Annotated in this window: 44 protein-coding genes and 1 rRNA gene (1 of these 45 running past the window's edge); 35 read left to right on the top strand and 10 right to left on the bottom strand. The window is 73.3% G+C overall.

What is annotated here, in order from left to right; all coding sequences use genetic code 11:
* Positions 1–290: the final stretch of an EamA family transporter gene (locus tag AB0O09_RS31375; RefSeq protein ID WP_363547533.1), read on the top strand. 640 nt of this gene lie to the left of the window's left edge; the window shows 290 of its 930 coding nt (coding positions 641–930); its start codon lies off the left edge, out of view; the stop codon is at positions 288–290.
* On the opposite strand, the gene AB0O09_RS31370 is transcribed toward AB0O09_RS31375, so the two are convergent.
* Entirely contained in the window at positions 193–687 is a 495-nt protein-coding gene (locus AB0O09_RS31370; protein WP_363547527.1) for a MarR family transcriptional regulator, read from the bottom strand. The genes AB0O09_RS31375 and AB0O09_RS31370 overlap by 98 nt on opposite strands.
* A 212-nt stretch (positions 688–899) precedes the next feature.
* Here AB0O09_RS31370 and AB0O09_RS31365 point away from each other — a divergent pair, with 212 nt between their 5' ends.
* Positions 900–1,241, top strand: coding sequence for a DUF2218 domain-containing protein (locus AB0O09_RS31365; RefSeq protein WP_363547524.1), 342 nt, complete (start codon positions 900–902; stop codon positions 1,239–1,241).
* 64 nt (positions 1,242–1,305) lie between these two features.
* On the opposite strand, the gene AB0O09_RS31360 is transcribed toward AB0O09_RS31365, so the two are convergent.
* Both AB0O09_RS31360 and gabT read right to left on the bottom strand, forming a co-directional pair.
* Entirely contained in the window at positions 1,306–1,968 is a 663-nt protein-coding gene (locus AB0O09_RS31360; RefSeq protein WP_363547530.1) for a phosphatase PAP2 family protein, read from the bottom strand.
* 427 nt (positions 1,969–2,395) lie between these two features.
* The gene (gene gabT, locus AB0O09_RS31355; RefSeq protein WP_359979552.1) at positions 2,396–3,736 is read right to left on the bottom strand and encodes a 4-aminobutyrate--2-oxoglutarate transaminase; all 1,341 of its coding nucleotides are present in this window, start codon (positions 3,734–3,736) and stop codon (positions 2,396–2,398) included.
* A 228-nt stretch (positions 3,737–3,964) separates the two neighbouring features.
* On the opposite strand from gabT, the gene AB0O09_RS31350 reads away from it, so the two are divergent.
* The 9 genes from AB0O09_RS31350 to AB0O09_RS31310 all read left to right on the top strand — a co-directional run bounded on the left by AB0O09_RS31350 (position 3,965) and on the right by AB0O09_RS31310 (position 15,593).
* Positions 3,965–5,995, top strand: a complete 2,031-nt coding sequence (locus AB0O09_RS31350; protein WP_363547521.1) for an ATP-binding protein — start codon at positions 3,965–3,967, stop codon at positions 5,993–5,995.
* Between the two features lie 208 nt (positions 5,996–6,203).
* Complete coding sequence (locus AB0O09_RS31345; RefSeq protein ID WP_363547518.1) at positions 6,204–7,769, top strand: PucR family transcriptional regulator; 1,566 nt, start codon at positions 6,204–6,206, stop codon at positions 7,767–7,769.
* Between the two features lie 162 nt (positions 7,770–7,931).
* Positions 7,932–9,374, top strand: a complete 1,443-nt coding sequence (locus AB0O09_RS31340) for an aldehyde dehydrogenase family protein (RefSeq protein WP_363547515.1) — start codon at positions 7,932–7,934, stop codon at positions 9,372–9,374.
* A 157-nt stretch (positions 9,375–9,531) separates the two neighbouring features.
* The gene (locus AB0O09_RS31335; RefSeq protein ID WP_363547512.1) at positions 9,532–9,939 is read left to right on the top strand and encodes a hypothetical protein; all 408 of its coding nucleotides are present in this window, start codon (positions 9,532–9,534) and stop codon (positions 9,937–9,939) included.
* Positions 9,940–10,006: 67 nt separating this feature from the next.
* Positions 10,007–11,236: a 1-deoxy-D-xylulose-5-phosphate reductoisomerase gene (dxr, locus tag AB0O09_RS31330; RefSeq protein WP_344626969.1), complete on the top strand. Its 1,230-nt coding sequence runs from the start codon at positions 10,007–10,009 to the stop codon at positions 11,234–11,236.
* A 50-nt stretch (positions 11,237–11,286) separates the two neighbouring features.
* Positions 11,287–12,591, top strand: a complete 1,305-nt coding sequence (locus AB0O09_RS31325; protein ID WP_363547509.1) for a site-2 protease family protein — start codon at positions 11,287–11,289, stop codon at positions 12,589–12,591.
* 159 nt (positions 12,592–12,750) lie between these two features.
* Positions 12,751–13,911, top strand: coding sequence for a flavodoxin-dependent (E)-4-hydroxy-3-methylbut-2-enyl-diphosphate synthase (ispG, locus tag AB0O09_RS31320; protein ID WP_363547506.1), 1,161 nt, complete (start codon positions 12,751–12,753; stop codon positions 13,909–13,911).
* A 178-nt stretch (positions 13,912–14,089) separates the two neighbouring features.
* Positions 14,090–14,965: a GNAT family N-acetyltransferase gene (locus AB0O09_RS31315; protein WP_344626979.1), complete on the top strand. Its 876-nt coding sequence runs from the start codon at positions 14,090–14,092 to the stop codon at positions 14,963–14,965.
* Between the two features lie 61 nt (positions 14,966–15,026).
* Entirely contained in the window at positions 15,027–15,593 is a 567-nt protein-coding gene (locus tag AB0O09_RS31310) for a GNAT family N-acetyltransferase (RefSeq protein ID WP_363547504.1), read from the top strand.
* On the opposite strand, the gene AB0O09_RS31305 is transcribed toward AB0O09_RS31310, so the two are convergent.
* Positions 15,566–16,495, bottom strand: coding sequence for an aminoglycoside phosphotransferase family protein (locus AB0O09_RS31305; protein WP_363547501.1), 930 nt, complete (start codon positions 16,493–16,495; stop codon positions 15,566–15,568). The two genes, AB0O09_RS31310 and AB0O09_RS31305, sit on opposite strands and share 28 nt — an antisense overlap.
* A 73-nt stretch (positions 16,496–16,568) precedes the next feature.
* Complete coding sequence (locus AB0O09_RS31300) at positions 16,569–17,612, bottom strand: ferritin-like domain-containing protein (RefSeq protein ID WP_363547498.1); 1,044 nt, start codon at positions 17,610–17,612, stop codon at positions 16,569–16,571.
* Between the two features lie 250 nt (positions 17,613–17,862).
* Between AB0O09_RS31300 and rimP the strand changes: the two genes are divergently transcribed.
* From rimP to AB0O09_RS31250, 10 genes are all read left to right on the top strand, one after another.
* The gene (gene rimP, locus AB0O09_RS31295) at positions 17,863–18,453 is read left to right on the top strand and encodes a ribosome maturation factor RimP (RefSeq protein WP_363547495.1); all 591 of its coding nucleotides are present in this window, start codon (positions 17,863–17,865) and stop codon (positions 18,451–18,453) included.
* A gap of 51 nt (positions 18,454–18,504) precedes the next feature.
* On the top strand, positions 18,505–19,506 hold the full coding sequence (nusA, locus tag AB0O09_RS31290; RefSeq protein WP_030274800.1) for a transcription termination factor NusA: 1,002 nt from the start codon (positions 18,505–18,507) through the stop codon (positions 19,504–19,506).
* A gap of 70 nt (positions 19,507–19,576) precedes the next feature.
* Positions 19,577–19,870, top strand: coding sequence for a YlxR family protein (locus tag AB0O09_RS31285; RefSeq protein WP_344626980.1), 294 nt, complete (start codon positions 19,577–19,579; stop codon positions 19,868–19,870).
* A 194-nt stretch (positions 19,871–20,064) separates the two neighbouring features.
* On the top strand, positions 20,065–23,148 hold the full coding sequence (gene infB, locus AB0O09_RS31280) for a translation initiation factor IF-2 (RefSeq protein ID WP_363547491.1): 3,084 nt from the start codon (positions 20,065–20,067) through the stop codon (positions 23,146–23,148).
* Between the two features lie 132 nt (positions 23,149–23,280).
* Positions 23,281–23,577: a DUF503 domain-containing protein gene (locus AB0O09_RS31275; protein ID WP_030274794.1), complete on the top strand. Its 297-nt coding sequence runs from the start codon at positions 23,281–23,283 to the stop codon at positions 23,575–23,577.
* Positions 23,578–23,742: 165 nt separating this feature from the next.
* Positions 23,743–24,189 (top strand): 30S ribosome-binding factor RbfA, encoded by a 447-nt coding sequence (rbfA, locus tag AB0O09_RS31270; protein WP_363547488.1) that lies wholly within the window; start codon positions 23,743–23,745, stop codon positions 24,187–24,189.
* 2 nt (positions 24,190–24,191) lie between these two features.
* A complete protein-coding gene (locus AB0O09_RS31265) occupies positions 24,192–25,274 on the top strand; it encodes a bifunctional oligoribonuclease/PAP phosphatase NrnA (RefSeq protein ID WP_363547485.1) in 1,083 nt (360 codons plus the stop codon).
* Between the two features lie 32 nt (positions 25,275–25,306).
* Positions 25,307–26,212, top strand: coding sequence for a tRNA pseudouridine(55) synthase TruB (gene truB / locus AB0O09_RS31260; RefSeq protein ID WP_363547482.1), 906 nt, complete (start codon positions 25,307–25,309; stop codon positions 26,210–26,212).
* 191 nt (positions 26,213–26,403) lie between these two features.
* The gene (locus AB0O09_RS31255) at positions 26,404–29,847 is read left to right on the top strand and encodes a serine protease (RefSeq protein ID WP_363547479.1); all 3,444 of its coding nucleotides are present in this window, start codon (positions 26,404–26,406) and stop codon (positions 29,845–29,847) included.
* A 61-nt stretch (positions 29,848–29,908) separates the two neighbouring features.
* Positions 29,909–30,856 carry a bifunctional riboflavin kinase/FAD synthetase gene (locus AB0O09_RS31250; RefSeq protein ID WP_344627243.1) on the top strand — a complete coding sequence of 316 codons (948 nt, stop codon included), beginning with the start codon at positions 29,909–29,911 and terminating at the stop codon, positions 30,854–30,856.
* A gap of 72 nt (positions 30,857–30,928) precedes the next feature.
* Here the strand turns inward: AB0O09_RS31250 and AB0O09_RS31245 are convergent, their stop codons facing one another.
* The 3 genes from AB0O09_RS31245 to eccE form a co-directional block, all read right to left on the bottom strand.
* Positions 30,929–33,091 carry a MinD/ParA family protein gene (locus AB0O09_RS31245; RefSeq protein ID WP_363547476.1) on the bottom strand — a complete coding sequence of 721 codons (2,163 nt, stop codon included), beginning with the start codon at positions 33,089–33,091 and terminating at the stop codon, positions 30,929–30,931.
* Positions 33,092–33,362: 271 nt separating this feature from the next.
* Positions 33,363–34,127 carry a hypothetical protein gene (locus AB0O09_RS31240; protein WP_363547474.1) on the bottom strand — a complete coding sequence of 255 codons (765 nt, stop codon included), beginning with the start codon at positions 34,125–34,127 and terminating at the stop codon, positions 33,363–33,365.
* Positions 34,127–35,512 carry a type VII secretion protein EccE gene (gene eccE / locus AB0O09_RS31235; RefSeq protein ID WP_363547471.1) on the bottom strand — a complete coding sequence of 462 codons (1,386 nt, stop codon included), beginning with the start codon at positions 35,510–35,512 and terminating at the stop codon, positions 34,127–34,129. Before eccE ends, AB0O09_RS31240 begins: the two co-directional genes overlap by 1 nt.
* 197 nt (positions 35,513–35,709) lie before the next feature.
* On the opposite strand from eccE, the gene AB0O09_RS31230 reads away from it, so the two are divergent.
* The 4 genes from AB0O09_RS31230 to mycP all read left to right on the top strand — a co-directional run bounded on the left by AB0O09_RS31230 (position 35,710) and on the right by mycP (position 39,557).
* Positions 35,710–37,293: a type VII secretion protein EccB gene (locus AB0O09_RS31230; protein WP_363547469.1), complete on the top strand. Its 1,584-nt coding sequence runs from the start codon at positions 35,710–35,712 to the stop codon at positions 37,291–37,293.
* A 180-nt stretch (positions 37,294–37,473) separates the two neighbouring features.
* Positions 37,474–37,776 carry a WXG100 family type VII secretion target gene (locus AB0O09_RS31225; RefSeq protein WP_263105328.1) on the top strand — a complete coding sequence of 101 codons (303 nt, stop codon included), beginning with the start codon at positions 37,474–37,476 and terminating at the stop codon, positions 37,774–37,776.
* Positions 37,777–37,854: 78 nt separating this feature from the next.
* Positions 37,855–38,145, top strand: coding sequence for a WXG100 family type VII secretion target (locus tag AB0O09_RS31220; protein ID WP_363547465.1), 291 nt, complete (start codon positions 37,855–37,857; stop codon positions 38,143–38,145).
* Positions 38,146–38,252: 107 nt separating this feature from the next.
* Positions 38,253–39,557 (top strand): type VII secretion-associated serine protease mycosin, encoded by a 1,305-nt coding sequence (mycP, locus tag AB0O09_RS31215; RefSeq protein ID WP_363547463.1) that lies wholly within the window; start codon positions 38,253–38,255, stop codon positions 39,555–39,557.
* Positions 39,558–39,633: 76 nt separating this feature from the next.
* Here the strand turns inward: mycP and AB0O09_RS31210 are convergent, their stop codons facing one another.
* Together AB0O09_RS31210 and eccCa are read right to left on the bottom strand one after the other, a co-directional pair.
* A complete protein-coding gene (locus AB0O09_RS31210; protein ID WP_363547460.1) occupies positions 39,634–41,031 on the bottom strand; it encodes an APC family permease in 1,398 nt (465 codons plus the stop codon).
* 471 nt (positions 41,032–41,502) lie between these two features.
* Positions 41,503–45,456, bottom strand: coding sequence for a type VII secretion protein EccCa (gene eccCa, locus AB0O09_RS31205; protein WP_363547457.1), 3,954 nt, complete (start codon positions 45,454–45,456; stop codon positions 41,503–41,505).
* Positions 45,457–46,029: 573 nt separating this feature from the next.
* On the opposite strand from eccCa, the gene eccD reads away from it, so the two are divergent.
* The 10 genes from eccD to AB0O09_RS31155 form a co-directional block, all read left to right on the top strand.
* Positions 46,030–47,499: a type VII secretion integral membrane protein EccD gene (eccD, locus tag AB0O09_RS31200; protein WP_344627253.1), complete on the top strand. Its 1,470-nt coding sequence runs from the start codon at positions 46,030–46,032 to the stop codon at positions 47,497–47,499.
* A gap of 139 nt (positions 47,500–47,638) precedes the next feature.
* Positions 47,639–47,929, top strand: a complete 291-nt coding sequence (gene rpsO, locus AB0O09_RS31195) for a 30S ribosomal protein S15 (protein WP_030274764.1) — start codon at positions 47,639–47,641, stop codon at positions 47,927–47,929.
* Between the two features lie 433 nt (positions 47,930–48,362).
* Entirely contained in the window at positions 48,363–50,570 is a 2,208-nt protein-coding gene (locus AB0O09_RS31190; RefSeq protein WP_363547452.1) for a polyribonucleotide nucleotidyltransferase, read from the top strand.
* Between the two features lie 94 nt (positions 50,571–50,664).
* Complete coding sequence (locus AB0O09_RS31185; protein ID WP_363547450.1) at positions 50,665–52,032, top strand: pitrilysin family protein; 1,368 nt, start codon at positions 50,665–50,667, stop codon at positions 52,030–52,032.
* Entirely contained in the window at positions 52,029–52,775 is a 747-nt protein-coding gene (gene dapB / locus AB0O09_RS31180) for a 4-hydroxy-tetrahydrodipicolinate reductase (protein WP_363547447.1), read from the top strand. The genes AB0O09_RS31185 and dapB overlap by 4 nt, the downstream gene beginning before the upstream one ends.
* A 7-nt stretch (positions 52,776–52,782) precedes the next feature.
* Positions 52,783–53,244, top strand: coding sequence for a tetratricopeptide repeat protein (locus tag AB0O09_RS31175; protein ID WP_344627257.1), 462 nt, complete (start codon positions 52,783–52,785; stop codon positions 53,242–53,244).
* Positions 53,241–53,969, top strand: coding sequence for an FAD-dependent thymidylate synthase (gene thyX / locus AB0O09_RS31170; RefSeq protein ID WP_344627258.1), 729 nt, complete (start codon positions 53,241–53,243; stop codon positions 53,967–53,969). The genes AB0O09_RS31175 and thyX overlap by 4 nt, the downstream gene beginning before the upstream one ends.
* Positions 53,970–54,198: 229 nt before the next feature.
* Entirely contained in the window at positions 54,199–55,098 is a 900-nt protein-coding gene (dapA, locus tag AB0O09_RS31165; protein WP_344627259.1) for a 4-hydroxy-tetrahydrodipicolinate synthase, read from the top strand.
* 164 nt (positions 55,099–55,262) lie between these two features.
* The gene (locus AB0O09_RS31160; RefSeq protein WP_363547442.1) at positions 55,263–56,948 is read left to right on the top strand and encodes a ribonuclease J; all 1,686 of its coding nucleotides are present in this window, start codon (positions 55,263–55,265) and stop codon (positions 56,946–56,948) included.
* A 455-nt stretch (positions 56,949–57,403) separates the two neighbouring features.
* A 16S ribosomal RNA gene (locus AB0O09_RS31155) occupies positions 57,404–57,671 on the top strand; the annotation flags it as partial.

Here is a 57,671-nt window from a genome sequence, read left to right as displayed (position 1 = left end):
TCGGCCTGGTCTCCACCCTGTTCGGCTTCGTCGCCTGGAGCCACCTGCTGCGCCGGTACGACGCCTCCGCGGTGGCGCCCTACTCGCTGCTGGTGCCGGTGTTCGGGATGTCCTCGTCCTGGCTGCTGCTCGGCGAGCGGTTCAGCGCGCTCGCCGGGGCCGCGGCCGTCCTGGTGATCGCCGGGATCGGGCTCACCGCGGTGCCGGCCGACCGGGCGGCGTCGCTGATTCGTGTGCTGCTTCGGCGGCCCGCAGCGCCCGCAGCAGGACCTCCTGCTCCGCGCGGCTGACCGGCTCGAAGTAGTCCCGGGCGACCTCGTGGCGGACCTGTCCGATCCGCTCCAGCGCGGCCCGGCCGGCATCGGTCAGCACCACCCGGACGGCCCGGCGGTCGGCCGGGTCCGGGGTGCGGGCGACCAGGTCGGCCTCCTCCAGGGCGTCCACCACCGCGGTCGCGGAGCGGGGGGCGATCCGCAGCCGTTCGGCCAGGTCGCTGAGCCGCATCGGGGCGCCCGGCCCCTCGTCGCAGCCGGGGGCGTGGGCCAGCGTGCGCAGTGCGCGGGCCTGGGCGGGGGTGATGCCGTAGGGCTCCAGCCGGTGCATGGTCTGCCGCCGGATCCGCTTCATCGCCCGGGTCAGCGCGTCGGCGAGCTCCGCTGCGGTGTCGGCGGTCGGCGGCGTGGTCATGGGGGCTCCCGGCTCGGAGTGCCCCGGCCCGGCCCGGGGCGGGCGGGGCCAGGGTATCGGTGCGGCAGTCCCCAAAATTTGTTGAGTTAACCTCACTATTCGCCTTACCGTAGTTATGGACGGTCCGGAGCCTGCCCCGCGGGCCCCCGTCCGACGGGTGCCCGCGCGCGCGGAGCGCCCCCGATTCCCGTACCCGGCACTCTGGAGATCCCGTGTCCCGATCCGAAGCCCGCGTCGCCACCGACCGCCCCGGCCGTTACGGCAAGCAGCTCGCCGCCCACCTCGGGCGCCGGGTGACCGCCGACTGGTCCGAGGAGGCCGGCCGCGGCACCGTCACCTTCTCCTACGGCACCGCCGTCCTCACCGCGGAGCCGGACGGCCTGCTGCTGGTCGTCGACGGCGAGTCCGACCGCCTCGCCGACCTCGAGGACGTGGTGGGCCGCCACCTCGTCCGGTTCGGCGCCCGCGACGAACTGGTCGTCGAGTGGCACCGCGACAACGGCGAGCCCGGCCTCGTCCACCGCAACCGGGACGAACCCCCGGCCGACAGCTGAGCCGATGCGCCCCGGCCGCCCCGGCCGCCCCGGCCGCCCCGGCCGCACCGTCCGCGCGGCCCGGTCAGCCGGATCCCCAGCGCGGCGGGCCCCCGCCGTCGGCCGGTACGCGGGGCAGCGTGCGCCGCACCAGCAGCGCCGCCGCCCACAGCAGCAGACCGGCCAGGCACCAGCTGGCGACCACGTCCAGCAGCCAGTGGTAGTCGCTCCACACCAGGCCGGCCCCCACGCCGAGGCAGAGCATCGCGGTGCAGGTGTGCAGCACGAGCCGGGCGTCGGCCGCGAGCGTTCCGCCGAGCAGCAGCGCCGCCGTCCCGTAGGCGATCGCCGAGGTCGCGGTGTGCCCGGACGGGTACCAGCCCCACTGGTCGGGCGCGAGCGGCAGCCCGTACGGCCCCGGGCGGGCGAACCAGGCCTTGGCGGGCACCACCAGCAGCGGGATCAGGGCTGCGGCCGCCGCGGCCAGCGGCAGTGGCAGCCACCAGCGGGCCGGCGCGGCGCGGCGCCGGCGCACCGCCGCCAGGGCCCCCGCGGCCAGCAGCACCGGTACGGCCGGTACCGCGCCGCCCAGGTCGGACAGGCCGGCGCCGAGGTGGTTGACCAGCGTGCTGTGCAGCGCGTGGCGCAGCTCGTGGATGGTGTGCCGCGCCCCGGTGTCCAGTCCGAGCAGCGGTCCGTCGACCGCGACCTGCCAGGAGATCAGCACCAGCAGCACCGCGAGCATCATGGGCACGACAAGCAACGAAAGCCGCCCCGGAGCAGGGGGGAGAGCTCCGGGGCGGCCGAGGTGATCGCCGCTCCGCACAGCCCGGGGGGTGTGGGCCCGGCGGTCGGTCGATCGGTCTGGATGCTCTGCCGCCCGCGCCGGGGCGGCGGAGGATGTCGCTAAGGGTCGCGGCTCGCTGTCCATCTGTCATGACAGTACGTCAAAGGCAGTGCCGAGCAGAGATGCGCAAGTGGTTTCGCACAGCATCTTCACCAGTGGGAGTACAACCTCCACGCGGTGGTACCCGTCCCACCGCCGCTCGCGACGGCGCACGGCCCGCGGCCGGCCCGCAACAGGCCGGTGGACGCCGATGGAGGAAACGAGGAGCGGCCCGGTCCTGGTCGGACCGGGCCGCTCCTGCGGGGCGCTGTCCACCGCCCCGGGCTCGTCAGACGCCGGCGAAGGCGCCCTCGATGATGTCCAGGCCCTCGGTGAGCAGGTGCTCCGGCATCACCAGCGGCGGCAGGAAACGCAGCACGTTGCCGTAGGTGCCGGCGGTCAGCACCACCAGGCCCTCGGCGTGGCAGGCCTTCGCCACAGCGGCGGTGACCTCCGGGTTGGGCTCCTTGGTGCCCGGCTTCACCAGCTCGATCGCGATCATCGCGCCGCGGCCGCGGACCTCGCCGATCACGTCGAACTTCTCCTGCATGGTCCGCAGGCGGCCCAGCATGACCTCGCCGATGCGCTGCGCCTTGGCGTTGAGGTCCAGCTCCTTCATGGTCTCGATCGAGCCGAGCGCGGCGGCGCAGGCCACCGGGTTGCCGCCGTAGGTGCCGCCCAGGCCGCCCGCGTGCGCGGCGTCCATGATCTCGGCGCGGCCGGTGACGGCTGCCAGCGGCAGGCCGCCGGCGATGCCCTTGGCGGTGGTGATCAGGTCCGGGACGACGCCCTCGTCCTCGCACGCGAACCACTGGCCGGTGCGGCAGAAGCCGGTCTGGATCTCGTCCGCGACGAACACGATGCCGTTGGCCTTCGCGTACTCCACGATCGCCGGCAGGAAGCCCTTGGCCGGCTCGATGAAGCCGCCCTCGCCCTGGATCGGCTCGATGATGATCGCCGCGACGTTCTCGGCGCCGATCTGCTTGTTGATCATGTCGATCGCCTGCGCGGCGGCCTCGGCGGCGCAGTTCTCCGCACCGGTCAGCCAGCGGTACGGGTAGGCCACCGGCACCCGGTAGATCTCCGGCGCGAACGGACCGAAGCCCTGCTTGTACGGCATGTTCTTCGCCGTCAGGCCCATGGTCAGGTTCGTGCGGCCGTGGTAGCCGTGGTCGAACACCACGACGGCGGTGCGCTTGGTGTACGCGCGGGCGATCTTCACCGCATTCTCGACGGCCTCGGCGCCGGAGTTGAACAGCGCGGTGCGCTTCTCGTGGTCGCCCGGGGTCAGCTCGTTCAGCTGCTCGGCCACGGCCACGTAGCCCTCGTACGGGGTCACCATGAAACAGGTGTGCGTGAACGCCGCGAGCTGCTCGGACGCCTTGGCGACGACCGCCTCCGCGCTGTTGCCGACGTTGGTCACGGCGATGCCGGAACCGAAGTCGATCAGGCTGTTGCCGTCCACGTCCTCCAGCACGCCGCCGTTGGCACGGGCCACGTACACGGGCAGGGTGGTGCCGACACCCGCGGCCACCGCACCGAGCTTGCGGGCCTGCAGCTCCTGCGACTTCGGGCCGGGGATCGCGGTGACCAGGCGGCGCTCCTGCGGGAGCGGGGTTGCAGCGCTCATGGCGGGTTTCTCCATATCTCAGTGCTCGGTCCTCGAAGGCTACGACCGAGCCCACGACCCGAGCATGCGCCACTCGGTAGCAGTGCGCCGCCCGAATTGTCCGGCGCGGCCAGCGCGCCCGGTTCAGCGAACACGCGCCCCTGCTCCACTACATTGAGCGCGGGCGTGTCGCCGGACCGGCGGCATGGGTATGGCATTGCCGGCGGTGGGACAGGGAGTGGGGCCGGGATGGGACTGGACGGCACTCGGGGGCAGCAGGCGCAGCGGACATCGTCCGTCCCCCCGCAGCGGACCCTCCCCTTCGACCTCGCCGCCTGGGCGACCGAACCCCGCCCCGACACCCCGCCCGGTGTCTTCCGCCTCGGCCACCGCCCCCACGACGAGACCCGCGCCGAACAGGCCGCCGTCCCCGCCCGCCACCTCCTCCTGCGCGCCGCCCTCAACCTTGTGGTGGCGTGGTTCGCCTTCATCTACGGCGTCGGCCTCGTGCTCTCCGGGCTCCAGCTCGTCGGAGTGCAGTACACCGACAGTGACTCCGCCACGACGGAGGTGCTGGTGGTCAATGTCGTCGTGCTTGTCGTGGTGATCAGGGTGTTCGGCGGCATGGGGCGCTGGGCAGAGGTCTGGCGCCGCTACGTGACACCCCTCCTCTCCCGGACCGTGACCGTCGAGGAGTCCCAGGACGCTGCGGAGCGGACCCCCCTCACCACCGACCCCTGGGCCGGGATCCGGGGGGCTGCGCCGCAGGCGGCGCGGCGGTTGGACGGCGAGCCGGTCGGTGACGTCGACTACGCGCGGATCCGCCACGCCTGGGAGACCGTGCTGGCGGACCCGGAGCTGCTGCCGGCCTTCGCGGAGCAGGTCGAGGTCCGCGGTGCCGCCGCCTGCGCCCACCCCTCCGAGGCCCGGGACCTGCCGGGCCGCAGCGGCCGGCACGACCTGCTGACCCGTCAGGTCCGCCTCGGCACCGCGCAGAACGTGGTGAAGAACCCGCCCGCCCACCGCAGCGCCGGGTTCGCCCTGGACCCGCAGCTGATCGGCACCTCCCTGCTGGCGGTCGGCCCGGCCGGCACCGGGAAGACCGCCCGGCTGGCCCGGCCGGTCGCGGAGGCACTCTGCCTGCAGGCGCTCGCCGGCACGGCCTGCGCGGTGGTGATCGGCGCCGCCGAGTCGGACCTCGGCCCGGACGCCTGGTACGACGTGGTGATCGCGCCGGGCGACCCGGCGTCCCCGTACGGCCTCGACCTGTACGGCGCCGCCGCGGACCCGGACGAGGCCGCGGCCCGGCTGGCCGACGCGCTGCTGCCGGACGAGCTGGCGGCACGCGCCGAGACCGCGCGCACCGCGCTGCAGCAGGTGGTCGGCCCGTACCACGCGGCGTACGGCCGCTACCCGGGGGTGCGCGAGCTGCGGGCGCTGCTCGGCGGGGACCAGGACGCCTGGGCGGTGCTGCGCAAGGCGCTGCAGGCGGGCGGCCTGCTGGCGGTGCACGAGGCCGACCTGCTGCACCGCGAGAGTCGGCACGGCCGGGTCGACGACCCCGGCACGCTGCTGGCCGACCGGCTGGCGCTGCTGGACCGTCCCGTTTTCGCGCGCAGCTTCGCGGGCGGCCCGGACGCGCTGCCGCCGTTCGCGATGCGGGCGCTGGAGCACCCGCTGCGGGTCCGGGTGAAGCTGCCGGAGCGCAGCCACCCGGAGGTCGCCCGGATGCTGTCGCGGCTGGTGGTCGCCCAGTTCGTGCAGGCCGCGTCGGCGCGCACCGAGCGGTCGCTGTTCGCCGGCCTGGTGGTGGACGACGCCTCGGCGGCGGTGGACGCGCAGATCGTCCGCGGGCTGCAGCGGATGCGGGCGGCGAACGCGGGCGCGGTGCTGCTGCTGCGCACCCTGGTGGACCTGCCGGAGCCGCTGCGGGCGCCGCTGTTCGGCGCGGTCGGCTGCCGGATGGCCTTCCCGGGGATCGCCCCGTGGGACGGCCGGCTGTTCTCCGAGGCCTGGGGCACCCACCTGGTCACCGAGACCGCGGTGACGCACACGCCGGACACTTCCGGCGGGCTGGTCCGCAAGGCCGCCCGGGCGGGCCGCAAGGCGCTGTCCGGGACGACCGCGCAGACCGAGTCGGTGACCACCCGGGACGTCGAGCGGCACCGCTGGTCGCCGTCCGACCTGGCGCACGCGCTGCCGAGCGGGCACGCCGTGGTGTCGCTGACGACGGTGGACGGGGACCAGGTCCCGCCGCTGCTGGTGGACCTGCGCGACTGACGGCGGTCCGGACCGCACGGATCCGCAGGCGGTGCCGGTCGCGGCGCGGCTCCGCGGCGGGTCACCGTGGCGGGCCGCCGCGGCGCTGACTCCGCGGCGGAGGATTCCGTGCTGCCGCTTGTCCGGGGCGTACATAATGGAGTCAGCCCCCCAACCCCTCACCTGCGCGGTCGCAACGGCGCGACCGCGTCGTACCAGCGAAGGTGCCATGCCCCCCACACTCGCCTCCGTCGTCCGCAACACCGCGCTCCATCTGACCGTGCTGGCGGGGACGGACCACTTGGAGCGGCAGGTCCGCTGGGTGCACACCAGCGAGCTCGACGACCCGACGCCCTTCCTGGAGGGCGGCGAACTGCTGCTCACCACGGGCATCAAGCTGGGCAAGACCGCGTCGCGGCTGCAGGCGTACGTGCACCGGCTGGCCGACGCGGGGGTGGTCGGGCTGGGCCTGGGCGTCGGCCTGTCGCACACCGAGGTGCCCCAGGCCCTGGTGGAGGCGGCGGCGCAGCGCGGCCTGCCGCTGCTGCGGGTGCCGGAGGCGACGCCGTTCATCGCGATCAGCAAGGCCGTCTCGGCGGCGCTGGCGGCCGAGCAGTACGAGGCGGTGACCACCAGCTTCGAGGCGCAGGAGGAGCTGACCCGGGCCGCGCTCGGCAAGGACGGCACGACGGCGGTGGTCCGCCGGCTCGCGGCCCGGCTCGGCGGCTGGGCGGCGCTGTACGACGGGTCGGGCGCGCTGTCCGCGGTGGCGCCGGACTGGGCGGCCCGGCGGGCCGGCCGGCTGGCGGCGGAGGTGGACCGGCTGCGCCGCCGCCCGGCGCCGTCGAGTGCGGCGCTGCAGGGCCGCTCACCGGGGATCGACACCGCGGACGAGGACTTCGTGGTCGTCCAGTCGCTCGGTGCGGACCGCCGCCCGCGCGGCTTCCTGGCGGTGGGCACCGAGGACCGGATCACGCCGACCGAGCGGTACGTGCTGAACGCGGCGGTGGCGCTGCTGACGCTGACCCTGGAGCGGTCGCGGGAGCTGCGGCAGGCCGAGGAGCGGATGGGCGCCGCCCTGCTGCACATGGTGCTGGCGGGCGAGGTGGCGACCGCGCGGCAGGTGTCGGCGGGCGTGTTCGGCGGTCTGCCGGAGGGCGAGGCGCGGGTGATGGTGGCCGGTGCGGGCACCGGCCCGGAGGCCGCGGAGGCGCTGAGCGAGCTCGGCGACCGGGCGGAGCAGGCCGGCGGCCGGGTCGGCGAGCGGCTGCTCGTCTCCCGCGAGGACGGCCCGCACGGGCCGCGGCTGCTGGTGCTGGCGCAGGACAACGGCGCCGCCCACCGGGCCTGCCTGGGGGCGGTCGAGGAGCACGAGGGCCTGGCGCTGGGCGTTTCCGCGCCGACCTCGCTGGAGGACGCCGGCACGGCGTACGCGCAGGCCGAGCGGGCGCTGGCGGTGGCGCTGCGCGGCGGTCGCCGCTCGGTCGACCACGAGGAGGTCGGCGCCGGTTCGCTGCTGCCGCTGCTCGGTGAGGAGGCGGTGACGGCGTTCGCCGAGGGTCTGCTGCGGCCGCTGCGCGAGCACGACCGGACGGCCCGCGGCGACCTGGTGGCGAGCCTGCGCGCCTGGCTGTCCCGGCACGGGCAGTGGGACGCGGCCGCCGCCGACCTGGGCGTGCACCGGCACACCCTGCGCTACCGGATGCGCCGCGTCGAGGAGCTGCTGGGCCGGTCGCTGGACGACACCGACGTCCGGATGGAGCTGTGGCTCGCCCTGCGCGCCGGCGAGGAGTGATCGCCTCCGGGTGATGGGCGGGGCCGGGTCCCCGACGGTCCGCAACACGCCACTGTGTACTTCGGCCGGCGGGGTCCACTCCGCGGTGTCCAATCCGGTTGGCGTTCCGGCCGTCCTACCGTGGGCTGGTATCCACCAATCGAGGGAAGGGCCGGTACGACCGTGACCACCACCCATGAGTTCTGGCTGGCCGGCCGCCGGGCGAGCGGCGAGTCGGACTTCGAGGTCCGCCACTCGTTCGACGGCAGCCTGGTCGGCAAGGTCAGCGTTCCGACGGACGCCCAGGTCGAGGAGGCCGTCGCCGCCGCGGCCGCCGCCGTACCGGTCTTCGCCGCGACCCCCGCGCACGTCCGCGCGGCCGCCCTGGACCACGTGTCCAAGCGGCTGGCCGAGCGCACCGAGGAGATCGCCCGTCTGATCACCGCCGAGAACGGCAAGCCGATCAAGTGGGCGCGCGGCGAGGTCGGCCGTGCCGTCTCGGTGTTCCGCTGGGCCGCCGAGGAGGCCCGCCGCACCAACGGCGAGACCATGCGGCTGGACACCGACCCGGGCGGCGCGGGCCGCTTCGCGGTGGTGCGCCGTTTCCCCAAGGGCGTGGTGCTGGGCATCGCCCCGTTCAACTTCCCGCTGAACCTGGTGGCGCACAAGGTCGCCCCGGCGATCGCGGTCGGCGCCCCGATCATCCTCAAGCCCGCCCCGGCGACCCCGATCTCGGCGCTGGTGCTCGGCGAGATCCTCGCCGAGACCGACCTGCCGGCCGGCTCCTGGAGCGTCCTGCCGGTGCCGAACGAGAAGATGCCGGCCCTCGTGCAGGACGACCGGCTGCCGGTCATCTCCTTCACCGGCTCGGACCGGGTCGGCTACCAGATCATGGATTCGGTGCCGCGCAAGCACGTCACCCTGGAGCTCGGCGGCAACGCCGCCGCCGTGGTCCTCGCCGACTGGAACTCCGACGCCGACCTGGAGTGGGCGGCCACCCGGATCGCGATGTTCTCCAACTACCAGGGCGGCCAGTCCTGCATCTCGGTGCAGCGCGTGATCGCCGACGCCACCGTCTACGACGCGCTGGTGGAGAAGATCGTCGCCAAGGTGCAGGACCAGGTCACCGGCGACCCGACGGACGACGCCGTGGACGTCGGCCCGCTGGTCGACGAGAACGCCGCCAAGCGCGTCGAGTCCTGGGTGGACGACGCGGTCGCCAAGGGCGCCAAGGTGCTCACCGGCGGCGTCCGCGAGGGCGCCTCCTACGCCCCGACCGTGGTCGCGGACCTCTCCGGCGACGCGATCCTGGCCACCGCCGAGGTCTTCGGCCCGGTGCTGTCGCTGCACAAGGTGGACTCCACCGACGAGGCCTTCGCCGCCGTCAACGACTCCTCCTTCGGCCTGCAGGCCGGCGTCTTCACCCACGACGTGCAGGCCGCGTTCCGCGCCCACCGCGAGCTGCAGGTCGGCGGCGTGATCATCGGCGACGCGCCGTCCTACCGTGCCGACCAGATGCCCTACGGCGGCGTGAAGGACTCCGGCGTGGGCCGCGAGGGCGTCAAGTACGCGATGGAGGACTTCACCTACGAGCGCGTCCTGGTGCTCACCGGCCTGGACCTCTGACGGTCCGCACGGCTGCGGGCGGCTGACGCCCGAACGCCCCGACGCCCCGTCACCGGCTCCCGGTGGCGGGGCGTTTCCGCGTCCGCGCCCCTCCGGCCCTGCCTTGACAGCCCCCCGGAGGGGGCGTAGTCCGGAAGGGGAGGAAGGGAGGTCGACCATGCTCGGCGACCTCATCGGAGAGGAACAGGCACAGGTCACCGGCCAGCGGGTGGTCCGCAGCGACCACGGGCTGCCGCCCGTCGTGGAGACCTCGTTCACCGGCACCGGACACCTGCTCGGCGTCACCGTCAACGACACGGGCAGCTACACCGGACGGCTGCGCCCGGACGGCACCCTGTACGGCGAGGGGCAGGGCGTCATCATGAGCCCCAGCGGCGCGCACGCCTCCTGGCAGGGCGGCGGGGTCGGCCGCTTCACCGAGGGCGGCGGCACCAGCTGGCGCGGCACCATCGTCTACAGCAGCGACTCGCCCGAGTTCGCGGACCTGCGGGGCGTCGCGGGCGCCTTCGAGTGGGAGGTCGGCGCGGACGGCAAGGCGGTGGGGAAGATCTGGGCCTGGAAGTAGGCCCGGGAGTGGTCCGTACCGCACGACCCCGCGCCGGGCACCGCCCTCCGCACGACACAATGGGGGCATGAACTCGCTCGCCCACCCCCAGCTCCGTTACACCCCGGCGGTCAAGGACCCGGACGGTCCGCGGGAGCTCGTGATCCTCGGCTCCACCGGCTCGATCGGCACCCAGGCCATCGACGTGGTGCTGCGCAACCCCGACCGCTTCCGCGTGGTGGCGCTGTCCGCCAACGGCGGCCGGGTCGCGCTGCTCGCGGAGCAGGCGCTGCAGCTCGGCGTGCGGACGGTGGCGGTGGCCGACGAGAGCGCCGTCCCGGCACTGCGCGAGGCGCTCGCGGCCGGGGCCGCGGGCCGCCCGCTGCCGGAGATCCTCGCGGGCCCGGACGCCGCGACCGAGCTCGCGGCGACGGAGTGCCACTCGGTGCTCAACGGCATCACCGGCTCGATCGGCCTGCGGCCGACCCTGGCCGCGCTGGAGGCCGGCCGGGTGCTGGTGCTCGCCAACAAGGAGTCGCTGATCGTCGGCGGCCCGCTGGTGAAGGCCGTGGCCGCACCCGGCCAGATCGTGCCGGTCGACTCGGAGCACGCCGCGCTCTTCCAGGCGCTGGCGGCCGGCACCCGGGCCGAGGTCCGCAAGCTGGTGGTCACCGCGAGCGGCGGCCCGTTCCGCGGCCGCACCCGGGCCGAGCTGGCCGGGGTGACCCCGTCCGACGCGCTCGCCCACCCGACCTGGGCGATGGGCCCGGTGGTGACGATCAACTCGGCCACCCTGGTCAACAAGGGCCTGGAGGTCATCGAGGCGCACCTGCTCTACGACGTCCCGTTCGACCGGATCGAGGTCGTGGTGCACCCCCAGTCGGTCGTCCACTCGATGGTCGAATTCACCGACGGCTCCACCCTCGCCCAGGCGAGCCCGCCGGACATGCGGATGCCGATCGCGCTCGGCCTCGGCTGGCCCGAGCGCGTCCCGGACGCGGCCCCCGGCTGCGACTGGACGAAGGCCGCGACCTGGGAGTTCTTCCCGCTCGACGACGAGGCCTTCCCGGCCGTCTCGCTCGCCCGCGAGGTCGGTACGCTCGGCGGCACCGCCCCCGCGGTGTTCAACGCGGCGAACGAGGAGTGCGTGGACGCCTTCCTCGGCGGCCGGCTGCCCTTCACCGGAATCGTGGACACTGTGGCGAAGGTCGTCGCCGAGCACGGCACCCCCGCGCGGGGAACTTCGCTCACGGTCGCGGACGTCCTCCAGGCGGAGGACTGGGCCCGAGCCCGGGCCCGCGAGCTGGCGGCGGGCTGAGAGCACGACGGCGGCGAGCGGAGCGACGACGGCATGGCGGAGGGCGAGCGGTGAGCAATCTGATGTGGGTGCTCGGCATCCTGATCTTCCTGATCGGGCTGCTGTTCTCGATCGCGTGGCACGAGCTGGGGCACCTGTCCACCGCCAAGCTGTTCAAGATCCGCGTCCCGCAGTACATGGTCGGCTTCGGCCCGACCGTGTGGTCGCGCAAGAAGGGCGAGACCGAGTACGGCATCAAGGCGATCCCGCTCGGCGGCTACATCCGGATGATCGGGATGTTCCCGCCGGGCGCGGACGGCCGGATCACCAAGCGCAGCAGCTCGCCCTGGCGCTCCATGATCGAGGACGCCCGGGAGGCCTCCTACGAGGAGCTGCAGCCCGGTGACGAGCACCGGCTCTTCTACACCCGCAAGCCCTGGCAGCGGGTCATCGTGATGTTCGCCGGCCCGTTCATGAACCTGATCCTCTCGGTGGTGCTCTTCCTGCTGCTGTTCATGGGCATGGGCGTGCAGACGGCGGTGCCCACCGTCTCCACCGTCAGCCAGTGCGTCGTCAAGGCCGGCCAGCCGACCGACACCTGCCCCACCGACGCGCCGAAGTCCCCGGCCAACCTGGCCGGGCTGCGGGCCGGCGACCGCTTCGTCTCCTTCGACGGCGACGAGATCCACAGCTACAAGCAGCTCCAGGCGGACATCCGCAAGTCGCCCGGCAAGCAGGTCCCGATCGTCGTCGAGCGCGGCGGCCAGCGGCTGACGCTGACCGCCGACATCACCAGCAACACGGTGAACCCGGTCGACAAGGACGGCCGCACCGTCAAGGGCGACCCGGTCACCGCGGGCTTCCTCGGCTTCACCCCGACGACCGGCGTCGTCCGGATGAGCCTCGGCGAGTCCACCGACGAGATGTACTCGATGGCCGAGCACGGCGTCTCCTCGCTGGTCGCGCTGCCCGGCAAGATCCCCGGCCTGTGGCACGCCGTCGTCGACGGCACCCCCCGCTCCACCGACTCCCCGATCGGCATGGTCGGCGCCGCCCGCCTCGGCGGCGACGTCTTCGCGATGGACATCCCGGCCACCCAGCAGCTCGCCTTCTTCGTCCAGCTGCTGGCCGGCATCAACCTGTCGCTGTTCCTGTTCAACATGCTGCCGCTGCTGCCGCTGGACGGCGGCCACATCGCCGGTGCGATCTGGGAGTCGGTCCGCCGCCGCCTGGCCGGGCTGCTCAAGCGCCCCGACCCCGGCCCCTTCGACGTGGCCAAGCTGATGCCCTTCGCGTACGTCGTCGCCACCGTCTTCATCTGCTTCACCGTGCTCGTCATGGCCGCCGACGTGGTCAACCCGGTGAAGCTGAACTGACCGCCGACGGCCCGCCCGGGCCCGCGGCACCGCCGGATGTGCTGGGGCCCGCGGGCGTGCCGTACCGTTGTGTGCCGGGTGCGACCTCATCGACGCGCCCGGCCCGGCCCGAGCAAATACGGCCGGCTCACCGACCTCACCCAGGGGAACCCTGCGCACATGTCCGCGATCTCGCTCGGTATTCCGTCCCTGCCGCTCAAGCCGCTCGCCAAGCGCCGCTACTCGCGTCAGATCATGGTCGGCAACGTCCCGGTCGGCGGCGACGCCCCGATCTCGGTCCAGTCGATGACCACCACGTTGACCAGTGACGTCAACGCCACCCTCCAGCAGATCGCGCAGCTCACCGCCTCCGGTTGCCAGATCGTCCGGGTCGCCGTCCCCTCGCAGGACGACGCCGACGCGCTGCCGATCATCGCCAGGAAGTCGCAGATCCCGGTGATCGCCGACATCCACTTCCAGCCGAAGTACGTCTTCGCCGCGATCGACGCCGGCTGCGCCGCCGTCCGGGTGAACCCCGGCAACATCAAGGCCTTCGACGACAAGGTCGGCGAGATCGCCAAGGCCGCCAAGGACGCCGGCGTCCCGATCCGGATCGGCGTCAACGCCGGCTCGCTCGACAAGCGCCTGCTGGAGAAGTACGGCCGCGCGACCCCCGAGGCCCTGGTCGAGTCCGCCCTGTGGGAGTGCTCGCTCTTCGAGGAGCACGACTTCCGCGACATCAAGATCTCGGTCAAGCACAACGACCCGGTCGTGATGATCAACGCCTACCGCCAGCTCGCGGCCGCCTGCGACTACCCGCTGCACCTCGGCGTCACCGAGGCCGGCCCCGCCTTCCAGGGCACCATCAAGTCGGCCGTCGCCTTCGGCGCCCTGCTCGCCGAGGGCATCGGCGACACCATCCGGGTCTCCCTCTCCGCCCCGCCGGCCGAGGAGATCAAGGTCGGCAACCAGATCCTGGAGTCGCTCGGCCTGCGCCAGCGCGGCCTGGAGATCGTCTCCTGCCCGTCCTGCGGCCGCGCCCAGGTCGACGTCTACAAGCTCGCCGAGGAGGTCACCGCCGGCCTCGAAGGCATGGAGGTGCCGCTGCGCGTCGCCGTCATGGGCTGCGTCGTCAACGGTCCCGGCGAGGCCCGCGAGGCCGACCTCGGCGTCGCCTCCGGCAACGGCAAGGGCCAGATCTTCGTGAAGGGCGAAGTCATCAAGACCGTCCCCGAGTCGAAGATCGTCGAGACCCTCATCGAGGAGGCCCTCAAGCTGGCCGAGCAGATGCAGGAGCAGGGCGTCGAGTCCGGCGCGCCCGTCGTGGTCGCCGCCGAGTGACCCGGTAGCGACCGCTGACTCCTGGGCCGTCCGCACGACCCCCGCACCCCCGTCCCGGGGGGCCGCGGGGGTGTACGGACGGCCCTCGCGTTCCCTGCCGCGCCGCCCGGGGGAGTAGGGTGCGGCAGAAGTCCCGTGGGGCGTGTCTAGTGAGGTGCCTGTGCTCGATCGAGGTGTGATGCTCCCCGGACCCTTCCAGGTCGCACGGGCCCTGGCGGCCACCCGCGTGCTCGACGCCCCGGATCTCGACGACGCCCTGGAGGTCCTGCACCGGGACCCGGTCGCCAACGCCTTCGTCGCCACCCGCGTCGAGGCGGTCGGCCTGGACCCGTGGCGGCTCGGCGGCGAGATGTGGGGCTGGTACGGCGAGGACGGCCGGCTGGAGTCGCTCTGCTACGCCGGGGCCAACCTCGTCCTGGTCGACGCCGGGCCGGAGGCCGTCCGGGCCTTCGCCGAGCGCGCCCGGCGCCAGGGCCGCCGCTGCTCCTCCATCGTCGGCCCGGCCGGGCCCACGGCGGAGCTCTGGGCCCTGCTGGAGCGCAGCTGGGGCCCCGCCCGGGACGTCCGGGCCCACCAGCCGCTGATGGCCGCCACCGCCCCCTCCACGGAGGTCGAGGCCGACCCGCTGGTCCGCAGGGTGCGGCGCAACGAGATCGAGACGCTGATGCCGGCCTGCGTCGCGATGTTCACCGAGGAGGTCGGCATCTCGCCGCTGGCCGGCGACGGCGGCCTGCTCTACCAGGCCCGGGTGGCCGAACTGGTCTCGGCCGGCCGCTCCTTCGCCCGCTTCTCCGAGGACGGCGAGGTGCTCTTCAAGGCGGAGGTCGGCGCCGTCACCGAGGGCGCCTGCCAGATCCAGGGCGTCTGGGTCGCCCCCGAGCACCGCGGCCGGGGCCTGTCGAAGACCGGCATGGCCGCCGTCCTGGACATCGCGCTGCGCGAGGTCGCCCCCGTCGTCTCGCTCTACGTGAACGACTTCAACCTGCGCGCCAGGGCCGCCTACAAGCGGGTCGGCTTCACCGAGGTCGGCGCCTTCATGAGCGTCCTGTTCTGACCTCCGGCGGATCCCGGTCTTCGCAGGTCACGGCGGGCCCTCGAGGAGTAACGTCCCGGTCATGGAGCAGCTCACCGAGGTGACGATCGAGGCCATCGACCTGGCGGCCTGGGCGCCGTACGCGCTGGAGGTCCAGGCGCTCGCCTTCGGGCTGACCCCCGAGGAGGTCGCGGTGCGGCTGCACATCGTCGGACGGCACGCCCAGCAGCCCGGTGTGCTCGCCCTCGGCGCGATGAGCGGCGGCCGGCTGGTCGGCTTCGGCTACGGCATGCCGAACTCCCGCGAGCACTGGTGGTCCACCGTCATCCAGCCGTACCTGGAGGCCGGCGGGTACGGCGACTGGCTGGACGGCGTCTTCGCCGTCACCGAACTCCACGTGCTGCCCGGCTACCAGGGGCGCGGCCTCGGCAGCTCGCTGATCCGCGGCCTGTGCGAACGCTCCGGCAAGGACCGCAGCATCCTCTCCGCGATCGACGCCGAGACCCCGGCCCGCCGGCTCTACCGCTCGCTCGGCTACCGCGACCTCGCCCGGGCGGTGCGCTTCCCGAACACCGTCCGCCCGTACGCCGTGATGGGGGCCCGGCTGCCGCTCGCCGCGGTTCACAGCCAGGCCGCGAACTCCAGGTAGAGCTCCGCCGCCGCCCGGTCGCCCGTCGACAGGTGCCACAGGCCGGCCTCCACGGTGCGGAAGAGCGTCCAGCCGCGCAGCCGGTCCCGGTCGACCTCCAGCGCGCCGGAGAGCTGCTGCAGCCGGCGCCGGACGGCCGCGCGGGGGCCGGGGGAGCCGGCCAGGGTGTCCATCCGGTCCTGGGCCAGCCAGGCCAGGTCCCAGGCGCGCTCGCCGACCACCGGCTTCGGGTCGATCGCCAGCCACGGCGAGCGGTCCGCCGCGAGCACGTTGCCGTGGTGGAAGTCCCCGTGCAGCAGGAACCGCTCGGGCTCGGACCCGGCCAGCGCGGCGGCCGTCTCCAGCGCCTCGTCGACCAGCGGCCCGGCCGCCTCGGCGCCCGGCAGGGCACGGCGCTCGGCGATCCGCCCGGACAGCTCGGCGGCCACGTCCACCACCAGTCGGAAGGGATGCCCGTCCGCGGGCGGCACCCACAGCCGCTGCAGCAGCCCGGTCGCCTCCAGCATCGCCTTCGACTCGGCGAGCGAGCGCAACGGGATGTCGCCGTGCAGCCGCTCCAGCAGCAGCACCCCGGCCGCCGGGTCGGCGTCGACCAGCAGCACGGCGCCGCGGCCCGCCCAGTGCCGCAGCGCGGCGTGCTCCCGGTCCGTCTCCGGGGTCACCAGTCCGGCCTTGAGAACGGCCGGGGCGAGGTCGTCGTCCCGGTGCACGAAGCCGATCAGGCTGATCGGGCCGCCCGGGTCGGCGACCCGCTCCAGGGTCAGTCCCCAGCGGTCCAGGTACCCGGCGACCAGTTCGGGCAGGGCGGCCAGCCAGGCCAGCCCCTCCTCGCCCGCCCAGACCCGCACGGTGTCCGCGAGCCGCTCGGGGACGGTGATCTGCTGGCCTGGCAGTGCCGGCATGGTGGCCTCTCGCTCGGTGCGCCGCACAGGGGTGCGGCCCGTCCATTGTCGGCCATCGGCGGGAAGCCGCTGGTCAGCCGCTCGCCGACGCGCTCGTGCCGGGCGTCGTGCCCGCCCCGTCGGCCGCTTCCTGTGCCGGCAGGCCGGGCAGTGCCGACAGGTCGGCGCCCCACTGCGCGGCGCGCAGCGCGGTCTCCCGCAGGGCGGTGGCGGCGGTCTGCCGCAGCGCCCCGCCGGTGCCGGCGACGGCGTCCGCCCACACCGCGGTCAGCTGGGTCTCGATGTGCGCGGCGAGCCGTCCGGCACCGGCGGCGTCGGAGACCGCGAACGGCAGCCGGTAGCCGGCCGCGGCGGCTGCGGGGGTGGCGCCCGCACCGTCGAGTTCGCGCTGCAGCGCGTCCCGCCGGGCCTGGTGGGCGGCGTAACCGGCGCGGGCGGCGTCCCGCTGCGGGCCCGCCGGCGTTCGGGCGCCGACCACGCCGTAGCCGTAGACCGCGGCGTGCTCGGCCGACAGCGCGGCCTGCAGGGCGGCCACCGCGCCGGTCGGCAGCGGTGCGGGCCGGCCGCTCGCCGACCCGGACGGCGCGGCCCCGGTCGGGGCGGCCGGCGGGGCGATCGGGCCCGGGTCGCCGAGCGCCCCGGCGTGCAGGGCGCCGGAGGCGGCCACGGAGGCCAGCAGCCGGGCGAGCGCGGGGGAGGCGGCCTCCAGGTCGGCTAGCCGTTCCGCGGCGGTGCGGCGTTCGGCGGCGGCCAGGGCGGCGACACCGACTGCGGGCGCCGCCGTGGCGGCCGTGGCGGACGCGGTGGCCGAGGACGGTGCGGGGCCGGACGGCGACGGTGTCGGCAGTCCCGAGGCCAGCGCGGCCCGGTGCTCCTCGACGTCGGCCCGGAGCTCGCGCAGCGCCGCCGCCCGGTCGGCGCCGGGGCCGGCGATCACCGCGTCGTAGTCGGTGAGCAGGCGGTCGGTCGCGGCCACCGCGCGCAGCCGCAGCGGAAGGTCGGGGTCGGGCCGGTCCGTGCGGTCGGCGTCCCGGTGGTCCTCGGTGCAGCCGGCCGCCAGCAGCGCTCCGGCGAGCGCGCCGAGGGCCAGGACGGTCCGCCGGGTGGGGGACAGCATCGACACGCTCCCGCTCGTCTCGCGGGGCGGGGTGCCCCTGGGTCACCGTGAGGTCACCGTGCATCATCGCAGGGCCTCCCCGGCCCCGGACGGGCGGGCGGGTCCGACCGGGGGGTGTGAGCTTGCTCGCAGGCGCCGCCGTCACCCGGGCGGGCGGCACGGTCGGAATCGGCGGTTGCCCGGTGGACCGGATAGGCTGCGCCGTGAGTTAGCACCTGACAACAGCAGACGCGGCCGAGGAGTCACCCGGATGAGCACCCCCCAGACCGACCGGCTGCGTGCGCTGCTGGAACCCCTGGCCGCCGAGGCGGGCCTCGACCTGGAGGACGTCAGGATCACCCAGGCGGGCAGCCGCCGGCAGGTCCAGATCGACGTGGACGCCGACGGCGGTGTGGACCTCGACGCGATCGCGGACTTCAGCCGCGAGGTCGGCCGGGCGCTGGACGACTCCGACCTGATGGGCAGTGCCGCGTACCTGCTGGAGGTCGGCTCGCCGGGTGCTGAGCGCCCGCTCGTGCTGCCGCGCCACTGGGCCCGTGCCGAGGGCCGGCTGGCGAAGATCCAGCTGGTCGACGGCGGCGAGATCACCGCCCGGGTGCTGGAGAGCGACGAGGAGGGCGCGCTCGTCGAGGTGCAGCCGGTCAAGGGGCGCGGCCGTCCCAAGGAGCGCCGGCTGGCCTTCGCCGAGGTCGCCAAGGCCCGGGTCCAGGTGGAGTTCAACCGCAAGGACGACGCGCTGCTCGACGAGGCCGAGGACATCGTCGACGCGGACGACGTCGACGACACCGCCGACACCGCCGACACGGACGGCGCCGGCGACGACGGCTCGCACGACGCGTAGCCGGGGCGTTGCCCCGATCATGAACCTGAAGAGAGAAGAGGAGGCGTAGCCGTGGACATCGACATGAGCGCCCTGCGTGGGCTGGTTACCGAGAAGGGCGTTCCGTTCGACCTGCTGGTCGAGTCGATCGAGTCGGCGCTCCTCATCGCGTACCACCGCACCGAGGGCTCGCGCCGCCGCGCCCGGGTCGAGCTGAACCGCAAGACCGGCCACGTCACGGTCTGGGCGCTGGAGGACTCCGCCGAGCTGGAGGAGGGCGTCGAGCCGAAGGAGTTCGACGACACCCCGAGCGGCTTCGGCCGGATCGCCGCGTCGACCGCCAAGCAGGTCATCCTGCAGCGCCTGCGGGACGCCGCTGACGACCAGACCTTCGGCGAGTACGCGGGCAAGGAGGGCGACATCGTCACCGGTGTCGTCCAGCAGGGCAACGACCCCAAGAACATCCTGGTCGACATCGGCAAGCTGGAGGCGATCCTGCCCCCGCAGGAGCAGGTGCCCGGCGAGGAGTACAAGCACGGCACCCGGCTGCGCTGCTACGTGGTCGGCGTGCGCCGCGGCGTCCGCGGCCCGTCGGTGACGCTCTCGCGCACCCACCCGAACCTGGTCAAGCGCCTGTTCGCGCTGGAGGTGCCGGAGATCGCGGACGGCTCGGTGGAGATCGCCGCGATCGCCCGCGAGGCCGGCCACCGCACCAAGATCGCGGTGTGGTCGCGCAAGCAGGGCCTGAACGCCAAGGGCGCCTGCATCGGCCCGATGGGCGGCCGGGTGCGCAACGTGATGGCCGAGCTGCACGGCGAGAAGATCGACATCGTCGACTTCTCGGAGGACCCGGCCGAGATGGTCGCCGCCGCGCTGTCGCCCGCCCGGGTGACCAAGGTGGAGATCGTGGACTACGCGCAGCGGTCCGCGCGGGTGATCGTGCCGGACTACCAGCTGTCCCTGGCGATCGGCAAGGAGGGGCAGAACGCCCGCCTGGCCGCCCGCCTGACGGGCTGGCGGATCGACATCCGGCCGGACACCGAGGCCCCCGCCGGGGAATCCCCGGACCAGTAGTCGGTGTTGTAGGAGTCCCCCGGAGATCGGCGGGGCGGCGCCATGTCCCATCGGAGGGGTAGACTTGAAGTTGTCTGGCCGGACGCATGTCCGCGCATGCCCTGAACGCACCTGCGTGGGCTGCCGCAAGCGCGCGGCCAAGCACGAGCTGCTGCGTGTCGTGGCGGTCGAGGGCGAATGCGTCCCCGATCTCCGCGGCGCACTGCCGGGGCGGGGTGCACATCTGCATCCCGATCCCGCCTGCCTCGACCTCGCGGTCCGCCGTCGGGCGTTCCCCAGGGCCTTCCGGCTCCAGGGTCCGCTCGACACCGATGCACTGCGGTCACACGTCGAGCAGCGGGCGGGCGCGGCCCCGGCGTCCTGATGACTCAGGCGCGGCGGAGCACCGTAGGAACTGCACGGCACACGTTCGTCGTGTGCGGTGCGCAACGTCAGGTACCTCGCGAGATGGAAGTAGGTCGAGATTGCGATGAGCACTCGATGAGTACGCGATGAGTACGCCCATGAAGTAGCGACAGTCCGGCGGACGATGACCCCGGACGGATAGACAGGAGCGAAGTGGCTAAGGTCCGGGTATACGAGCTTGCCAAGGAACTTGGCTTGGAGAGCAAGGCCGTCATGGCCAAGCTCACCGAGCTCGGTGAGTTCGTGCGTTCGGCGTCCTCGACGATCGAGGCGCCGGTCGTTCGCAAGTTGACTGACGCTTTGGGAGCGACGCCGCCTGCCGGTGGTTCCTCCGCGAAGCCTGGCCCGCGGAAGCCCGCGGCGCCCCAGCCCGCCGGCGGTGCCGGCGCGGCTGCACCCAAGCCGGGTGCGCCCACCCCCGGCCCGCGTCCCACCGGGACGCCGGGCCCCCGTCCCACCCCCGCCGCCGCGGCCCCGTCCGCGCCGGCCGCCCCCGCGGCTTCCCGCCCGGGCGGCGCGCCGACGCCCGGTCCGCGCCCGGCCCGCCCGGCCGCGCCCGCCGCTCCTGCGGCGCCGGCGGCCGAGTTCTCCTCCCCAGCCCCGGCCGGCGAGGCCCGTGAGTCCCGTCCGGCCGCTGCGCGTCCGGCCAACCCCGCGGCCCGTCCGGGCCCGCGTCCGGCCGGCCCGCGTCCGGGCAACAACCCCTTCACGTCGAGCAACACCGGCATGGCCCGGCCCGGCGAGCGCCGTCAGGGCGGTCCCGGTGCCGGTGCCCCGCGTCCCGGTGGCGACCGTCCGCGTCCGGGTGCCGGTGCGCCCGGTGCCGGTGGTGCCCCGCGTCCGGGCGGCGACCGTCCGCGTCCGGGTGCCGGTGCGCCCGGTGCCGGTGGTGCCCCGCGTCCCGGTGGCGCACGTCCGGGTGCTCCCGGCGCCGGTGCTCCGCGTCCCGGTGGCGCTCCGCGTCCGGACGGGCTGCCCCGTCCCGCCGCGCCGCGTCCCGGTGGCCCGAGCCCCGCGGGCATGCCCCGTCCCAACCCCGGCATGATGCCGCAGCGTCCGGCCGGTCCGGGCCCGCGTCCGGGCCCGCGCCCGGGTGGCGGCCCCGGTGCCCGTCCGGGTGGCGGCGCCGGCGGCGGTCGTCCCGGCTTCGCCGGTCGTCCGGCCGGTCCGGGCTCGCGTCCGGCGGGCGGCGGCTTCGGCGGCCCGCGTCCGGGTGGCGGTGCCGGCGGCGGTGGCGGCTTCGGCGGCGGCGGTGCCCGTCCCGGTGGCTTCGGCGGCCGTCCCGGTGGTCCGGGTGGCCGTGGCGGCACGCAGGGTGCCTTCGGTCGCGGTCCCGGTGGCCGTCCGGCCCGCGGTCGCAAGTCGAAGCGGGCGAAGCGCCAGGAGTACGAGGCCATGCAGGCCCCGTCCGTCGGCGGTGTGATGCTTCCTCGCGGCAACGGACAGACCGTCCGCCTGTCGCGCGGTGCCTCCCTGACGGACTTCGCGGAGAAGATCAACGCCAACCCGGCGGCGCTCGTCTCGGTGATGTTCAACCTGGGCGAGATGGTCACCGCGACCCAGTCGGTCTCCGACGCCACCCTCGAGCTGCTGGCCGGCGAGATGGGCTTCGTGCTGGAGATCGTCAGCCGTGAGGACGAGGACCGCGAGCTGCTCGAGTCCTTCGACATCGACTTCGGTGCCGACGAGGGCGACGAGGAGATGCTGGCGCCGCGTCCGCCGGTCGTGACCGTCATGGGTCACGTCGACCACGGCAAGACCCGCCTGCTCGACGCCATCCGCAAGACCAACGTGGTGGCGGGCGAGGCCGGCGGCATCACCCAGCACATCGGTGCCTACCAGGTGCAGACCGAGGTGAACGGCGAGGAGCGCCGCATCACCTTCCTGGACACCCCGGGTCACGAGGCGTTCTCCGCCATGCGTGCCCGTGGTGCCAAGTCGACCGACATCGCGATCCTGGTGGTCGCGGCCAACGACGGCGTCATGCCGCAGACGATCGAGGCGCTGAACCACGCCAAGGCCGCCGGCGTGCCGATCGTGGTCGCGGTCAACAAGATCGACGTCGAGGGTGCCGACCCGACCAAGGTCCGCGGCCAGCTGACCGAGTTCGGCCTGGTGGCCGAGGAGTACGGCGGCGACACCATGTTCGTCGACATCTCCGCCCGCCAGGGCCTGCACATCGAGCAGCTGCTGGAGGCCGTGGTCCTCACCGCGGACGCCTCGCTCGACCTCCGGGCCAACCCGGAGCAGGACGCGCAGGGCATCGCGATCGAGGCCCACCTGGACAAGGGCCGCGGCGCCATGGCGACGCTGCTCGTCCAGCGCGGCACGCTCCGCGTCGGCGACTCGATCGTCGTGGGCGACGCCTACGGCCGCGTCCGCGCGATGCTGGACGAGAACGGCAACAGCCTCAATGAGGCCGGCCCGTCCCGTCCGGTCCTGCTCCTCGGTCTGACCTCGGTGCCCCGCGCCGGCGACAGCTTCATCGTCGTCGACGAGGACCGCACCGCCCGCCAGATCGCCGAGAAGCGCGCCGCCCGCGACCGCAACGCGTCCATGGCCCAGCGCCGTGTCCGCGTCTCGCTCGAGGGTCTGGAGGCCGCCCTGGCCGCCGGCTCCATCGAGAAGCTCAACCTCATCATCAAGGGTGACGTCTCCGGTTCCGTCGAAGCCCTCGAGGACGCCCTCGTCAAGCTGGACGTGGGCGAGGAGGTCGAGCTCCGGATCCTGCACCGCGGTGTGGGTGCCATCACCGAGTCCGACGTGGACCTGGCGATGGGCTCGGACGCCATCATCATCGGCTTCAACGTGCGCGCCGAGGGGCGTGCCCGTACCGCGGCCGATCGCGAGGGCGTCGACATCCGGTACTACTCGGTCATCTACCAGGCGATCGAGGAGATCGAGGCCGCGCTCAAGGGCCTGCTCAAGCCCGAGTACGAGGAGGTGCGCCTCGGCTCCGCGGAGATCCGCGAGGTGTTCCGCTCCTCCAAGTTCGGCAACATCGCCGGTGTCCTGGTGCGCGAGGGCGTCATCCGACGCAACACCAAGGCCCGCCTGCTGCGCGACGGCAAGGTCGTGGCGGAGAACCTCAACATCGAGGGCCTGCGCCGCTTCAAGGACGACGCGACCGAGGTCCGCGAGGGCTTCGAGGCCGGTGTGACCCTGGGCTCGTACAACGACATCAAGGTCGACGATGTCATCGAGACCTACGAGATGCGCGAGAAGCCGCGCTCGTAACGGCTCACTGTCCGGGGCCGGCCGACGGGTGCATAACCCGTCGACCGGCCCCGGTCTCGCTGTGTAGGGTCCTCGTACATCCCCGAGCAGGGATCTCTCCGAGGCCTCCAGGTCGGCTCTGACCTGCCACACATGTTCGTAGGAACACTCACGTTCGACCTCCTCCTGGGTGACGTCCACTCGTTGAAGGAGAAGCGCTCGATCGTGCGGCCCATCGTGGCCGAACTGCAGCGCAAGTACAGCGTGTGCGCTGCCGAAGTCGGGAACCAGGACCTGCACCGCCGGGCCGAGATCGGCCTCGCGGTGGTCTCCGGGGACGCCTCGTACGTCACCGAGGTCCTGGACAGCTGTGAGCGGCTCGTCGCCGGCCGCCCCGAGGTGATGCTGCTCTCCGCACGGAGGCGGTACCACCACGACGACGATGAGTGACCACCGGTCGGGCGGGACGCCCCCGCGGGAGCGGGAGTCGCCACCGTCACACCGATCAGGACCGAGAGCGCCCACAAGGCTGGGCGCGGGCAGGTACGTTGGGGCAGGGGCCCCACCGGGTGCGCGACCGACCCGGGTACCGGGCCCATCGCACGAGGAGGCAACGTGACCGACACCGCAAGGGCGCGCAAGCTCGCCGACCGCATCCAGGTGGTCGTCGCCGAGACCCTGCAGCGCCGGATCAAGGACCCGCGTCTGGGCTACGTGACCATCACCGACGCCCGGGTCACCGGGGACCTGCGCGAGGCCACCGTCTTCTACACCGTCTACGGTGACGAGACCGAGCGCCAGGCCAGCGCCGCCGCCCTGGAGAGCGCCAAGGGCGTCCTGCGCTCCGAGGTCGGCCGGCAGACCGGGGTGCGCTTCACGCCCACCCTGACCTTCGTCGCGGACGCGCTGCCGGACAACGCCAAGAACATCGACGACCTGCTCGACCGGGCCCGCCAGTCCGACGCGGCGGTGCGCACCGCCGCGGCCGGCGCCAGCTACGCCGGCGAGGCGGACCCGTACCGCAGCAGCACCCGCGACGACGACGCGGACGAGGACGAGTAGGCATGACCGGCGAGCCGACGGCGGCCGGTACCGCGGGGGCGGTCTCCACCAGCACGGTGGAGCCTGCCCTCGCGGTGCTTCCGGGGCCACGCACGGAGGCCTCCGGCCTCGACCACGAGTGGCAGCGCGTCGTGGCGGAGATCGGGCGGGCCACCGACATCGACCTGATCTGCCACATCAACCCGGACGGCGACGCCCTGGGCTCCGCGCTCGCCGCGGGCCTCGCGCTGCGCTCGCTCGGCCACCGCGTCCGGGTCTCCTTCGGCGACGACCCGCAGATCGTCCCCGAGTCGCTGTCCTTCCTGCCCGGCCAGGAGCTGATCGTGCCCGCCGCGGACGTCCCCGACGTGCCCGAGCTGGTGCTCTGCTTCGACGTCGCCTCCGAGGGCCGCCTCGGCCTGCTCCGCGACAAGGCCTTCGCCGCCCCGGTCATGGTCGTCCTCGACCACCACGCCTCCAACCCGGGCTTCGGCACCCACCGGCTGATCGACCCGGGCGCCCCGGCCACCGCCGTGCTCGTCGACGAGCTGCTGCGCCGCCTCGGCGTCCCGCTCGACCAGGCGCTCGCCACCTGCCTCTACACCGGCGTCGCCACCGACACCGGCTCCTTCAAGTACTCCGCCACCACGCCGGCCACCCACGAGCTCGCCGCCCGGCTGCTCGCCACCGGCATCCGGCACGACCTGATCTCCCGCCAGCTCTGGGACACCTCCTCGTTCGGCTACCTCAAGGTGCTCGCCGGCGCCCTCGGGCGCGCGGTCTTCGAGCCGGACGCGGTCGGCGGCCGCGGCCTGGTGTGGACCTGGGTGCCGTACCAGGAGCTCGCCCTGTTCGGCGTCACCGTCGAGGAGATCGAGGGCCTGATCGACGTGCTCCGGCGGCCCGCCGAGGCCGAGGTCGCGCTCGTGCTCAAGCAGGACCCGGACGGCACCCTGCGCGGCTCCTGCCGCTCCAAGGGCGCCGTGGACGTCGCCGCGGCCTGCACCGAACTCGGCGGCGGCGGGCACGTCTACGCCGCCGGCTTCGCCGCCCGCGAGGACGTCGAGACGGTGGTGGCCCGCTTCCGGGCCGCGCTGGCCGGCTGACCCCGCCCACCCATTCCGCGAAGAAAGAACCCATGAAGCGCAAGGGAACTGGTCCGGACGGCCTGGTCGTCGTCGACAAGCCGGAGGGCATCACCTCGCACGGCGTGGTCGCCAAGCTGCGATGGCTGGCCGGCACCCGCAAGGTCGGCCACGCCGGCACCCTCGACCCGATGGCCACCGGCGTGCTGGTGCTCGGCGTCGAGCGGGCCACCCGGCTGCTCGGCCACCTGATGCTCACCAGCAAGACCTACGAGGCGACGATCCGGCTCGGCCAGACCACGATCACCGACGACCGGGAGGGCGAGGTCACCGCCTCGACGCCGGCCGACGGCGTCGCCCGGGAGGCGATCGACACCGGGATCGCCGCGCTGACCGGCGAGATCATGCAGGTCCCGTCCAAGGTCTCCGCCATCAAGATCGACGGCAAGCGCTCCTACGCCCGGGTCCGCGAGGGCGAGGACTTCGAACTCGCCGCGCGGCCCACCAACGTGCACTCCTTCACCGTCCACGAGCAGCGGGCCGCGACCGCCGAGGACGGCACCCCGGTGATCGACCTCGACGTCACCGTCGAGTGCTCCTCCGGCACCTACATCCGCGCGCTCGCCCGCGACCTCGGCGAAGCCCTCGGCGTCGGCGGCCACCTCACCGCGCTGCGCCGCACCAAGGTCGGCCCGTACGGCCTGGAGCACGCCCGCACCCTGGAGCAGCTGGAGGAGAAGCTGGAGGTGCTGCCGATCGCCGACGCGGCGGCCGCCGCCTTCCCCCGCTGGGACATCGACGCCGAGCAGGCCGAGCTGCTCTCGCACGGCATGCGGCTCAAGGCCCCCGGCCTCGGCACGGACGGCCCGATCGCGGTCTTCGACCCGGAGGGCCGCTTCCTCGCCCTGGTCGAGGAGAAGGGCGGGCACGCCCGTCCGGTGGCCGTCTTCGTCGGCTGACCTGCGGCCTCTTCGTTCGCGCCGCTCCCGGTTCACTCCGCGTGCTCACCCTTTCGGGCGAGCGCGCGGAGTGAACCGGTGTCGTGAACGGCGCGCGCAGGGTGGTGCGCCGTCCGCCGGGGGCAGACTCCCCGCGGTGAGTACGGCGGCCGGGCCGGCCGCCGGCTGATCCGGCGGGAGGGGCGGCGCGGATGGCGGGCAGACACCAGCCGGGGGCGACGGCAGGGCCGCGCCCGCCCCGACCCGAGGACGCCCTGGTGGGCGTCCTCGACGGAACGGGCCGGCTCCGCGGCCTCGGCTTCACCGCCGACCCGCAGGGCACCGTGGTCACCGCCCACGAGGTCGCCGCGGGCCCCGGAGCCCTGGCCCTCCGACTGCCCGACGGCACCCTCCGGCCGCTCGGCCCGGACGCCGTCGAGCCGCTGCCCGAGCTCGGCCTCGCCCTGCTCCACCCCGCGGCCGACGGCCCGCCCGGGCCGGGCCCGGCCAACACGCCCGCCGTACCCGCCGGGGCCCTCCCGGCGGCCCTTCCGGCCGCCCTCCCGATCGCACAGGACGCCGACCGGGCCGACGGGCGGCCGCTGGCCCTGCTCCGCCCCACCGCGCCGGACGGGACGCCCGCAGCCCCGCACCCCGTCGGCCTGGCCGGCCGCTGCACCGCCGTGCTGGTGCTGCCGGAGGGCCTGCACGCCGTCCCCGGCACCCTCGTCCTCGCCGTACCGCCGCAGGCCGTGCTGCCCGGCACCCCCGTGCTGGACACCACCACCGGCGCCGTCCTCGCCGTCCTCGCCCCGGCCCTGCGCGGCGAGCGCCCCGACACCGTCGCGGCCGCCCCGCTCACCGGCACGGGCCTGCACCGGCTGCTGCGACGCAACGCCGAGAGCGTCCCCGCGCACGGCACCGCACTCAACCTCGGCGGAGTCCTCCAACTCGCCGCCGCCCAGCTGCACTCCGCCGGCCCCGGCCCGTCCCGGACGGCCGAGCTCGCCGCCGACCGCACCGACCGGGCCGACGGCCTCACCGGCGAGGAACCCGACGACCTGCTCACCGTGCTGGTCGGCGCCCCCGGCAGCGGACGCAGCACCGAGCTCGCCGCCCTGGCCGTACGGCGCGGCGCGGGCGCCCGCCCGCTGCCCACCCTGCGGCTGCGCGGCGCCGACCTCGCCCCCGGCGACACCTCGCTCGCCGACCCGGTCGCCCGCGCCCTCGCCGGCGCCGCGGACCGGCTCGCCGTCCCCACCCCCGCCGCCGACCGGGCCGCCCGCCTCTGCGCCGACGCCGCCCGCCCGCTGCTCGTCCTGCTGGACGCCCTCGAGGAGGCCCCCACCGTCCCCTCCCGCGCCTGGTGGGCCGCCACCGCGGCCTGGCTCGCCGAGCACCGCGTCCGGCTGCTCACCGCCTGCCGCCCCGAGACCTGGGACGGCCCCGACACCCCCGTCGGCCGCCCCGTGGGCCTCGGCCCGCTGCCCGCCGACGCCGCCGCCCGCGCCGCCCGCCGGCACGGCGCCGAGGCGGCCGCCCTCGCACCCGCCGACGCCCGCCACCCCGAGGCGCTGCGCACCGCCGGCGAACTGCGCGCCGCCGGCGTGCACGGCGCACCGGCCGGCCGCGGCGAGCTCTACGCCGCCCACCTCGACCTGGTCTGCCTGCGGGCCGCCCGCCGGATCCGCGCCGCCGAGGACCGCCGCCCCGGCGCCCACCGCCGCGGCACACCGCCGCTCGGCGGCGAGGACACCGGCCGGCTGCGCCGCACCGCCGCCGCCCTCGCCGGACGCGTCCACGAGGCCGCCAGGCTGCTGCTCGGCGCCGGCCACGCGGGGCTGACCGCCGCCGAGTTCGAGCGCCTCTTCCCGGCCGCCGGCGGCTGGGGCCCGGCCGTCCTCGCGGAGGGTCTGTTCGTCGCCGCCGGGGACGGCCACCGGTTGGCCCGCGAGGACCACGCCGACTGGCTGCAGGGCCGCCACCTGGACCTCGACCGTGCCCTCGGCCTGCTGCTCGACCCGGGCGCCGCCGCCCCGGCCGGCCACGGCGACGCGGACGGCCACGGCGACGCGGCGGGCCACGGGGTGCCGCGGCACCGGCTCGGCCCGGTCGCCGCCGCACTGCGCCGATGCGCCGAGAACGGCGAGGAGGCCGTCCTGGCCGGGCACCTGCAGCGGCTGCAGCACACCCTGGCCACCGCCGCGCCCGGCAGCGAGGCCGCCTGGTGGGCCGCCCGCCTGCTCGCCGCCGTACTGCCCGCGCTGCCCCGCCCCGGCGCCCACCGGACGCTGCTGGCCCGGCTCGCCGGCCACCCCGCCTTCACCCCCGCCTGGTGGGCCGCCCTGCCGCTCGACCCCGCCGAGCGGATCGACCTGCTGCGCGGCCTCGTCCGCACCGAACCGCCCGGCGGGCCGTACCGGGCCGCGGCCGCCGGGCTGCTCGCCGCCGACCCGGTCACCGTGCAACCGCTGCTGTGCGCCTGGTTCGCCGACACCGGCCCGCTCGCCGACGGCACCGGCGCCACCGTCGCCGACCTCGCCCACGACCTGCTGCACGCCCACCGCAGGCTGGCCGTCGACGAGTTGACGGACACCCTGGCCGGCGCCGCCCACCCGCGGGCCGACGCCCTGCTCGCCCGGCTCGCCGAGGACGAGCCCTCCGCGCTCTGCCGCGCCGTCGACCGGTGGAGCCACGACCCGCGCCCCGAACGGCACATCGCCGCCGCCGTGCACGCGCTGCGCACCGCCCCGCACGCCAACCCGGCCGGCCGGCGGCTGCTGCGGTTCACCGCGCTCACCCTGCTCGGCCGCGAGGACGAGCCCGCCCTGCACGGCGCCGCCCTCGCCCTGCTGCTGCACGACCCCGAGGACCGGGTCGCGCACCTGCCGCGCGCCCTCGACGCCTACGCCGCCGACGACCCCTTCCTCGGCGCCGCCGCACTCGCCCCCGCCCTGGACGACCACCCCGGGGCCGTGCTGGCCGCCGTCCGGCGCAGGCTCGCGGCCCCCGCCGCGCCGGTCGCCGACGGACTGCGCCTGCTCGCCGGTGCCACCGACCCCCGGACCGTCCGCGAGGGCGTCCTGCTCGCCGCCCGACAGCTGCGCGAACACCCCGAACGCGCCGGGCAGTTGGCCGCCCACCTGGAGGTCCTGCTGGCCGCCGGGCACGACGCCCGGCCGCTGGTCGCCGAGCTGGTCACCGCCCCCGCGACCGTCCGCAAGGTCTTCGCCCCGGTGCTCGCCGCGCAGGGCGGCCCCGACGCCGCCGCCCGGGCCGGCCTGCTGGACGCCCTGCTCGCCGCCGAACGCGACCCCGGGGTGCTCGGCGCCGTCCTCGACCGGTTCGCGGACGGCTGCGCCCGTACCGATCCGGAACGGGCCCGCGCCCTCGTCCGCCGGATCGCCGGACGGTGGCCCGCGGCCGACGCCGCCCTCGTCCGGGCCGCCGGCCGGACGGCCGCCTTCGCCCGGCTGCTCGCCGACTGGCCGGACACCGCACCGCCGCCCCCGGACGGCCCGCTGACCGCCCGGCTGCGCGAGCTCGCCGCCGCCGGCCGGGACCCGCAGTACGCCGCGGCCGAGGCCGAACGGGCCGCCGACCGCGCCGAGGCCATTCCGGTGCCGAAGCAGGGACGGGCTCATGGCACGCTATAGGGGTTCGGGTTGAGTGTTCGAGCGCCTCCCGAGGCGCGGCAGAGGAACAAGGAGCGGTCAGGTGCAGCGCTGGCGTGGCCTGGAGGAGATCCCCGGGGACTGGGGGCGCAGCGTCGTCACCATCGGATCGTTCGACGGTGTGCACCGCGGCCACCAGCTGATCATCGAGCGGGTGGTGGAGCGGGCCCGCGAGCTCGGCGCCAGGTCCGTCGTCGTCACCTTCGACCCGCACCCCAGCGAGGTCGTCCGGCCGGGCAGCCACCCGGCCCTGCTCGCCCCGCAGCCCCGCCGGGCCGAACTGATCGAGGGGCTCGGCGTCGACGCCGTGCTCGTCCTGCCGTTCACCCTCGAATTCTCCCAGGAGTCACCGGAGTTCTTCGTCCGGTCGGTGCTGGTGGACGCGCTGCGAGCGAAGGCCGTCGTCGAGGGACCGAACTTCCGCTTCGGCCACCGGGCCGCCGGCAACGTCGCGCTGCTCACCGAGCTCGGCCGCACCGACGACTTCGAGGTCGAGGTGCTCGACCTGCAGGTGAGCGGCAGCGCCGGCGACGGCGAGGCGTTCTCCTCCAGCCTGTGCCGGCGGCTGGTCGCCGCCGGGGACATGGCCGGCGTCGCCGAGGTGCTCGGCCGCCCGCACCGGGTCGAGGGCGTGGTCGTCCGCGGCGCCCAGCGCGGCCGCGAACTCGGCTACCCCACCGCCAACGTGGAGACCGTGCCGCACAGCGCCGTCCCCGCCGACGGCGTCTACGCGGGCTGGCTCACCGCCGACGGCGAGCGCATGCCGGCCGCCATCTCGGTGGGCACCAACCCCACCTTCGACGGCACCGCCCGCACCGTCGAGGCCTACGCCATCGACCGGGTCGGCCTCGACCTGTACGGCCTGCACGTGGCCGTCGACTTCCTCGCCTACCTGCGCGGCATGGAGAAGTTCGACTCGATCGAGGACCTGCTGGAGCGGATGGCCGACGACGTCAAGCAGGCCCGCGTGCTCACCGACACCGCCGGCTGACGCACCCGAGCGCGCCGCAGGCCCCCGACAGGTGCTGTCGGGGGCCGGCTTGCGTGCTGTACGCCGCCGGGCTCAGTGCTGCGGCGGCGGGTAGCCGTACCCGGGCGGCGGGGGCTGCTGGCCGTCCTGCTGCGGCGGGTAGCCGTACCCCGGCTGCTGCGGCTGCTGCGGCTGCTGCCACTCCTGCGGCAGCGGCTGCGCGCCGGGCTGGGCCTGCGGCGGCTGCTGGCCCCAGCCGGGCGGCGGGGCCTGGCCCGGCTGCGGGGTCCACGGCGCACCCGGCGCGGGCTGCCCCGGGTAGCCGTAGCCCGGCTGCTGCGGCTGCTGCTGCGGGTAGCCCTGCTGCTGGTACGGCTGCGCCGGCTGCTGCTGCCCGTAGCCCTGCTGCTGCGCCCAGGCGGCCTGCTGGGCCTGCTGGGTGCGGGCGATGTCCTCGCCGACCAGGGTGGCCAGCTCGAAGTACGCGTCGCGGACCTTGGGCTTCATCATGGCGAGGTTGACCTCGGCGCCGGCCGCCAGGCTCTCGTCGAACGGCACCACCACGACACCGCGGCAGCGGGTCTGGAAGTGCGCCACGATGTCCTCGACCTTGATCATCTTGCTGGTCTCGCGGACCCCGGAGACCACCGTGATGCTGCGCTGCACCAGGTCCGCGTAACCGTGCGCGGACAGCCAGTCCAGCGTGGTCGAGGCACTGGAGGCACCGTCCACGCTGGGCGTCGAGACGATGATCAGCTGGTCCGCGAGGTCCAGCACGCCGCGCATCGCGCTGTAGAGCAGCCCGGTGCCGGAATCGGTCAGGATGATCGGGTAGTGCTGGCCGAGCGTCTGGATGACCTGGCGGTAGTCCGAGTCGTCGAAGGTGGTGGAGACCGCCGGGTCGACGTCGTTCGCCAGGATCTCCAGGCCCGAGTGCAGGTCCTGCGAGGTGAACTGGCGGATGTCCATGTAGCTGCGCAGGTGCGGGATGGCCGTCACCAGGTCGCGGATGGTCGCGCCGGTCTGGCGCTTCACCCGGCGGCCGAGCGTGCCGGCGTCCGGGTTGGCGTCGATCGCGATGACCTTGTCCTGGCGCTCGCTCGCCAGCGTCGCACCCAGCGAGGTCGTCGTCGTGGTCTTGCCGACGCCGCCCTTGAGGCTGATCACCGCGATCCGGTAGCAGCTCAGCACCGGAGTCCGGATGATCTCCAGCTTGCGCGCCCGGTCGGCCTGCGCCGCCTTGCCGCCGAACTGGAACCGCGGCTGCTGGCGCTGGGCCTTCGGCTGCCCCCGCAGCAGCCGGTCCGAGGACAGCTCGACCGCGGCGGTGTAGCCCAGTGCCGCGCCGTGCGCCTGCGCCTGCTGCGGACCGGCCTGCTGGAAGGCGGCCGGGGCCTGCGGGACACCGCCCTGCTGCGGGTACGGCTGCTGGTACGCCTGCGGCTGCGGCCAGCCGCCCGTCCGCGGGTCGACCGGCGGACCGGGCACCGGGGCGGGGCCGGGTGCCGGAGCGGGACCGGGGCCGGGAACCGTCGGGGGGACACCCTGCTGCGGCTGCTGCTGCCAGGGCCCCGGCTGCGGCGCACCCGTCTGCTGGTACGGCTGCGGGCCCGGCGGCACCGGCTGCTGTGGCGGGGCGTACGGACCGGGCTGCTGGGGCTGCTGCGGCTGGGTTTGCTGCGGCGCGGGCGGCCACGGCTGCGCGGCCTGCTGCTCGGGAGCAGGCGCAGGCGCAGGAGCGGGCACGGGAGCGGGCACCGGCGCGGGCACCGGCTCGGCCGGCGGCACCGCGGCGGACTGCACCTCCACCACGGGCTTGACCACGGGCTCCGCCACGGGCACGGGCTCCGCGACCGGGACGGGAGCGGGCACCGGAGCGGGCGGCTGCTCGGCGACCGGCTGCCGGGCCGCCTCCGGAGCGTCGGGCTGCGGCGGCACGACCGGCGGCTGCTCGGCCACCGGCGCAGGGGCGGGCACGGGAGCGGGCACCGGCGCCGCAGCCGACTCCGCGGCCGGCGCGGGAGCGGGCACCGGTGCGGGCGGCTGCGCCACCGGAGGCTGGACGGCGACCGGCGGCTGCACCACCGGGGGCTGCGCGGACGGCGGTGGGGACGGCGCGGGCGCCGGTGCGGGCTGCTCCGGCGCGGCGCTCTGCGTGTACCAGGACGGGGGAGCGTAGTCGGGCTCGTCCGACCAGTCGTCGTCCTCCTCCGCCGCGTTGTCGCCGACGTAGACGCCGTCCCGATCGCTGCTCACTGGGGCTCCCTCGTTTTCGTCGCCGCTGTTCGCGGTGGGTCGGGCAACAAGACTAGGACGTGATCCGCGGTCACCTGAAGGCGGTACCGGCTGCCGGACCGCGGCGGGCACGGCGGATCGTCGCACCGGGAACCGTCCAAAGGGTGAACGCCCGACGTGCGCCCTCCTGCCTCCCGTCCCCGGCCGTGACCGCTCGAAACGGTGGCGGCCGACACGGGTGTCCGTGCCGGCCGCGGCGGGCACGGACCGCCGTCCGTGCCGTGAGGTGCTGTCAGTCCATCCGGCGGGGGCCGCCCAGCACCTGGGCCTCGGCCTCGCCCGGATTGGTCATCACGTACTGCTGGCGCATCCGGGTCGCCCACAGGGTGATGTTGTCGCCGAGGGTGGGCAGCGAGGCGACCTCCTGGTCGCCCAGCGAGAGCACCCGTGCGACGACCTCCGCCTCCTGCGGCGAGATGCGCTGCACACCCACCAGGTCGGCCGCGTTGAGCACCCGGCTCGCGTTCGGGCCGAGGTACGGCAGCAGGGTCAGCGTGGTCTGCCAGGGCGCCGCCGACAGCCGGCTGCGCGACGGGCGGGCGCCGAGGTCGCGGACGACCAGCACCGGCGAGGCGACCGAGGCGCCCTGCGGGCCGAGCCGGCCGACCTGGTGGACCGTCACGCAGGGCTGGCCGCCGCCGGCGGCCTGCGCCATCGGCGCCCAGGTCTGCGGACGGCCGGTCTCCACGGCCACCCGGGCGCCGGTCGCGGCCGCGCGCAGCGCGATGACCTGCGCCGTCCACACACCGCCCACCAGCACCACGTCGTAGGCGTGCGGGCGGAACAGGCCGATCACGGCGGGCTGCTGGTGCGGGTCGACACCGATCACCACGCCGTCGTCGCCGACCGGGAAGGACAGCGCGGCGAGGTCCTCGGTGGTGAGCACGTGCTTCTCGCGGCGCGGGCCGCGCAGGCCGAAGCCGGGACGGATCCGGGCCGGGCGGGCGGGCTCGGCGGCAGGCTGCGGCGCCTGGGTGGGGTAGGACTGATAGGCCATCAGGACGTCCCTCCCAGGGGAAGCGTGGCGAGCAGGCCCGGTGCCTGCTCCTGGTCGAGGCGGTTCAGGCCGACGCCGGCGCTCTGCGCCCGCGACTCCACCAGGCGGCCCACCTGGGCGACCTCGCTCTCGCTGCGGCCGGTCACCCGGACGTGGCCGCTGAGCGCGACCGAGCCGCCGGTGCCCCGGCTGGCGGTCAGGCTGAAGGTGCTGGCCAGTGCGGGCGTGCCGGTGACCAGGTTGACCAGGTCCGGCGCGGAGATCCGGCCCGGCGCGCCGCCCGGACGGCTGAGCTGCGGCCACTTGGAGATCCAGAAGGTGCTGTGCCAGCGGTCGTCGATCCGCCAGAACTTGCTGCTCTCCTGGGTGCGACGGGCGGCCGCACCGCCGCCGCCGCTGCCCTGGCGGCCGGCCACGGCCACCGGGTTGGCGCAGATCGAGATGGCCAGCGCGGCGATCAGCTCGCGCTCGTCCAGCACGGTGGCGGTGAACCCGGCCGCGTTCAGCCGGCCGGCCAGCTGGTCGGTGACCCGCTGGAGGGTCTTGCGGGCGCCCTCCTCGCCGCCGCCGCGGGCGAGCACCGCGGTGGACGAGGTCTCCGGGTTCAGCTTGAGCGCGACCCAGGTGAGCCGGAGCGCCGGGGTGGCCGGGCCGTCCTGCAGCTGCTGGTAGGCGCGGGCGGCCAGCGACTGGTCCGGCAGGTGCGGGGCCGGCGCCGGCTGGGTGTGCTGCACCAGCTGGACGGACTCCAGGGCGATGTCGTCGACCTGCAGGGCCGAGCAGACGATGTCGAGCGGCAGCGGCAGCGCGGTGCGGGCGGGGCGCAGCGGCTGGTCCTTCGCCTGCACCAGCAGCACCGAGGTGTAGAAGGTGCCGTCGCCGACCATGCCGGTCTCCCGGCGGATCGGACGGCCGTCGCCGAGGTCGGTCTCGGTGACGTGGGTGCAGGTGCGCAGGGCCGGCTCGACCTCCAACGCGGGGGCCAGCGCCGGGTCGGTGCCCGGCGGCGGCACGTTGTACTGCGCCTCCTTGCGGCGGCCCTTCATCGCCGAGCGGACGCGCATCGCCTCCGGCAGGCTGCGGCCGCCGAGCGGCAGCAGGGCCACCACGACGAGCAGGACGGCGGGGACGGCGAAGGCGCCGGCCATCGCCGGGGCGATCGTCCACCCGACCGCGACCAGGGCCGCGGCGACCTCCAGCAGCACCAGCTGCTGGAGCCGCAGCCGGCTGCCGAGCAGCCCGGGCCGGGGGTGGACGCGCAGCGGCACCGGGGCGGTCGCGGGGGCCGCGGACCGGGCCCGACGACCGCCGGGATCGGCACCCCGGCCGTCCTGCCGGCGGCCGTGCGAGGCGCTGCGTCGAGCTGGAGCGGTCTGGCTTGGCATCCCCCGATGGACCCTCTCTGATCAGATGTCACGGCCCGGCTGGCCGGGCGGTGAACCGTACCCGTTACGGTACTCACCGTCTGCTGCGGCATCGTAGAGGGTTCGGCGCACACGGTGCCCGCCGGGTGGCAGACTCACGCACGGCGAACGCGCGTTGACGGCAGTACGGGCGCGGACACACAGGGGAGACGGGGAGCATGGCATCACGCAGGGACGAGCTGAACGCGTACAACTTCGCGCGGCGGCGGACGGTGGGGGCGTTCCTGCAGCCCGGGGGCGGCGGCAACGACGAGGACGCACCGCGTCCGGTGCGTGCCGTGCTGCCGAGCTTCGTCGTCGCCGCGGTCGCGGTGGCCGGCTTCGGCATGTGGGGCGTCATCAAGCCCAGCGCGCCGCTGAACTGGGACGACGGCAAGAACATCATCCAGGGCAAGGAATCCACCACCCGGTACGTGGTGCTGGAGGACCCGCAGACGCACGAGAAGGTGCTGCACCAGGTCCTCAACATGTCGTCGGCGAAGCTGCTGCTGCCGGCCGGCTCCAAGGTCGTCCAGGTCGCCGACAAGGTGCTGGACAACTACAAGAACCACGGCGCCACCATCGGCATCCCGTACGCGCCGGACAAGCTGCCCTCGGCCGCCGACGCCGGTGAGGCGAAGCTCTGGTCGGTCTGCGACCGGCCCGGTGTCGACAAGACCCAGGCGGGCATCAACCAGGCCGTGTTCATCGCGGCCGGTGACGAGGCGAAGACCCTCTCCGACCCCGCGAAGGTGCTGCAGGAGGGCCAGGGCCTGTTCGTCCAGGCGCCGCCGGTGACGAAGGACGACATCCCCAGCAAGTTCCTGGTCGACATGAACGGCGTGAAGCACGCCGTGGGCAAGCTGAACCTCTCGGCCCGCGACCGGAAGGCCCTGGAGTCCGGCCTGTTCGGCGTCGACGTCGTGCCGCAGCAGGTGACCAAGGCCTGGCTGGACACGCTGGAGACCGGTGAGGTCGTGGAGTTCCCGAAGAACCCCGACCTGACCCAGGCGAAGACGAAGTCCAACGTCAAGCTCACCAACACCGAGGACGCCTACGTCGGCCGGCTGCTGGTCTTCCAGAACACCTACTACTCGGTCGGCAAGGACAGCCTCTACCAGGTGACGCCGTTCCAGGCCGAGCTGATGCGCAACGACCCGGCGCTCGACGCCGTCTACGACGGCGCCAGCCCGAAGGCCGCCGAGATGTCCCCGCGGGACAACGCGGACCTGGCGGGGAAGATCAGCCCGAGGATCCTGGACAAGACGAACCTGCCGGACGCCAAGCCGCTGCCGCCGCTCAACACCGGTGACAAGGCCACCCGTTCGGTGATCTGCAGCACCTTCGCCGGCTACGACAACGGCGTGCCCAAGCGCACCGTGTGGGCGCACACCGATTACCCGGCCAAGGTGCCGCTGGGTTCCGCGAGCGCCCATGTGACTCCAGGTCACGGCCTGTTGTACCGCGCGGTGGACGGCCAGGCCGGTCCGGACACCCAGGACACCTCCGGCACCACCTTCCTGATCACCGAGACCGGTCTGCGGTACTCGCTGCAGGCCAACAACGACGGCGGCACCGGTCCTTCGCCCGCCCCGACCGCGGGGCAGCAGCAGGCGCAGGGCAAGGACGAGGAGAACGGTTCGCAGGCCCGCCTCGGCTACAAGTCCGTTGCGCCGGGCCGGGTTCCGCTGCAGTGGTCGATCCTGGTGCCGGCCGGCGGCGCGCTCAGCTCCAAGGCGGCGGAGACCGCGCAGACCGCGTGACGTACCGTCAGTGCAGGTGTGCGGTAGGCCGTGTCATGGTCTGGTAACTACCGGTACTCCGGTGTTGGGCCGCTTGCAAACGGCGGCTAAAGTGCTGGGGACACCGCAACGTGGTGTCACCGGGTGGGCCGTACCAGGACCATCCGAAGTAATTGTCTGTCTCATGGGGGACGGTGGATCATGGCTGGTCAGTTCAAGACGACCGCTGAGGAAATGAATGCCTTCGCCAACCGCATCGGTGAGGTGAACGCGCAGGTCCAGGGCGAGATTCAGCGGCTCAACGCGCTGGTCGACTCGATCAAGGCTGGCTGGCAGGGCCAGGCGGCCCAGGCCTACCAGCAGATGCAGACCCGGTTCAACGAGGACGCGACCGCGCTCAACAAGGTGCTCGACGAGATCAAGCAGGCGATCGAGGCGACCACCAAGCTCTACGCGCAGACGGAGCAGGAGCAGCAGTCCTCGATGTCCGGGCTCGGTCACTGAGTTCTCGGGTCCGCAGGACCTCGGCCGTAGTGCGGTCCGTGCACCGGGCCGTGCCGATTCCATCGACTAGGAGACACCATGGGTGACCACATTCTCGTCAATTTCTCGACGATCCAGAACGCGTCGTCGGAGGTCCGCCAGACCGCGCAGCGCATCCAGTCGCAGCTCGACGAGCTGAAGGCCGGCGTGCAGCGCATCGCGGCCAGCTGGGAGGGCTCGGCGCAGGAGGGCTACCAGGCCCGCCAGCAGGAGTGGGACGCCAAGGCCGCCGACCTGCAGCAGGTCCTGGGCCAGATCGCCACCTCGCTGGACAACGCCGCGCAGAGCTACCAGGCGACCGAGCAGAAGAACGTCGGCGTCTGGGGCTGAGGCCCGGCCGCCGTGCGACACGGCGACATGTGGGCGGGCGTCCGACCGGGCGCCCGCCCCTCGCGCGTACTGACGCGCACGGCATCGGGATCATGAGGGGAAGACAGGTGTCGTTGGGTACGTTCCGCAGGGCGGCCGCCGTGTCCGTGGTGCTGGGGGTGGTCGGCTCGCTCGTCGCGGGTCCGGCGTACGCGGCCACGCCGACGCCCGCGCCGTCGGGCTCGGACAGCGCGCCGCGCTGGTCTCCGATCGGCATAGCCGCGGCCGGCGAGTGCAAGTTTCCGTCCGAGAACGTCCAGGGCACCCCGTGGGCGCTCCAGCGGGTGCTGCTGAACGAGCTCTGGAAGGACGGTCGGACGGGCAGGTTCGCCAAGGACGGGCCCGGCGGCAAGAAGGGCGAGCCGGTCAAGGTCGCGGTGATCGACACCGGCGTGAACGACCGCAACCCGCAGCTCGCCGACAAGGTGGAGGACGGCACCTCGCTGCTGCCCCCCAAGCAGCAGGGCGAGAAGGACGACGGCAAGAACGACACCGTCGGCCACGGCACCAAGGTGGCCGGCATCATCGCCGCCAAGCCGATCACCGGGACGGGCTTCGTCGGCCTCGCGCCGGACGCCGCGATCCTCTCGATCAAGCAGAACGACGACCAGGGCAGCGGCTCCGTGCAGAGCCTGATCACCGCGATCAACCTGGCCGTGGCGAAGGGCGCCGACGTCATCAACATCTCGCAGGACGTCCGGGCGGAGGGCGACTCCAACGACTTCGCGCTGAAGGGCCAGCTGCAGACGGCCGTGGAGGACGCCGACCGCAAGGGCGTGGTGGTGGTCGCCTCGTCCGGCAACGACGGCCGTGAGGGCGACACCTTCCCTGCGGCGTTCTTGACGGTGCTGGCCGTGGGGGCCTCGGACCGCAACAACGAGCGCGCGCCGTTCTCCGAGTACGGCCAGTTCGTCGACATCGCCGCCCCGGGCGTCGACATGCTGTCGACGGTGCCGGCCGGCGGCCAGTGCGTCGACAACGGCACCAGCTTCTCCGCCCCGTATGTGGCCGGCGTGGCGGCCCTGCTGAAGGGTGCCTACCCCGACTGGACCCCGGCGCAGATCCGGGCCCGGATCGAGCAGACCGCCCAGCGCACCCAGCGCGGCGCGAACAAGTTCATCGGCTGGGGCGTCGTCGACCCGGTCAAGGCCGTGCAGAGCGGCGACGAGCAGGCCGCCGAGCCGCACGAGGACCCGAAGCTCGCCATCGACCGGGCGCCGGTCGTGGCCCAGCCGCTCGGCCTCGCCGAGACCCAGGCCGACCGGGACCGCCGCACCGGCACCTTCGTGCTCGGCGGAGGCGTGCTCGCGGTCGCCGCGCTGGCCGGCGGCTCGGTCGTGCTGCGCGACCGCCGGCGCCGCCACGAGGGCTGAGCGCCCCCGGACGGACGGAAGCGGCCCGGCCCCCTCAGCAGGGGGCCGGGCCGCTTCCGTCGTGCGCGGGGCCGGGTCAGACCTGCTCGTCCTCGGGCAGGGTGATCACCCAGCGGTCGGCCTGCCGGGGCCGCAGGTAGAACAGCCAGTAGAGGCTGGCGACCACGGTGATGCCGCCGGTCCACTTGAGGGCGGTGACGTCGAGCTGGGTCAGCAGGTAGACCAGGCCGACGGTCAGCAGGACCGGCAGGACGGGCCAGAGCGGCTGGCGCCAGGCCGGCGCGTGCTTGTGGTGGGCCCGGCGGGAGAACAGCGCGGCCACGGCCACCAGCAGGTACAGGGCGGTGACGGCGACACCGGTGATGTTGGTCAGCTGCTCCTGCGGGACGAAGCAGAGCACCGCGCCGGGGACGCCGACGGCCAGGGTGGAGACCCAGGGGGCGCTGAACCGGTTGAGGGTGCCGAAGGCGCGGTTGACCGGCTCGGGCCAGGCCTTGTCGCGGCCGGAGGCGAACAGCACCCGGGAGTTCTGGATGACCATGACGATGCCGGCGTTGATGATCGCCAGGGCGACGCAGAGGCTGATGAAGGTGCCGACCGCGGAGTTGCTCCAGCCGGTGACCAGGTCGGAGATGTTGCCGGCGCTCAGGGCGGCGAGGTCCGGGGCGCCCAGGGTGATCGCGACCACCGGGAGGATGATGATGACGACCGACAGGGCCAGCGTCCACAGCACGGTGCGGGCGACGTTGCGGCGCGGGTTCTCCAGCTCCTCGGAGAGGTAGATGGCGGTGGAGAAGCCCTGGGTGACGAAGAGCGCGGTGCCCATCGCGGCGACGATCGCGCCGAGGCCGACGGCGCCGGTGGCGCCGTCCGTGACGACCGAGCCGTGGAAGAGGCTGCCGGCGCCGCGCTCGGCGTGGCCGAAGCCGAGGAAGGCGACCACGCCGGCGGCGATGACCTCGAGGACGAGGAAGATGCCGGTGATCCAGGCGTTGGCGCGCAGGTCCAGCAGGCCGGCGACGGTGGCGGCGATCATCACGGCCGCGCCGGCCCAGCGGGCGTCCACGTGGACGATGGGGGCCAGGTAGTCGGCGGTGCCGATGGCGATGAGCGAGGGCACGATCATCACGACGATCAGCGACTGGATGAACACCAGCCAGCCCGCGAAGCGCCCGGCCAGGGTGCCGACCATGGCGTACTCGCCGCCGGCGCTGGGGACGAGGGTGCCGAGCTCGGAGTAGCAGAAGGCCACCGCGATGCAGATCAGCGCGCCGATGGCGATCGACATGGCGGTGAAGGTGCCGAGCGAGGAGAACAGCTCGGGCACGATGACGAACAGCGAGGACGCCGGTGTCACGCAGGAGAGCGTGAGCAGGGTGCCACCCACGACACCGATCGAACGGGTGAGCTTCTTGGGACCGCCGTCCGTCGGAGTCTCGGCTACGGCGAGTGGCGGGCGAAGCGTGTCGGTCATGGGGCATCCGATCGACGTGCGGGGGTTCTGGGGGTGGGAGCGCTATCGCCTCCGACGGGCGTTCGCTGACGTGGTGTTTCGGTCGCTCCCGAGACGCCATGGAACCGCTCCGTTTTGCCTTCGTCAACGCGCGATCGGCTTCGGAATCCGTTGCCGTCCGCCGTATAAACATGCGATCCGGTGGCTGCCTGTGGCAAAGCTCACCTTTGTCCGCTTCTGTCAACTCCGATGGATGAAGGTTGAATCAAAGATGAACTGTCGATGTTGATCTATTAATCAAAGGATATGGCGCTATTTATTCATGTGAATGAAGGTGGCCTCTCCGGGCTCCGGCGGCCGCCCCGGCGGGTGCGGGAACCGCAGCAGGGCGCGGCAAAAAAGTAGGTAACGTTCTGGCACCGTCCACGGCCTGGAATGCCGGAAGGGCCGGACTCCGAGGAGTCCGGCCCTTCCGGTCACACGACGTCACCGCTACAGGGTCGGCAGCCAGCCCGTCTGCAGGGTCTGGCCGGCGGCGATCCGCCGGGAGACGAACACACCGCGGCCCGGCGGCAGCGGCTGCGGCTTGACCGTGCCGAGCAGCGCGCCCTCGTTCTTGTCGCCCGAGAGCAGCACGCCCTGGCCGCCCAGCTCGCGCATGCGCTGCATGACCGGCTCGAACAGCGAGCGGCCGGCACCGCCGGCGCTGCGCGCGATGATCACGCGCAGGCCGATGTCGCGGGCGAACGGCAGGAACTCGGCCAGCGGCGCCATCGGGTTGCCCGAGGAGGTGGCGACCAGCTCGTAGTCGTCCACGATCACGAACATGTCCTTGCCGCTGTACCAGCTGCGGTTGCGCAGCTGCTCCGGCGTGACGTCCGGGCCGGGCAGGCGGCGCGAGCAGGCGCCGCGGAGCATCTCCACGGCCGCCGACATCGCGGGCGCCGCCGCCGCGTACTCCACCAGGTACTCCTGCGGCACCACGCCGAGCAGCGAACGGCGGAAGTCGCCGACCACGATGCCCGCCTGGTCCGGGGTGTACCGCTCGGTGATCTGCTTGACCAGCATCCGCAGCAGCGCCGACTTACCGGACTCGCTCTCGCCGAAGACGATGAACAGCGGGTCGGTCTCGAAGTTGACGAAGACCGGCGCGAGCTCGACCTCGTCCACACCGAAGGCCACACCCAGCTCGGGGTGCTCGAAGCCCTTGGGCAGCGCGTTGCCGTCCAGGACGGCCGGCAGCATGCGGACCTGCGGGGCGCGCGGGCCCGTCCAGGCGGCGTCGATCTGCGCCACCAGGTCGGCCACGCCGTCCGCCAGGTCCTCGGTCGTCGACGAGCCGTCCAGGCGCGGCAGGCCGGACAGGAAGTGCAGCTTCGCCGCGGTCAGACCGCGACCGGGCGAGCCCGCCGGAACGTTGACCGCGACCTTGCGGTCGATCTCCGACTCCATCGAGTCGCCGAGCCGCAGCTCGGTGCGGTTCTGCAGCAGGTCCTTGAGCGCCGGCCGCACCTCCGCGTAGCGGGCCGCGGTGACGACCACGTGCACGCCGTAGGTCAGACCGCGCTGCGCGATGTCGTTGATGACCGGTTCGAGGACCTCGTACTCCTGCTTGAAGGTCAGCCAGCCGTCGATGATCAGGAAGACGTCGCCGAACTGCTCGTCCGGCAGCTGGCCGGCCGCGCGGCGCGAGCGGTAGGTGGCGACGGTGTCGATGCCGGCCGTGCGGAACAGCTCCTCACGGCGGTTGAGCACCCCGTGCACCTCGCTGACCAGGCGGCGCACCTTCTCGACGTCCAGACGGCCGGCGACCCCGCCGACGTGCGGCAGGCCGGACAGCGCGCCGAACGCGCCACCGCCGAAGTCCAGCAGGTAGAACTGCACCTCGGCCGGGGTGTGCGTGACGGCGAAGCCGGACACCAGGGTGCGCACCATGTTGGACTTGCCGGACTGCGGACCGCCGACGATCAGGCCGTGGCCGGCCGCACCCGAGAAGTCCTGGTACAACACGTCGCGGCGCTGGTCGCGCGGCTTGTCGACGATGCCGACCGGCACCACGAGGCGGCCGAGCGCACCGTACTCCGGCGAGGTCAGGCCGCGCTCGGCGGTGACCTGCAGCGGCGGCACCAGGCCGTCGATGCTCGGCGCCTCCTCCAGCGGCGGCAGCCACACCTGGTGGGCCGGCGGGCCCTGGCTGATCATGCGCTGCACGAAGACGTCCAGCATGGTGTCGAGCAGCGAGTCGTCGATCTCCTCGACCTCCTCGACCACCTCCTCGACCACCGGCTCCACGACCGCCACCTCGGCGGCGGTGAACAGCACCGGCTGCGCGGTGATCACCTGGCCGCCGCTGGTCCGCTGCTGGCCCGGCGGCCGGTACGGGCCGGAGACGTACGCGGCCCGGAAGCGCTCCATCACGTCGGAGCCGAACTTCAGGTAGCCGACGCCGGGGATCGGCGGCAGGTGGTAGGCGTCCGGCACGCCGATCGCGGCCCGCGACTCGGCGGCCGAGAAGGTGCGCAGACCCAGCCGGTAGGAGAGGAAGGTGTCCAGACCGCGGAGCTTGCCCTCCTCCAGTCGCTGCGAGGCCAGCAGCATGTGCATGCCCAGCGAACGGCCGATGCGGCCGATCTGGATGAACAGGTCGATGAAGTCCGGCTTCGCGGTGAGCAGCTCGGAGAACTCGTCGATGATCATCAGCAGCGAGGGCAGCGGGTCCAGCGCCGCACCCGCCGCGCGGGCCCGCTCGTACTCGTTGATGTTGGCGTAGTTGCCCGCCGCGCGCAGCAGCTCCTGACGGCGGTTCATCTCGCCCTCGATCGCGTCGCGCATGCGGTCGATGAGGGTCGCCTCGCCCTCCAGGTTGGTGATCACGGCCGCGGTGTGCGGCATCTCCGCCATGCCGGCGAAGGTGGCACCACCCTTGAAGTCCGCGAGGACCAGGTTCAGCACCTCGGAGGAGTGGGTCACCGCCAGCGCCAGCACGATGGTGCGCAGCACCTCGGACTTGCCGGAACCGGTCGCGCCGACGCACATGCCGTGCGGGCCCATGCCCTGGAGCGAGGCCTCCTTGATGTCCAGCCAGACGTACTCGCCGTTCTGGCCGACGCCCAGCGGCACCTTGAGCTTCTCCGCCATCGGACGCGGCCGCCAGTGCCGGGCCGGGTCGAAGGAACCCGGGTCACCGGTGTTCATCATCTCGGTGAAGTCCATCGACACCAGCGACGGGTCGCCGTCGTCGCCGCCCGCGGACACCCGGAACGGCGCCAGCTGACGGGCCAGCGCCTCCGACTGCCACGCCGACAGGGTGTCCGGCCGGCCGGAGTACGAGGCGCCGGAGGCCGACTCCAGCAGCAGGCCGTCCTTGCCCACCGTGATGACCAGGTGGCCGCTCGGCTCGTCCAGGTCGCCGGGGACGACCTCGATCACGGTGACGCCCTCGACGCCCTCCGGACCGGCCAGGACCGAGTCGTGCGGCACCGCGGCGCCGTCCATGACCACGATCAGGTGCGGCTTGTCGGCGCTCGGCACGCTGTCCCGGGAGAAGCCCTTGCGGCCGTCCAGCTCCTTGGCGAGCAGCTCCTCCAGCTCACCGAGGCCGGTCGCGATCAGACGGCGCGAACCGGCGCCGTCGTTCTCCTTGCGGTGCTGGGTGTGCGGCAGCCACTTCGCCCACTCCCACTCGTCGACCGCGCCCGGCGCGGCCGCCACGGCGACCATCAGGTCGTCCGGCGAGTGCAGCGTCGTCAACTGGGCGACCATCGCCCGTACGTTGCCGTACACGGTGTCCGGGTCGCCGCAGACCGTGATGTGGTAGAAGGCGCGCAGCGAGACCGCCAGCGGCAGGTCCTGCAGCGTGCCGTGCGACTTGATGAAGGTGCCCATCGCCTCGGCGGCCAGCGGCTCCAGCTCGTCCAGCGGAGCGGTCTGCGGCGCCACGATCGGGCTCGACAGCTGCTGCGGCCCGGTACCGAGGCGCACCTGCGCGAAGTCCGGATCGGTGGGCCGGCGCTCCCACAGCCGCCGCCCCTCGGCGACGATCGACCACAGCTGGTCCGGCTCGGGGTGCGTGAACAGCAGCGCACCGCGCTGCCGCTCGGCCGTGCGGCGGACCTGCCGGCGCATCTGCTGCAGGTACTTGAGGTAGTCGCGGCGCTCGTCCGCGGTGCCGGCGTTGCCGCCGCGCCGCGCCTTGACGATCTGCGCGACCGCCATGCCCGCGGTCGACGCCACCATCAGGACACCCATGATCTTCATCGGGCCCTGGGCGCCGGGGGAGAAGAAGAACGCCGCCGAACCGCCCATGCCGAGCAGCGGCAGCAAGGACATCATCCAGTCCTCGCCGCCGGAACGCGGCAGCTCCGGAGGGGCGACCAGCTCCACCGGCTCGTCCGGCACCGGGGGCGGGTACGCCCGCGGCGGACGCTTCACCGTCACCACACTCATGCGACCGCCCCGCTCCGCCCGGCGGCCGCTGCGCGGAACCCGGACCCCTTGACGGTCCGTTCGCTTCGCTCGCTCACTGGCACCAACCCTCACGCACACCGATTACGTACGGGTGAGGGCGCCCCGTGCGATGACGCCGCCCCCGCTCCGCCGACCGCAGACGCACATCGGAGGGTTGCTGCACCAGCCGGGCCCCCGTACGCCTTGCGCAGGGGCCGATCCTACTGGGCGGCCGGGACGGTTCGACCACGGGGTCAGCCGAGGAGATTTCCGGTACGAATCGTCGAATCCCCTCCACAACAGCACACCGTTGCAGGGCAATTCGCCGCCCCCCGCGGCCTGCGGCGAATTCGGGCGGGGCCGGACCGCAGCCGCACCTCCGCGGGCGGTAGGGTAACGCCGCGCCAACTCCGCCCCGGCCCGTGTCAGTTCCGGACCGGTCCGCGGGAGGGCGCAATCGAACCAAGAGCTGACGAGCAGGCATATCCGACAAGGGGGAGCGCCGGTGAGCGAGCGGACAGTCAAGAGGTGCGCATGGCGCGAAGCGGCCTCCGGGCTCGCGGAGGTGGCCGCATGAGCGCCAGTGCAACGACCGGCTTCTGCCGGGTCACCGTCGTCGCGCCCGACAGCCGGATCGACGTCGCCCTGCCCGAGGACGTCCCGCTCGCCGACATCTACCCCGAGGTGCTGCGCCTCACCGGGCAGACCCAGGTCGACGGCACGCCCACCGGCTTCCACCTCGTCCGCCGGGACGGCACCGTGCTCGACAGCGGCCTGCCGCTGGCCGCGCAGCAGGTCCGCGACGGCGACCTGCTGAGCCTGCGCCCGTTCGCCGAGTCGCTGCCGCCCGCGGTCTACGACGACGTGGCCGACGCCGTCGCCAGCGCCGTCGAGGCCGACCGCCGATTCTGGAGCCCCGACCTGATGCGGGCCTTCGGCCTGATCGGCGCCACCGTGATGCTGGTGCTGCTCGGCTTCGCCCTCTGGTTCTCCGACCTGCGCCACGACATGCACGGCCTGGCCGGCATCCTCTCCGGCGTCACCGCGGTCGTCCTGGTCACCTTCGCCGGCGTCCGCGCCCGGGTCTACGACGACCACGCGGCTGGCCTCGCGCTCGGCCTCGGCGCCCTGCCGCACGCCCTGATCGCCGGCTCCGGCGCCGTCCCGGTCGCCAACGCCGGCGACGGCCCCGGCCGGCTGCAGTTCCTCGTCGGCTGCGTCGCCGTCCTCGTCGTCTCGGTGCTGCTCGTCGGCCTGCTGCCAGAGAAGGACTCGGTCTTCGTCGCCTCCTCCTTCCTCGCCGCCGCTGGCACCCTGGCGACCTTCGCCGCCGTGCTGCTCGACGGCACCCCGGCCACCCACATCGCCGCCGTCACCGGTGTCGCCGCGGTCGCCGCGGTCGGCTTCCTGCCGGCCCTCTCCGCCCGCTTCGCCCGCCTCCCCGTCGGCTTCAGCCCGCCCGGCCAGACCCGCACCCGCGGCAGCGCCTACGGCGAGGAGGGCAGCCGCACCGAGACCGTGCAGTACGAGCGGATCGCCCACCAGGCCCGCCGCGGCCACGAGGTCCTCGTCGGCCTGGTCGGCGGCTGCTCCGCCACCGTCATCGGCGCCTGCGCCGTGCTCGGCTTCAGCGACTCCGCCTTCGCCGAGCTGCTCGCCCTGGCCGTCGGCATCTCGACCATGCTGCGCGCCCGGCTGTTCCGCTACACCGCGCAGGTCTTCAGCCTCACCATCGCCGGCCTGATCGGGCTCGCCCTGCTGATCCTCGGCCTCTCGCTGCACACCCCGCTGTTCATCCTGGAGCAGCTGCAGGAGGGCGGCACCGGCAGCTCGCTCGACCTGCGCACCGTCTGGCTGTCGGCCTCGATCGCCGTGGGCGCCGCCCTGCTCACCGCGATCGCGCTGATCGTCCCCCGCCTCGGCGTCTCCCCCTTCTGGGGGCGCATCCTGGACATGGTGGACGGCCTGATGCTGATCTCGCTCGTCCCGCTCGCGCTGGCCGTGCTGAACATCTACGCCCTGGTCCGCGGCGCCACCAGCTGACGCCGCCGCACCCGACCCGGCGCCCGCCGGCACCCCGCGACAGGGGACGCCGGCGGGCGCTGGTACGCTTGGTCAGTCCGAGTTCTGTCAGATCCTGTGTCGTCTACCGGGATCGCTCGGCCACCCCGAAGGAGATGCCGTGGCCCTCGCCGCCGACGTCAAGAAGCAGATCATCGCCGAGTTCGGCCAGAAGGAGGGCGACACCGGCTCCCCCGAGGTCCAGGTGGCCATGCTCTCCCGCCGCATCTCGGACCTGACCGAGCACCTCAAGGCCCACAAGCACGACCACCACTCCCGTCGTGGTCTGCTGATCCTGGTCGGCCAGCGCCGCCGCCTGCTGCAGTACCTGGCCAAGAAGGACATCGAGCGTTTCCGTACCCTCGTCGACCGCCTCGGCATCCGCCGCGGCGCCGCGGGCGGCGCTCGCTGACACCGCTTCGTGGGGCGGCTCCCCTTCCCGGGGGGCCGCCCTTCGGCGCATCCGCGCGGCACGCCGCGCGGACCGCACCCCGGGCGGAAGAACCGCTGCCACACGCGTGGTAATGGCGCGCTCGGTAGGGTGTGAATTTGTAAGGTGAAGGGCATGCCCGGGTAAGTGCCCGACCGCGCGACGCGCGGACGGCACCGGGCAGGACCGACACCCTGCGCGGGCCGCAGGCCTCAAACGGAGGCCGCCCGCATCCGGGGAGCGTCCACACGCGACCGCCGACCAGGCAAGCCGAGAGGCGCCGGTCCTCGGTAGTGGCCGCCGGGAGTCGTCGACAGACGCCCGGGGGCTTCGATCGAAGACCGGCCCGCAGGGCCGGGCAGGCGGACGCTGGGGGGCGCTCCACCGGAGACGTACGAAAGAGGAGATCTTCCAGGTGGAAGAGAACGTGTTCTACGCCGAGGCCGTCATCGACAACGGCAGCTTCGGCACCCGTACCATCCGCTTCGAGACGGGCCGCCTGGCCCGCCAGGCCGCCGGCTCCGCCGTCGCCTACCTGGACGACGACACCATGGTGCTGTCGGCGACCAGCGCGTCCAAGCAGCCGAAGGAGCACTTCGACTTCTTCCCGCTGACCGTGGACGTCGAGGAGCGCATGTACGCCGCGGGCCGGATCCCCGGCTCGTTCTTCCGTCGTGAGGGCCGGCCCTCCGAGGACGCGATCCTCACCTGCCGCCTGATCGACCGCCCGCTGCGTCCGTCCTTCGTCAAGGGTCTGCGCAACGAGATCCAGGTCGTCGTCACCGTGATGGCGCTCAACCCGGACCACCTCTACGACGTGGTGGCCATCAACGCGGCCTCCGCCTCCACCCAGCTGGCCGGCCTGCCGTTCTCCGGCCCGATCGGCGGCGTCCGCGTCGCGCTGATCAAGGGCCAGTGGGTCGCCTTCCCGACCCACTCGGAGCTCGAGGACGCCGTCTTCGACATGGTCGTGGCCGGCCGCGCCCTGCCGGACGGCGACGTCGCGATCATGATGGTCGAGGCCGAGGCCACCGACAAGACCATCAAGCTGGTCGCCGACGGCGCCGAGGCCCCGACCGAGGAGGTCGTGGCCGCCGGTCTCGAGGCCGCCAAGCCGTTCATCAAGGTGCTCTGCGCCGCCCAGGCCCAGCTGGCCGCCCAGGCCGCCAAGCCGACCGGCGAGTTCCCGGTCTTCCTGGACTACCAGGACGACGTGCTCTCCGCCCTGACCTCCGCGGTCAAGGACGAGCTCGCCCAGGCGCTCACCATCGCCGGCAAGCAGGAGCGCAACAACGAGCTCGACCGCATCAAGGCGATCGCCGCGGACAAGCTCCTCCCGGACTTCGAGGGCCGCGAGAAGGAGATCAGCGCCGCCTACAACGCGCTGACCAAGAAGATCGTCCGCGAGCGCGTCATCAAGGACAAGGTCCGCATCGACGGCCGCGGCGTCACCGACATCCGCACCCTGGCCGCCGAGGTCGAGGCGATCCCGCGGGTCCACGGCTCCGCCCTGTTCGAGCGCGGCGAGACCCAGATCCTGGGCGTCACCACGCTGAACATGCTCCGCATGGAGCAGCAGCTCGACACGCTCTCCCCGGAGACGCGCCGCCGCTACATGCACAACTACAACTTCCCGCCGTACTCCGTCGGCGAGACCGGCCGCGTGGGCTCGCCCAAGCGCCGCGAGATCGGCCACGGCGCGCTGGCCGAGCGGGCGATCCTGCCCGTGCTGCCCTCCCGAGAGGAGTTCCCGTACGCCATCCGCCAGGTCTCCGAGGCGCTCGGCTCCAACGGCTCCACCTCGATGGGCTCGGTCTGCGCCTCCACCATGTCGCTGCTGAACGCCGGTGTGCCGCTGAAGGCCGCCGTCGCCGGCATCGCCATGGGCCTGATCTCCCAGGAGATCGACGGCGAGACCCACTACGTCACGCTGACCGACATCCTCGGCGCCGAGGACGCGTTCGGCGACATGGACTTCAAGGTCGCCGGCACCCGCAACTTCATCACCGCCCTCCAGCTCGACACCAAGCTGAACGGCATCCCGGCGTCGGTGCTCGCCGCCGCGCTGAAGCAGGCCAAGGACGCCCGCCTGCACATCCTCGACGTGATGAACGAGGCCATCGACACTCCGGACGAGATGTCGCAGTACGCCCCGCGCATCATCACGATCAAGATCCCGGTGGACAAGATCGGTGAGGTCATCGGCCCCAAGGGCAAGATGATCAACCAGATCCAGGAGGACACCGGCGCCGAGATCACGATCGAGGACGACGGCACCATCTACATCGGTGCCTCCGACGGCCCGGCCGCCGAGGCCGCCCGCACCACGATCAACCAGATCGCCAACCCGACCATGCCGGAGGTCGGCGAGCGCTACCTGGGCACCGTGGTGAAGACCACGACCTTCGGCGCGTTCGTCTCCCTCATGCCCGGCAAGGACGGTCTGCTGCACATCTCGCAGATCCGCAAGCTCGCCGGCGGCAAGCGCGTGGAGAACGTCGAGGACGTGCTCGCGGTCGGCACCAAGGTGCAGGTCGAGATCGCCGAGATCGACCCGCGCGGCAAGCTCTCCCTCGTCCCCGTGATCGAGGGCGAGGAGGGCGGCGAGGCCGCCTCCGAGTGACGCACCGAGTGACGAGGTAGTCCTCCCGCGGCCCGCACGCCCTCGCGGCGTGCGGGCCGCACCCTGTTCTTCCCCGATCGAGAGGTACACCCTGGTGGCTCAGGCCTCCGCGGCACACCAGCGCCCCGGCACCACCAAGACCCTGCTGAAGGGCCTCGACGGCGCCGGCACCGTCCGCCGCACCGTCCTGCCCGGCGGCCTGCGGGTCGTCACCGAGACCCTGCCGACCGTCCGCTCCGCGACCTTCGGCATCTGGGTCGGCGTCGGCTCCCGCGACGAGACGCCCGTCCTCAACGGCGCCACCCACTACCTGGAGCACCTGCTCTTCAAGGGCACCGCCCGGCGCAGCGCCCTCGAGATCTCCGCGGCCCTGGACGCCGTCGGCGGCGAGATGAACGCCTTCACCGCCAAGGAGAACACCTGTTACTACGCGCGGGTGCTCGACACCGACCTGCCGCTCGCCATCGACGTGGTCTGCGACATGCTCACCGGCTCGCTGATCCGCCCCGAGGACGTCGACGCCGAGCGCGGCGTCATCCTCGAGGAGATGGCCATGGCCGAGGACGACCCGGGCGACGTCGTCCACGACCTCTTCGCCAAGGTGATCTACGGCGACGGCCCGCTCGGCCGACCGATCCTCGGCAGCGAGGAGACCGTCACCAACCTCACCCGCGACCAGATCGCCGGCTTCTACAAGCGCCGCTACAAGCCCGAGCACCTGGTCGTGGCCGCCGCCGGCAACCTCGACCACCGCAAGGTCGTCAAGCTCGTCGAGGAGGCCTTCGCGCCCGTCCTCGCCCGCTCCACCGGCCACCCCGCCGACGTCCGCCGCGGCGTCAAGGCGCTGCGCACCGCAGGCCGCACCGAGGTCCTCAACCGGCCCACCGAGCAGGCCCACCTCGTCCTCGGCGTGCCGGGCGTGCCCCGCCACGACGAGCGGCGCTGGGCGATGGGCGTCCTCAACGCCGCCCTCGGCGGCGGCATGAGCTCCCGGCTCTTCCAGGAGGTCCGGGAGAAGCGCGGCCTCGCCTACTCCGTCTACTCCTACTCCTCCTCCTACGCCGACAGCGGCATCTTCGGCATCTACGCCGGCTGCCAGCCCAAGCGGGTCGAGGAGGTGCTGTCGATCTGCCGCCAGGAGCTCGCCAAGGTCGTCGCCGACGGCATCACCGAGGAGGAGCTCCAGCGCGCCATCGGCCAGATCTCCGGCTCCACCGTGCTCGGCATGGAGGACACCGGCTCGCTGATGAACCGCATCGGCAAGGCCGAGCTCTGCTACGGCACCCATCTGTCGGTGGACGACATGCTGGCGAAGATAGCGGCGGTGACCCTGGACGACGTCCGGGCGGTCGCCCGTGATGTGCTGGGGGCCCACCGCCCGTCGCTCGCCCTGATCGGTCCGATCAACGCCAAGCGGGCCGCGGCCGTGGCCGACGTGCTCGCCCAGGAGGAAACCGCATGACACTGCGCGTCGCCGTGATCGGCGCCAACGGACGGATCGGCTCCGAGGCCGTCAAGGCCGTCGAGGCCGCCCCCGACATGGAGCTGGTCGCGGCCCTCGGCCGCGGCTCCGACCTCACCGAGCTGACCGACGCCGGAGTCCAGGTCGCCGTCGAGCTCACCCACCCCGACGCCGTCATGGGCAACCTCGACTACGCCCTGCACCACGGCATCCACGTGGTCACCGGCACCACCGGCTGGACGGACGAGCGCCTCGCCACCGTCGGCGGCTGGCTCGCCGGGAGCCCCGCCACCGGCCTGCTCATCGCCCCGAACTTCTCCATCGGCGCCGTTCTCGGCATGCAGTTCGCCCAGAAGGCCGCCAAGTACTTCGAGTCCGTCGAGATCGTCGAGCTCCACCACGACCGCAAGGCCGACGCCCCCAGCGGCACCGCCACCCGCACCGCGCAGCTCATCGCCGCCGCCCGCAAGGACGCCGGCCGAGCCCCCCAGCAGGACCCGACGACCCACGAGCTGCCCGGCGCCCGCGGCGCCGACGTGGACGGCGTCCCCGTGCACGCGGTGCGGCTGCGCGGCCTGCTCGCCCACCAGGAGATCCTGTTCGGCGACACCGGCGAGACCCTCACCATCCGCCACGACTCGCTGCACCACAGCTGCTTCATGCCGGGCATCCTGCTCGGCGTCCGCAAGGTCGTGGACACCCCCGGACTCACCCTCGGCCTCGAACACTTCCTGGACCTGTGAGCCCCGCATGACCTCCCGCACCGGTTTCTTCCTGCTCGCCGCCGCCCTGGTCCTGGTCTCCCTGCTCTGCGTGGGGGAGGGCGTCCAACTGGTCGCCACCGGAAAGCCGCTCGGCATCGGCCTCGGCGTCTGCGCCTTCGTCATCCCCCCGATCGGCATCTGGTTCCTGCGCCAGACCGTCCGCTTCGGACGGGCCAGCGAGCAGCTCGCCCGCGAGCTGGAGGCCGAGGGCGGCCTGCCCGTCGACGAACTCCGCCGCACCTCCGGCGGCCGGATCGACCGGGCCTCCGCCGACGAGGTCTTCGCCCGCCGCAAGACCGAGGCGGAGGCCTCCCCGCACGACTGGCGGGCCTTCTTCCGCCTCGCCGTGGCCTACGCCGACGCCGGCGACACCCCGCGTGCCCGCAAGGCCATGCAGCACGCCATCAAGCTGCACAGCACCACCACCGAAACGAGGAGCACCGCGTGAGCGACGACCTGGCCCCGACCTTCCGCAGCGACGTCACGGTGGAACTCGTCCGCAGCGCCGCCACCGACACCGACGTCCTGTGGGCCGCCCGCGTGTCCACCAAGGGCGAGCAGTCCCTGGAGACGATCGGCGAGGACCCGGAGAAGTCCAAGGGCCTGATCAACTTCCTGATGCGGGACCGCCACGGCACCCCCTTCGAGCACAACTCGATGACCTTCTTCATCAGCGCGCCGATCTTCGTCTTCCGCGAGTTCCACCGGCACCGCAGCGGCTGGTCCTACAACGAGGAGTCCGGCCGCTACCGCGAGCTGCAGCCCGTCTTCTACGTCCCCGGCCCGGAGCGCCGCCTCGTCCAGCAGGGCAAGCCGGGCCGGTACGAGTTCGTCGAGGGCACCGCCGAGCAGCACAAGGTCACCACCGAGGCGATGGAGGAGTCCTACCGCTCCTCCTACCGCGCCTACCAGGAGATGCTCGCCGCCGGCGTCGCCCGCGAGGTCGCCCGCGCCGTCCTCCCGGTCGGCCTGTTCTCCTCCATGTACGCCACCTGCAACGCCCGGTCGCTCATGCACTTCCTCTCGCTGCGCACCAAGAACGAGCACGCCACCGTGCCGTCCTTCCCGCAGCGGGAGATCGAGATGGTCGCCGAGCAGATGGAGGAGCTCTGGGGGCAGCTGATGCCGCTCACCCGTGCGGCCTTCGACGCGCACGGCCGAGTCGCCCCCTGACCTGCGAAGACGGGCATCCGGGCGGACCGCCCGGCATGTCCGGATTGCAGCGGTTCCGCCCGCTCCCTACGCTCGGAGCACGGATTCCGGTGCTGCCCGAACCCCCGAGCGGGCAGCACCGGAATCCCATGCTCCGACCCCGACGGCCCGCCGTCGACCTCGCACGATCCTGTCCGAACCGTGGACCGGCGTGACCGCCCCCCAGTGGCCTACGAGTAGTTTTGGACGCATGGCTCCGACCTCCACCCCCCAGACGCCCTTCGGCCGGGTCCTGACCGCAATGGTCACCCCCTTCACCGCCGACGGCGGGCTCGACCTCGACGGCGCCCAGCGCCTCGCCGCCCACCTCGTGGACGCCGGCAACGACGGCCTCGTCCTCAACGGCACCACCGGCGAGTCGCCGACCACCAGCGACGCCGAGAAGGCCCAGCTCGTCCGGGCGGTGGTGGAGGCCGTCGGGGACCGCGCGCACATCGTCGCCGGCGTCGGCACCAACGACACCCACCACAGCGTCGAGCTGGCCCGCCAGGCCGAGGCGGCCGGCGCCCACGGCCTGCTCGCCGTCACGCCGTACTACAGCAAGCCCCCGCAGGAGGGCCTGTACCGGCACACCACGGCCATCGCGGACGCCACCGAGCTGCCCGTCATGCTCTACGACATCCCCGGCCGCAGCGCCGTCGCACTGAGCCACGAGACGCTCGTCCGGCTCGGCGAGCACCCCCGCATCGTCGCCAACAAGGACGCCAAGGGCGACGTCGGCGCCGCCTCCTGGGCGATCGCCCGCTCCGACCTCGCCTGGTACTCCGGCGACGACGTCCTGACCCTGCCGCTGCTCTCGGTCGGCGCCGTCGGCGTGGTCAGCGTCGTCAGCCACGTGGTCACGCCCGAGCTCAAGGCCATGATCGAGGCCTTCACCGCGGGCGACACCGCCAAGGCCACCGCCGTCCACCAGTCCCTGCTGCCGGTCTTCACCGGCATCTTCCGCACCCAGGGCGTCATCCTCAGCAAGGCCGCGCTCACCCTGCAGGGACACCCTGCGGGCCCGCTGCGCCTCCCGCTGGTCTCCGCCACCGCGGAGGAGATTGCGCAACTGAAGCAGGATCTGGCCGCCGGCGGGGTACACCTCTAGCAGACACAGACGTGCGCGCCCCGGCTCGCCGGGCCCCCGAGGGCCTGCCGCTGGACCGGACCGAAGGCGCGGAGGCACCTGGTACGTAGGAAGCCAACGATGGACGCACGCCCCGTGGCGCCGGACGATCCCGGGCATGTGGCGTGCGTCGTGAGGAGAGTCTTTTGAGCCACCCGCACCCCGAACTCGGCGCCCCTCCCGCACTCAAGGAGGGCGCCCTCCGCATCACCCCGCTCGGCGGCCTCGGCGAGATCGGCCGCAACATGACGGTCATGGAGTTCGGCGACCGCATCCTGATCGTCGACTGCGGCGTCCTCTTCCCCGAGGACGAGCAGCCCGGCGTCGACCTGATCCTCCCGGACTTCACCTACATCCGGGACCGCCTGGACAAGGTCGACGGCATCGTCCTGACCCACGGGCACGAGGACCACATCGGCGCCGTCCCGTACCTGCTCCGGGAGAACCCGGACATCCCGCTGATCGGCTCGAAGCTCACCCTCGCGCTCATCGAGGCCAAGCTCGCCGAGCACCGGATCCGCCCGTACGTCCTGGAGGTCAAGGAGGGCGAGCGCGAGCGCATCGGCCCCTTCGACTGCGAGTTCATCGCGGTCAACCACTCCATCCCGGACGCCCTCGCGGTCGCCGTCCGCACCCCGGCCGGCACGGTCGTCGCCACCGGCGACTTCAAGATGGACCAGCTGCCGCTCGACGGCCGCCTCACCGACCTCCCGGCCTTCGCCAAGCTGGCCGAGGAGGGCATGGACCTGCTGCTGGTGGACTCCACCAACGCCGAGGTCCCCGGCTTCATCCCGCACGAGCGGGACATCTCCGCCGCGCTGCGCAACGTCTTCGCGAGCGCCCAGCGCCGGATCATCGTCGCGTCCTTCGCCAGCCACGTGCACCGCATCCAGCAGGTGCTGGACGCCGCCCACGCGCACGGCCGCAAGGTCGCGTTCGTCGGCCGCTCGATGGTCCGCAACATGGGCATCGCCCGTGACCTCGGCTACCTCAAGGTCCCCGGCAACCTGATCGTCGACGTGAAGACGCTGGACGACCTGCCGGACGACAAGGTCGTGCTGGTCTGCACCGGCTCGCAGGGCGAGCCGATGGCCGCGCTCTCGCGGATGGCCAACCGGGACCACCAGATCCGCATCGTCGAGGGCGACACCGTGGTGCTCGCCTCCTCGCTGATCCCCGGCAACGAGACCGCGATCTACCGCGTGATCAACGGCCTGACCCGCTGGGGTGCCAACGTCGTGCACAAGGGCAACGCCAAGGTGCACGTCTCCGGCCACGCCTCGGCCGGCGAGCTGCTGTACTTCTTCAACATCTGCCGACCGCGCAACCTCATGCCGGTCCACGGCGAGTGGCGCCACCTGCGGGCCGCTGCCGACCTCGGCATCCTGACCGGCGTGCCCAAGGACCGGGTCGTCATCGCCGAGGACGGCGTCTGCGTCGACCTGGAGAACGGCGTCGCCCGGATCGTCGGCAAGGTCCAGGCCGGCTACGTGTACGTCGACGGCTCCTCGGTCGGCGACATCACCGAGGCCTCGCTGAAGGACCGCCGGATCCTCGGCGAGGAGGGCTTCATCTCCGTCTTCGTCGTGGTCGACTCCACCAACGGCAAGATCGTCAGCGGCCCGACCATCCAGGCCCGCGGCTCCGGCATCGACGACGGCGCCTTCGTCCCGGTCGTCGCGAAGCTGGAGGAGGCCCTCACCCGCTCCGCGGGCGACGGCGTGCTGGAGGTCCGCCAGGTGCAGCAGTTGGTGCGCCGGACCATCGGCAAGTGGGTGGCGGACAACTACCGCCGCCGGCCGATGATCCTCCCGGTCGTGGTCGAGGTCTGAGACCCGCCGGGCCAGGTTTGACGTGGGGCGACCCGGGGCGTAATGTTCTCCGGGTTGCCCCACTGCCGGACGGCACCACTCGAATTCAGTTCGAGGCGGTAAATCCGGTGAAAGAACTCTGATAGAGTTCGGGAGCGCCGAAAGGCAAAAGCGAATCCGATGAAACGGACTCCGGAAAACGGAGCGGAAAACATCTGATAAGCTGGAAACACGAAAGAGCGAAACGCCCGGAGGGTCCGCTGGAAGGCGGTCCGAAGGAAGTGTCCGTTCCTTGAGAACTCAACAGCGTGCCAAAAGTCAACGCCAGATATGTTGACATCCCCGGCCGGTCGGGAAATCGATCGGTTGGAGATTCCTTTTGAAATAACACAGCGAGGACGCAGTGCGCGGGGCCACCCTATTCCGGTGGTTGCCGTGCCGCTCACCGCGAGTGTGCACCGGATATCCGGTTGTCATTCACGGAGAGTTTGATCCTGGCTCAGGACGAACGCTGGCGGCGTGCTTAACACATGCAAGTCGAACGGTGAAGCCCTTCGGGGTGGATCAGTGGCGAACGGGTGAGTAACACGTGGGCAATCTGCCCTGCACTCTGGGACAAGCCCTGGAAACGGGGTCTAATACCGGATACGACCCGCCCCGGCATGGGGGTGGGTGGAAAGCTCCGGCGGTGCAGGATGAGCCCGCGGCCTATCAGCTTGTTGGTGGGGTAATGGCCTACCAAGG

The sequence above is a fragment of the Kitasatospora sp. NPDC093679 genome (assembly GCF_040683455.1).
Classification (GTDB): domain Bacteria; phylum Actinomycetota; class Actinomycetes; order Streptomycetales; family Streptomycetaceae; genus Kitasatospora; species Kitasatospora arboriphila.
The sequence above is the reverse complement of the archived record's forward strand: the minus strand, read 5'-3'. Positions and strand labels throughout refer to the sequence as shown.

Coding starts and splice junctions, on each gene's coding strand:
- AB0O09_RS31370 (WP_363547527.1), bottom strand. CDS start 687: ATGACCACGCCGCCGACCGCCGACACCGCAGCGGAGCTCGCCGACGCG.
- AB0O09_RS31360 (WP_363547530.1), bottom strand. CDS start 1,968: ATGATGCTCGCGGTGCTGCTGGTGCTGATCTCCTGGCAGGTCGCGGTC.
- gabT (WP_359979552.1), bottom strand. CDS start 3,736: ATGAGCGCTGCAACCCCGCTCCCGCAGGAGCGCCGCCTGGTCACCGCG.
- AB0O09_RS31350 (WP_363547521.1), top strand. CDS start 3,965: ATGGGACTGGACGGCACTCGGGGGCAGCAGGCGCAGCGGACATCGTCC.
- AB0O09_RS31345 (WP_363547518.1), top strand. CDS start 6,204: ATGCCCCCCACACTCGCCTCCGTCGTCCGCAACACCGCGCTCCATCTG.
- AB0O09_RS31335 (WP_363547512.1), top strand. CDS start 9,532: ATGCTCGGCGACCTCATCGGAGAGGAACAGGCACAGGTCACCGGCCAG.
- dxr (WP_344626969.1), top strand. CDS start 10,007: ATGAACTCGCTCGCCCACCCCCAGCTCCGTTACACCCCGGCGGTCAAG.
- ispG (WP_363547506.1), top strand. CDS start 12,751: ATGTCCGCGATCTCGCTCGGTATTCCGTCCCTGCCGCTCAAGCCGCTC.
- AB0O09_RS31315 (WP_344626979.1), top strand. CDS start 14,090: ATGCTCCCCGGACCCTTCCAGGTCGCACGGGCCCTGGCGGCCACCCGC.
- AB0O09_RS31310 (WP_363547504.1), top strand. CDS start 15,027: ATGGAGCAGCTCACCGAGGTGACGATCGAGGCCATCGACCTGGCGGCC.
- AB0O09_RS31305 (WP_363547501.1), bottom strand. CDS start 16,495: ATGCCGGCACTGCCAGGCCAGCAGATCACCGTCCCCGAGCGGCTCGCG.
- AB0O09_RS31300 (WP_363547498.1), bottom strand. CDS start 17,612: ATGCTGTCCCCCACCCGGCGGACCGTCCTGGCCCTCGGCGCGCTCGCC.
- rimP (WP_363547495.1), top strand. CDS start 17,863: ATGAGCACCCCCCAGACCGACCGGCTGCGTGCGCTGCTGGAACCCCTG.
- AB0O09_RS31275 (WP_030274794.1), top strand. CDS start 23,281: ATGTTCGTAGGAACACTCACGTTCGACCTCCTCCTGGGTGACGTCCAC.
- AB0O09_RS31265 (WP_363547485.1), top strand. CDS start 24,192: ATGACCGGCGAGCCGACGGCGGCCGGTACCGCGGGGGCGGTCTCCACC.
- truB (WP_363547482.1), top strand. CDS start 25,307: ATGAAGCGCAAGGGAACTGGTCCGGACGGCCTGGTCGTCGTCGACAAG.
- AB0O09_RS31255 (WP_363547479.1), top strand. CDS start 26,404: ATGGCGGGCAGACACCAGCCGGGGGCGACGGCAGGGCCGCGCCCGCCC.
- AB0O09_RS31240 (WP_363547474.1), bottom strand. CDS start 34,127: ATGGCCTATCAGTCCTACCCCACCCAGGCGCCGCAGCCTGCCGCCGAG.
- eccE (WP_363547471.1), bottom strand. CDS start 35,512: ATGCCAAGCCAGACCGCTCCAGCTCGACGCAGCGCCTCGCACGGCCGC.
- AB0O09_RS31230 (WP_363547469.1), top strand. CDS start 35,710: ATGGCATCACGCAGGGACGAGCTGAACGCGTACAACTTCGCGCGGCGG.
- AB0O09_RS31225 (WP_263105328.1), top strand. CDS start 37,474: ATGGCTGGTCAGTTCAAGACGACCGCTGAGGAAATGAATGCCTTCGCC.
- AB0O09_RS31220 (WP_363547465.1), top strand. CDS start 37,855: ATGGGTGACCACATTCTCGTCAATTTCTCGACGATCCAGAACGCGTCG.
- AB0O09_RS31210 (WP_363547460.1), bottom strand. CDS start 41,031: ATGACCGACACGCTTCGCCCGCCACTCGCCGTAGCCGAGACTCCGACG.
- eccCa (WP_363547457.1), bottom strand. CDS start 45,456: ATGAGTGTGGTGACGGTGAAGCGTCCGCCGCGGGCGTACCCGCCCCCG.
- eccD (WP_344627253.1), top strand. CDS start 46,030: ATGAGCGCCAGTGCAACGACCGGCTTCTGCCGGGTCACCGTCGTCGCG.
- dapB (WP_363547447.1), top strand. CDS start 52,029: ATGACACTGCGCGTCGCCGTGATCGGCGCCAACGGACGGATCGGCTCC.
- AB0O09_RS31175 (WP_344627257.1), top strand. CDS start 52,783: ATGACCTCCCGCACCGGTTTCTTCCTGCTCGCCGCCGCCCTGGTCCTG.
- dapA (WP_344627259.1), top strand. CDS start 54,199: ATGGCTCCGACCTCCACCCCCCAGACGCCCTTCGGCCGGGTCCTGACC.